Source organism: Streptomyces sp. 15-116A (assembly GCF_025290915.1).
Taxonomy (GTDB): Bacteria; Actinomycetota; Actinomycetes; order Streptomycetales; family Streptomycetaceae; genus Streptomyces.
Map to the genome: position 1 here is coordinate 1 of NZ_JAOCQE010000023.1, position 44,109 is coordinate 44,109.

Below are 44,109 nucleotides of genomic sequence, written 5' to 3' on the forward strand. Positions count from 1 at the left end.
CCCGCCCCACGGCGAGCAGCGCCTCGATCGCCTCCCGGCCCAGCGCGGCGACGGCGGCGTCGAGTTCCTGCGCCGCGTCGCGCTCCCGGCACAGCTCGCCGAAAGACTCCGCGTACCGGTCCGCCGCCCGCTCCGGGTGCCGGTCCTCCTGGTCGGCGACCGCGAGGCAGCGCAGGTGCGGCCAGGTGGGCCCGTCTGCGCGCAGCCCGCGTTCCCAGCTGCGCACGGCCTGGGCGCGGTCGCCGGCGTGCCACTGGGCGACGCCGAGGTGGTACTCGGTGAGTCCGGTCGCGGGGGCCGTCTCCAGCATGTCCCGCCAGTGCCGCGCGACGAGCGTGGCACCGGGCGGCCGTACGCCGTCCGGCTCCGGCAGGGACCCCGCCCGCAGCAGGTGCAGCCAGGGTGCCTGCTCCTCCCCGATCGTGTGCTCCTCGAAGGGCGTCCCCGGGAGCTTCCACCCGGCGCGCAGCACCTCCAGCGCGCCCCACCCCGAGCCGGTGGCCAGCCGCTCGCCGGGCTCGGCATCGGCGTACGCCTGCCAGGCCGCGTGGGCGGCGTCGACATCGCCGCGCGGCAGCACGGCCTCCAGTCGCCGCTCCGCCTCGTCCAGCACCTCCCGCCACTCCCCCTCGGGCGGTGTCTCGAACGGCCCGTACGCCTCCAGCCAGGACACCTCGCTCTCGGGCTCGATGCGGACGTGCTCCAGCTGGGTGCGGGCGAGGCCCGCCTGGATCTCGCAGTAGCCGCCGGTACCGGGCTCGGTGAGCCACTCCTGCCAGCGCCGCCCGCCCGGCCCGGTGCCCCACACGAACAGCTTCCGGCCGCGCAGCGCATCGGTCGAGGTCTGGACGAGCCCGTGACCGTCGGCCCCCTGGGCGGCGATCCAGCGCCGCCGCTCCTCGGGCACCTCGTAGAAGTAGTCGGCGGGGTACGTGCTGTTGAGCGGATGCGTCCGGTCGACCCCGTCGTACACCGGCACGGGCACCCTGCGCAGCCGATGCTCGTAGCCGAAGTGCCAGGCCTCCTCGGCGGGTGCGAGGATCCGGCGCTCCTCGGGGACCGCGATGTTGGACCACCAGTACGTGGGCACCGGTGTCTCGTGCGGGTTGCGGATCCGGACGCCGACGTACAGGAAGTCGGAGCCGTCCGGCAGCCACAGGTCGACCTGGAAGGGCAGGTCGCGCAGCCGCTCCCACTCCCACAGTCGCAGCATCTCGCCGCCGTCGGGGGCGGGGACGCGGGCGGCGTGCACGGGCGCGCAGGACAGGGTGGTGTGACCGGTGGCGCCGATGTTCCACTCGATGCCGCCGGAGAACCAGGCGCCGTTCAGTGCGAAGTCGGCGGGCTGGAACACCGGGTTGCGGTAGAGGAGTTCGCGTTGGCTGGGCTTGTGGACGAGGGAGGCGATCCGGCCGCCGAGGGCGGGCAGCACGGTGGCCCGCAGCCGGTCGTTCTCGATGACGAGCGTGTCGAGCGTCCGGGGCTCGCGCAGGCGCTCGTAGCCGTCGCGGACACGGACCGGCAGCAGGCTGCGCAGGGGTGCGTAGCCGATCTGCCGGGCCATGTCGCGCGGCAGTTCCTCCTTGTCGCGGTCCTCGATGCGGTGCGTCTCGTCGAGGGGCCGCAGCGGTGGCAGCGGGTTGTCGGGGCCGAGGTCTGCGGCGGGCAGGGTCGGCGTCGCGCATCGGATCGTCGTCACGCTCCCCATGGAAACCGCGTGCGCGGCCCCTGAACAGGGGCGCCGCCGGTCAGGATTGCGCAAAGGCGGAGACCACGATGTCGGCGAGCAGCGCCCCTGCCGTGCCGTCCGGGTCGAGGTCGGGGTCGTAGATGGTGACGGTGAGTCCCACGCAGTGCGGCGAGTTGAGCAACGGCCGCAGCACGGCGACGAGTTCACCGGGCTGCAGCCCGTCCGGGTCGGGGCTGTCGACGGCGGGCATGACGGCCGGGTCGAGCACGTCGGCGTCCAGGTGGACCCAGAAGCCGTCGAGCCCGGGCGCCGCATAGGACTGGGCGGTGGCGCGGGCGAGGTCGTCGGCACCCCATGCGCGCAGGTCGCCGACGGTGACGACGGGGATCTTCAGCGCGGCGAGTTCGGCGCGCTCGTCCTCGAAGTAGTCGCGCACGCCGAGGAACCGCACGTCCTCGTCGCGCAGATACGGCCGCAGCCCCTCCAGGTCGGTGAGGTCCTGCTGCCCGCGCCCGGTGGCCAGCGCGACCTCCTCGCCGCCGGCGGCGCCGACGTGGCCGGAGTTGCCGGGGTGCCGGAAGTCCGGGGAGGCGTCCACGGCGACCAGCCCGTACCTCCCGATGCGGCGCAGGGCGAGCGAGGCGCCGAGCTGGACGGAACAGTCCCCGCCGAGGACGACGGGCAGGTCACCGGCGCGCACATGGTGCTCCACCCGGTCGGCGAGTCTGCGCGTGTAGGAGGCGAGGGCGGCCGCGTTGAAGACGCCGTCGCCCTCCTGCCAGTCGCCCCGGTCGTAGCGCGGCGGCACCACCACCCCGCCCTCCAGGGCGTTCAGACGCTGCACGATACGCTGCTCCCGAAGGGCCCCTGCGAGCTTGTAGCAGCCGGGGACGGTACCGGGGGCGGGCGGACGCAGGCCCAGGTTGGAGGGGGCGTCCACCACGACGATGTTCCGCATGGGGATCATCCTGACCGACAAGGTGTTTCACATTCAACGACCTGTCAGGTTCGCTTTCCGGCCGTCCTCAGCATCTCCTTGGTGATCGCCCAGCGTTCGTGGTCGCGCCAGGCGCCGTCGATGAAGAGCAGGTTCGGCGAGAAGCCCTCCAGGCGGAAGCCGCAGGCGCGCGCCAGGGCGATGGAGGCGGCGTTGGTGGGCTGCACGTTGATCTCCAGCCGGTGCAGCCCCATGGGCCCGAAGGCGTACCGCACGACGAGGTCGAGACCCTCACGCATCAGCCCGCGCCCGGCGGCGTGCGCGGAGGCGCCGTAACCGAGCGCACCGCTGAGGAAGCCGCCCTCGACGATGTTGTTGATGTTGATGAATCCGGCGATCGCCCCGTCGGCGTCCTTCTCGCAGACCAGGAACCCGGCCTTCGTCGGGTCCTCGATCAGCCGCCCCGCGTACGCGGCGTACGCGGCGGCGCTGTCGGGCGGGAACAGCCACGGATGGTGCAGGTCCTTGCTCTCCCGGGCGCGGGCGGTGAACTCGGCGCCGTCCGCGTAGGTGAAGTGGCGTATGCCCACGCGGGGCCCTTCGGCGAGGTGGCGGGAGGCGTCCTGCGGCATCCTGCCACCCTACGACGCCGCCGCCCGGCCCGGCGGCCCGCTCAGCTCAGCGCCGGCTCGTCCAGCGTCAGCGTCCCCGCCTCGGTGTCGAGCGCGGCCGCCACGCCGAAGGGGACGGTGAGCGCGTCCTCGCAGTGGCCGAACCCGAACTGTTCGGCCACGGGCACGCCGAGCCCGCCCAGCCGGTCGGCGAGCAGCGCCCGCAGCCCGTCGTACGGCTCGCACTGCGCCCAGGACCCGAGCAGCAGTCCGGCGACGCCGTCCAGCCAGCCGGCTCGCAGCAGCTGGGTGAGGTAGCGGTCGAGGCGGTACGTCTCCTCCCCCACGTCCTCCAGGCACAGCAGCCCGCCCCGCGCGGACGGTCTCGCGTGCGGGGTGCCGAGGTCGGCGGCGAGCAGGCTCAGGCAGCCGCCGAGGGTGACGCCGCGCGCCCGGCCGGGGACCAGCGCGGTGCCGTCGGAGACGATGGTCCGGACCGTCTCGGGCGCGAACAGGGTGGCCCGGAGGTGTTCCTGCGCGCGCGTGCTCTTGACGAAGTCGGCGCCCGCCGCCATCGGCCCGTGCAGGGTGACCAGGCCGAGGCGGGTGGCGAACGCCTCGTGCAGGGCGGTGATGTCGCTGAACCCGACGAACACCTTCGGCCCGGCCGCCCGCATCGCCGCCCAGTCGAGCAGGTCGACCATGCGCTGCGCGCCGTAGCCGCCGCGCGCGCAGATCACCGCCGCGCGCGCAGATCACCGCGTCGACGGACGGATCGCACCAGGCGGCCTGGAGGTCGGCGGCCCGGTCGGTGTCGCTGCCCGCCAGATACCCGAACTCGCTGTGCCGGTCCAGGACATGGGGGGCCACCACAGGGTCGAGGTCCCAGCCGCGCAGCACATCGAGCCCGGCCTGGAGCCGCTCCTCGGGGATGGGCCCGCTGGGCGCGACGACGGCCACCCGGGCGCCGGGGGCGAGACGGGGCGGCCGCCGCAGCGGCTCGACTCGGTTCATCGGGTCAGCTCCAGGGGCGGAACGCCGCCCTGTGGACTCAGCCCGAACACCTGGGCGTACAGGGCCAGTTCCGCCTCCAGGGTGCGCACCATGGTCTCCGCCCGGCGGAAGCCGTGCCCCTCGCCCTCGAAGGTGAGGTACGCGTGCGGCACCCCGCTGCCCGCGACCCGGGCGAGGAACCGCTCGCACTGCACGGGAGGGCAGATCACGTCGTCGAGGCCCTGCAGCATCAGGAAAGGCGCGGTGAGCCGGCCGGCGTGCGCGAGGGGCGAGCGCCGCTCGTACCGGTCGGGGACTTCTGCGCGCGGGCCGATCAGGCTCTCCAGGTACCGGGACTCGAAGTCATGGGTCTCACCCGGCCCCCAGCCGGCGAGGTCGAGCACCGGGTAGAGGATCGTGCCGCAGGCGTAGACGTCGGTCGTGGTGAGCGAGACGGCCGTGGTCCAGCCACCGGCGCTGCCGCCGCGGACGGCGAGGCGTGCCGGGTCGGCGGTGCCCTCCGCGGCGAGGGCCCGCGCGACGGCGGCGCAGTCCTCGACGTCGACCACGCCCCACTGTTCGCGCAGCCGCTCGCGGTAGGCGCGCCCGTATCCGGTGGAACCGCCGTAGTTGACCTCGGCGACGCCGATGCCGCGCGAGGTGAAGTAGGCGATCTCCAGGTCCAGCACCAGCGGCACCCTGCTGGTGGGCCCGCCGTGCGCCCAGATCACGTACGGGGGCTTCTCGCCCTCGGGCGCCGCGCAGCCGGGGTTGTGGGGCGGGTACACGTGGGCGTGGATCTCGCGGCCGTCCGGGCCGGTGAAGGTGCGGGTCACCGGGTCGGGGTAGTGGGCGGGGTCCACGGCGTCGTGGTGTTCGGCGCCGATGACCCGGGCGCGGCCGGTCTTCGCGTCCAGCTCCACCACCTCGGGGGCGCTGCGCGGGCTCGCCCCGACAGCGACGATCCGCTCGCCGAGCGCGGCGAGGGTGGGCGAGAACTCCGTCCAGTCTCCGGCGGCGTCGGCGACCTCGCCGGTCTCCGGGTCGAGTATGCCGAGGCGGGTGGCGCCGCGGCCGTGCACCACGGCGATCAGTCCGCTGTCCAGCGGCGCGAACCAGCGCCATCCCAGCTTCCACAGCGGCCCGCCGAACTCCTCCTCGCGCGGGCACAGGGGAGCGCCGTCCCGGTAGAGGTTCCACCAGCCGGTGCGGTCGCTGACGTACAGCAGCCGCCCGTCGTGGTCCCAGTCGGCCTGGGGGATCGACTCCTCGGGCCCGCCGGCGACGGTGCGCGGATCGGGCAGGGTGCCGTCGGGGGCGATCTCGGCGACGAGCAGTTCGGTGCCGTCCCACGGCATGCGCGGATGGTCCCACGCCAGCCAGGCGGCGCGCGTCCCGTCGGGCGAGATCCGCGGCCCGGTGACGAACCGGTGCCGGTCGTCGGTGAGTTCCCGCACGGCTGCCCGGTCCTCGGCGGCCGAACCGTCCAGCGGGACGGCGGCCACGACGCGGCGCACATCGTCGGGTCCGTCGCCGGTGTGCTCCTCCAGGACGCACCACACCTCGCCGCGCTCAGGCAGCAGCGTCGGCTCGGCCCAGCGCAGCCCCGGCCCGGAGCGGGACACGGGGGTGAGCGGGTGCGGCTCGCCGCCGGGCTCGTAGCGGTACAGGCGCTGGTCGGCGAAGTTCACGAACACCACGAGCGGCCCGCCGTCGTGCAGGAAACCGGCCCAGGGTGCGCCGCCGTACTCCATGACCCGGCTGCGCACGTTCCACGGCGGCGGCAGAACCGACTCCTGCGTGCCGTCCGCCCGCCGCCGCACCAGGGTGCGCCGGCCCTGCTCGCTGGGGCGGGGCTCGGTCCACCACACCTCGTCGCCGACGAATCCCACGAACTCGGGGCTGCCGTCGCGCGAGGCGGCCAGCGCCGCGTCGATCGGCGAGGGCCACGCGCCGTACGCCAGAGTGCGCACCTGCTCCTCCACGTGCATCAGGCCGTCCTCAGGAACCGGTCCAGCACACGGACCCCGAACCGGAGCGCCTCGACGGGGACGCGCTCGTCGACGCCGTGGAAGAGGGCCTGGTAGTCGAGGTCCTGCGGCAGCTTCAGCGGCGCGAACCCGTACCCGGTGATGCCCAGCCGCGAGAACTGCTTGGCGTCGGTGCCGCCCGACATGCAGAACGGCACGACATGCCCCTCGGGCGCGAACTCCTCGACGGCGGCCCGCATCCGCGCGTACGTCGGCGAGTCCACCGGCGCCTGCAGCGCCACCTCGCGGTGCTGGAACTCCCAGTCGACGTCCGGCCCGGTGAGCCGGTCGAGCGTGGCGCGGAACTCCTCCTCGCAGCCGGGCAGATACCGGCCGTCCACGAACGCCACGGCCTCCCCCGGAATCACATTGATCTTGTAACCGGCGTCCAGCATCGTCGGGTTGGCGCTGTTGCGGACGGTGGCCTCGACGATCTTCCCCGCGGTGCCGAGCTTGTCCAGCAGGGCGTCCACGTCCGAGAGGTCCGTCTCGATGCCGTAGAGCGCGGCGAGTTCGGTGAGGGCGGCGCGGACGGTCGGGGTGAGCCGCAGCGGCCACTCGTGCTCGCCGATGCGGGCGACTGCGGCGGCGAGCCGGGTGACCGCGTTGTCGCCGTTGACCTTGGAGCCGTGCCCGGCGCGGCCCCGCGCGGTGAGCTTCAGCCAGGCCGTGCCGCGCTCACCGGCCGCGATCGGGTAGAGCTGCCGTCCCTGGCCGTCGTGGAAGGTGAAGGCGCCCGACTCGCTGACGCCCTCCGTGCAGCCCTCGAACAGCGCGGCGTGCCGGTCGGCGAGGAAGCCCGAACCGTCCTCGGCGCTGGCCTCCTCGTCCGCGGTGAACGCGACGACGATGTCCCGCCGGGGCCTGACGCCCTCGCGGGCCCAGGCCCGCACCACGGCAAGGATCATCGCGTCCATGTTCTTCATGTCGACCGCGCCCCGGCCCCAGACCACCCCGTCGCGCACCTCCCCGGAGAACGGGTGCACGCTCCAGTCGGCGGCCTCGGCGGGTACGACGTCCAGATGACCGTGCACCAGCAGCGCGTCCGCCGAGGGATCGCGGCCCTCGATGCGCGCGACGACATTGGTCCGGCCCGGGGTGCGCTCGAGCAGCACCGGTTCGAGACCGGCCTCGGCGAGCCTGGCGGCGGCGTACTCGGCGGCGGGCCGCTCCCGGCAGTCCCCGCCGCCCCGGTTGGTCGTGTCGATCCGGATGAGCTCGGACGTGAACGTCACGACCTCGTCCAGGGACAGCTCGTCAGCCATACTGCTCCTCCACCGCGGCCGAGGCGATCGTGGTGACCGCCTTGAACGTGCGGATGCCGTCGTACATGGTCCCGCTGGTGTACGCCACCTTCCGCTCCCCGATCCTCTGCACACCCGGCACGACGGTGGCGGCCATCGCCAGATGCTCGGCGTCGAACTCCACCGCGACGGTGAACGGCCCCGCCTGCACGGGCGCGTGACGCACCGCCAGCGCCGCCGCCTCCTTCGCCGCCGCCCGGATGTCGGTGGCCGTTCTCGCCGGGGTGCGGCACACCGCCGCGTACCGGGACACATGGTCCTTGACGGCGACCTTCAGCGCCTCGGGCGCGTACCCGAGCGCGTCCTCGCAGGCCACGTCGTCGCCGGTGACCAGCACCACCGGCACCCCGTACTCGGCGACCACGGCGGCGTTCAGCATGCCCTCGCTCGCGCGTACGTCGTTCAGCCAGACGCCGGTGATGGAGTTGGCGAGGTACGTGTGCGCCAGGACGCCCTCCATGCCGGCGCCCGCGTGGTAGCCGACGAAGGCGATGCCGTCCACGTCGCCGTGCTGCACGCCCTCCACCATGGACAGCGACTTGTGCCGGCCGGTGAGCATCTGCGCCCGCTCGTCGAGCTGTTCCAGCAGCAGGTTGCGCATCGTCCAGTGCGCCTCGTTGATCAGCACCTCGTCCGCGCCGCCGTCGAGGAACCCCAGCACGGCGGCGTTGACGTCGGAGGTGAACATCGCCCGGCACCGCTCCCACTGCGGCGTCCCCGGCAGCACATCGGCCGGCCAGGTGACACCGGTGGCGCCCTCCATGTCGGCGCTGATGAGGATCTTCATGCGGCACACGCTACGTGCTCCCGCCGAACCGCGGCCAGGCCTGTGGATAACTCTCACCGGCCCAGACCAATGCCGGTCGGCGGGCCGTCTGCCTGGGACTACCCGGCGCGTCCCGTCACGTACCACCGCGACGGAAGTTCGATGCGGGTGCCGTCGGGGGCGTGCTCGGTGGTGACGAGGGGCAGGGTGCCGCTCGCCAGGACGGCCAGGCCGGCCGCGGTGAGGAACTCGGGCACGGCCGTGTCGGCCACGGCGGCGGGGGCGATGCCGTGCCGCAGGACCGGTTCGAGCTTGGCCGGCGGACCGGACGGCGAGGTCGCCAGGTCCTTCAGGAGCGCGCCGGCGGCCTGGGAGGGCTCGACGAGGAAGGCGCGTCCCCGGTCGCCGAGCAGGGTCGCGATGCCGTCGGCCACGGGCTGACGGTCGTCGGGGTCGCACTGGTGCAGCAGGCCCCTCACATAGACGTTGGCGTCGCCCAGTTCCGCGTGCAGGGCCTGGGTCGCGCTCTTGTCGGCGGCGTCCAGCTGCCGGTAGGCGGCCTGTCCGGCCGGGTCGGCGGTGCGCGCGTGGTCCAGGGCGGCGGCGGACAGGTCGGCGCCCAGCACGTGCGGGAAGCGGTCGGCGAGGAAGCGGGTCTGGGTGCCGTTGCCGCAGCCGAGATCCACCAGGGGCAGACCGGGGTCGGAAAGATGCGGTTCGAACAGGGCGAGATGCCGGGCGACGGTCAGGACGGGCTCCGCGTCCCAGAGCACGGCCCCCTGCTCGTCCGGTGCCTCGCGCCAGAAGCCCTCCCAGGCCTCCCGGTACCGACTGGTCACGCTCATGCCCAACTCCCCAGGGTGCGTAGCGGATCCGCTCAACCGACGGGCCAGTACGGTGTATCGCGCCCGGCCCGCCCGGACAAGCGCACGGCGCACACCTTCACGGCATGTGCGCCCCGGAACGCGCCGTCACGCCCCTCGGCGGATCCGTCAGCGGCGGCGGGGCAATGTCAGCTCGAACCACACGGTCTTGCCCGTCTTCGTGTGGCTCGCGCCCCACTCCCTGGCGAGGGTGCTGACCACCTTCAGGCCCCGCCCGGACTCGTCCGTCGGGCGGGCGGAGACCAGCGTGGGCAGTTCGTGGTCGTCGTCCTCCACCTCGCACAGCAGGGTGTCCCCGCGCACCAGCCGCAGGGCGACGGGCCGCGCGTGCGAGTGCCGTACGGCGTTGGTGACGAGCTCGCCCGCCAACAGCTCGGCGTGGTCGGTGAGGCCCGGCAGCCCCCATGTGTGCAGTTGCTCTCGGACCGCCGCGCGGGCCCTGCCGACCTCGGCCGGATCGAGGGCGAGCCGCCATTCGGCGACGTCGTCCGGCTCGATGCCGCCGAGCCGGGCCATCAGCAGCGCCACGTCGTCCTTGCGGCCGCCACGGGTGTTGAGCGCGCGGATGATCGTGTCGCAGGCGTCGTCCATGGAGGCGGCCGGGTGGGCGGCGGACTCGCACAGGGTGGCCAGCCGGACACCGATGTCCTCCCCGCGCACCTCGACCAGCCCGTCCGTGCACATCACCAGCCGGTCGCCGGGCTCCACGCGTACGCGTACCGCCTCGAAGGGCACCCCGCCGACGCCGATGGGCGCACCGGTGGGCAACTCCAGCAGTTCGCTGCGGCCGTCCGCGGCGCGGACCAGGACGGGCGGGATGTGACCGGCGTTGGCGAGCTGCAGTTCGCCCGCGATCGGGTCGTAGACGGCGTACAGGCAGGTGGCGAGGTAGCTGTCGCCGAGCCGCTGGGCGAGGTCGTCGAGGTTGCGCAGCAGCTGTGCGGGCGGCAGGTCGAGCGCGGCCATGGTCTGCACGGCCGTGCGCAACTGGCCCATCATGGCGGCGGAGTTCAGGCCGTGGCCCATGACGTCGCCGACGACGAACGCGGTGCGGGCGCCGGGCAGCTTCACCGAGTCGAACCAGTCACCGCCGACGCGGCCGAGCAGCGTGCCCGGCAGATAGCGGGTGGCGATGTCGCAGCCGACCCGGTGCGGCGGGATGTGCGGCAGCATGCTGTCCTGGAGCGTCTCGGCGACGTTCTCCTGGTGGGTGTACATGCGTGCGTTGTCGAGCACGAGGCCCGCGCGGGCGGCGAGTTCGGCGCCGGTGACGCGGTCCATGTCGTTGAAGACCGGCCGCTCCGGGTGACGCAGCAGGATCATGAAGCCGAGCACGACATTGCGCGCCTTCAGCGGCACGACCAGCATGGACCGGCCGGTGATCAGCGGGCGGATGTCACGTTTCTCGAACTGCGAGGCGATCGCGTGGCCCATCTCCTCGCTGATGCGCGGCACCAGCACGGGTTCGCCGGTGGTCATGCACTGGAAGAACGGGGTGTGCGCGGGGAAGGGCATCGCCTCGCCGACCGGCACGACGTCGTCCCAGCGGCCCGGCTCGTCGGTGTGCTCCACGGCGACCCGGTGCCACATGGTGGTGGTGTCCGGCACGCCCTCGTCGAACCCCTCACCGGCGACGACCTGTTCGCGCAGATAGGTGCCGGCGACGTCGGTGAAGCGGGGCACGACCGCCTTGCTGACCTCGGCGATGGTGCGGGACAGATCGAGGGAGGTGCCGATGCGAGAGCTGACCTCGTTGAGGAACTCCAGGCGTTCACGGACGGCCGCGTACTCGAGATCCTCGCCCTCCTCGTCCCACAGGTCCTCGGGCACCGGCTCACCTGCGGCGAGCGCCCGCGCCGCGCGCTCCCGGCGCGCCCTGCGCTCCGCGCGCCGGGGCACGCCCCAGTCGGGGGTGACCGGCACCCGGTCGTTCTGGCTGAACTCCAGGATGGGATAGCCGAGTTCGAGGATCTGCGCGACGATGCGGGCGCTGTCGCCGACGCTCATGCTGGGCAGGATCTCGGGGAGCCGGCGGGCGAGGTCCTCGGCGCCGGGAAAGTCGGTGTGCAGCGCGAATCCGGGGGCGATCCGCTCGAACTCCCCGGTGTCCTCGCCGTGCAGCGCGTGCGCGTCGGCGGCGAGCACCAGCAGGCGTTCCGGCCCGGGCCCGACCAGCGGGTACGCCCACCACAGCACATCGGCGCGATCGGACCCCGGCACGGCGAGGCGGGCGCGGCCGGCCGCCGGGTACGACAGCCCCTGGTCGAGGGAGGCCTCCAGATCGGGCCCGAGCCCGTCGTAGGCGGCGTACGCCCCGTACGAGAGGGCCGCCCGCGGTTCCTCGGGCAGGGCACCGGAGACGGGCAGCAGATCCACCGCTGGCCTGCCGATCGCGTCCTGCTTGGCAAGCCCGAACAGCCGCCGCGCCCCGACGCTCCAGTGAGAGACCAGCCCGTCCCGATCCACCACGACAACGGCCAGCGGGATACGCCCGGCCCCGCCCTGCCCGAACGCCGCTCCGTCACCGGCCTGCCCAGGTTCCCGCCCGCGACCGGCACGCCCAGGTACCCGTCCGTCACCGGCTCCCCCGAACCCCGTCCCCCCGTCGGCGGCCCCGCTGCCAGGTGTGTTTCGCTCGGTGCCACGGTCCATGGCCCAGGCCCTCTCTCCCCGGCTCGGCAAGATCTGTAGCGCCGTCACCACCGTACGGCCACGCGTGGTTGCGATGTGTGGCAATACGCGAATTGCTCACGGGGCCCGCACACCGGCGCACGTGCCCGCGCGAAGAGCCGCCCGGCGCCGGTCTCAGTCCTCGTGCCCCAGTTGCAGGTCGCGTTCGGTGCGGCCGCCCCCGGCGACCTGGAGGACGGTGGCGACCGGCGGGTACCCGGCGGCGATGACGGTGTACTCGCCGGAGGACAGGTCGACGAAGCGGAAGGTGCCGTCGGGGCCGGTGGTGAGGGTGTCGACGACGTTGCCCGCCGCGTCCAGCAGGGTCACGCGCGCGTCCTCGACGGGCCGCCCGCCGCCCGCCCGCACGGTGCCGCGCAGCACCGCACCGCCCGCGAGCTCGACGTCCTGACGGGTCTCGCGGGCCGCCTGCACGGTGACCGGGAGCGCGGCCGGGCGGAACGCGGGCGCGCTCGCGGCGAGGGTGTACTCCCCCGCGACCAGTTCGGTGATGACGTAACCGCCCTCGCGCCCGCTGCGCGTACTGGCGACGACCTCGCCGTGGACGTTGGTGAGCGTGACGGTGGCGTCGCGCACGGGCGTGCCGTCGGCGGTGAGGACACTGCCCGCGAGGCGCCCCGCGCCGCCGAGGACGACGTCCAGTTCGACGGGCCGCTCGCCGACGGTGACGGACACGGCCTGCGGCTGGTGACCGCCCGCCGCGGCGATGAGGACGTACGCCCCCGATCCGGGCGTGGCGAGCGCGTACCGCCCGTCCTCACCGCTGGCGCCCCGTCCGATCTGCTGCCCGGCGACGTCGATGAGGGTGAGCGCCGCGCGCGGGACGACCGTGCCGTCGGGATGCTGGACGGTCCCGCAGACAGCGATGCCGCCGGTGTGGGCGGTGCGGGCGGGCGGCACGGGCGCGGAGGCGTGCGGTGCTTCCTGGGCCGGGTCGGCGAGGGGGGTGTGGTGGGACACCAGTGGTTTCTCCTTGAGGAAGAAGGCGATGAGCAGGCCGAGGACGAGCACCGGCACCAGATAGAGGAAGATGCGCGGCATGGCGTCGGCGTAGGCCTGGATGTAGGGCTCGCGCAGGCCGGGCGGCAGCGAGTGGACGAGCTGCGGGGTGATCGACTCCGGGTCGGGCAGCCCGTCGCCCGCGTGGGCGGGCAGGCGTTCGGCGAGGGCGTCGGTGAGCCGGTCGGCGAAGAGCGTGCCGAAGACGGCGGCGCCGACCGAACCGCCGATCTGCCGGAAGTAGTTGTTGGCGCTGGTCGCCGTGCCCAGGTCGGCGGGGCGCACCGAGTTCTGGACGGCGAGGATCAGCACGGGCATCACCATGCCGATGCCGGTGCCGAGGACGGCCATCCAGATGCTGTAGTGCAACCGGGGTGTGTCGGTGTCGAGGTGCGACAGCAGCCACATGCCGAGGACGGACAGGGCGGAGCCGAGGATGGGGTGGCGCCGGTAGCGGCCGCTGTGGCTGATGAGCTGTCCGGAGACGATCGAGGCGACGACGATCCCGGCCATCATGGGCAGCATCAGCAGCCCCGACTCGGTGGCCGACGCCCCGTCGACCATCTGCAGATAGGTCGGCAGATAGCTGGCCGCCCCGAACAGGGCGACGCCGATCACCAGGCCGACGAGCGAGGTGACGTTGAAGACGGAGTCCCGGAACAGCCTGAGCGGCATGAGGGGTTCGACGGCGAAGTGCTCGACGACCAGGAAGAGGACGGCGGAGGCGACCGCGCCGGCGGCGAGGGAGAGGATGACCCGCGAGTCCCAGGCGTACTCGGTGCCGCCCCACGCGCTCAGCAGCAGCAGGCAGGTGGAGCCGGCGGACAGCAGCAGGCAGCCGAGGACGTCCAGCCGGGGCCGGACGGCCGGCCTGGGCAGCTTGAGCACCAGCCCGACCACGACGAGCGTGAGAATGCCGAACGGCACGTTGATGTAGAAGCACCAGCGCCAGGTGAGCGAGTCGGTGAAGTAGCCGCCGAGCAGCGGTCCGGCGACGGACGCGAGGCCGAAGGCGGCGCCGATCAGGCCCATGAACCGGCCGCGTTCCCGGGCGGGCACGATGTCCGCGATGATCGCCTGGACGCCGATCATCAGTCCGCCCGCGCCGACGCCCTGCACCGCACGGAAGGCGATCAGCTGCTCCATCGTCTCGGCCCGCCCGGCGAGCGCGGAGCCGATGACGAAGACGACGATGGCGAACTGGAAGACGCTCTTGCGGCCGAGCAGGTCGCCGAGCTTGCCGTAGATCGGCAGTCCGATGGTGGCGGTGAGCAGATACGCGGTGATCGCCCAGGACATCTTGTCCAGGCCGTGCAGCTCGCCGACGATCTTCGGCAGCGCGGTGGCGACGATCATCTGTTCCAGCGCGGCGAGCAGCAGCGCCAGCATCAGCGCGAGGAAGACCAGCCGCACCCGGCGCGGGCTCAGCGGCGGCCCGGCCTCCGGTGGCGGCGGGGGCGGCTCCTCGGTCACGGCAGCCGTGACCGGTGCCTCCTTCGTCAGGGTGATCCCGCCCACGTACCGCTCCCCTCGTCGCGCTGCCGCACCATTCCCGCGTAAAAGCGACAACTTCGAGCAAGCGCGACGAGTTACGGCACCCGGCGGCACCGCGAGGAGATCACCCGAACCGGTGAGGGGACCAACGTCCCCTCGGTTCCGCTCTCTTGGGAGCCCTACTTCTCGACCTCGGCGGCGAGCTTGGCGAGCACCGCGTCGTAGATGCGGGCGAGTCCCTTGGGCGCGAAGGTCTTCTCGAAGAAGCCGCCGATGCCGCCGGCGCCCTTCCAGGTGCTGGTGACGACGACCCGGGACCTGCCCTCACCGGCGGGGGTGACGCGCCAGGTGGTGACCATGGAGGAGTTGCGGTCCTTCTCGACGAGCTCGCCGTCGCTGGGCTCGGTGACCTCCAGGAGGCAGTCGCGGACGCGCTTGCTGGTGGCCTGGAGCTTCCAGTGGACGAGGGTGCCCTCGCCGTCGCCGCCCTCGCGGACCTCGTACTCGCTGAAGTGCTCGGGCAGCAGCTTCTCGCGGGTGCCGCTGTAGTCGGCCAGCGCGTCGAACACCGTCTCCGCGTCCGCCGCGACGATCCGCTCCGTAGTGGCCTCGACCTGCGCCATCGCATTCCTCCAGCACCTGGTTCCAAAGGGGCGGGGCAAGCCAATCACCCCCGTGCCCGGCCGCCCAAATCGGGGGTCCGGAACTGATCGGTTCGGTGACCGAAGATGTCACGCGCACGATCAAGGGAACACTTGTTCTATTCTGTGGGCCAGTGCTACCGAGGAGGCGTCATGCGCTGGGAGAACCTCACCGTGGACTCCGAACACAGCCGGGCCGACGCCGCGCTGTTCGGCGCGGAGGCGGTGACGACCCGCACCTTCGACACGCCGGAGTTCCGCGGCATCACCTTCCACGAGATCCGCGCCCGCTCGATCATCAACCGGGTGCCCGGGGCCTCCCGCATGCCCTTCGAGTGGACGGTGAACCCCTACCGGGGCTGCACGCACGCGTGCGTGTACTGCTTCGCCCGCAAGACGCACAGCTACCTGGACCTCGACACGGGCCTCGGCTTCGACTCCCAGATCGTGGTCAAGGTGAACGCGCCCGAGCTGCTGCGCCGCCAGCTCGCCTCACGCCGCTGGCACGGCGAGCACATAGCGATGGGCACCAACGTCGACTGCTACCAGCGCGCCGAGGGCCGCTACCGGCTGATGCCGGGCATCCTCACCGCCCTGCGCGACCGGGCGAACCCGTTCTCGATCCTCACCAAGGGCACGCTGATCCTGCGCGATCTCGACCTGCTGCGGCAGGCCGCCGAGGTGACCGACGTCGGCATCTCGGTCTCGGTCGGCTTCACCGACGAGGGGCTGTGGCGCACGGTGGAACCGGGCACACCGGCACCGGAGCGCAGGCTGGAGGTCGTGCGGACGCTGAGCGAGACCGGCATCGGCTGCGGGGTGCTGATGGCGCCGGTGATCCCCTTCCTGAGCGACCGCCCGGAGCAGCTGAGGTCCACCGTGCGCGCGATCGCCGCCTCGGGCGCCACCTCCGTCACGCCCCTGGTGCTGCATCTGCGGCCCGGCGCCCGCGAGTGGTTCATGTCCTGGCTGGCCCGGCACCATCCGCATCTGGTGGGCCGCTACGAACGGCTGTACGCGGAGGGCGCCTACGCCCCGAAGTGGTACCAGCGCCGGATCACCCGTCAGGTGCACGAGCTGGCCCAGGAGTACGGCATCGGGCCCACGCGCGCGGGCATGCCCCGCCGGATCCGGCCCGCCGAGCCGCCCCGGCCGGAGCCTGCCGAGCCGACTCAGCTCACTCTCCTCTGACTCAACTCACTCTCCCCCAGGAGCATTCGGGCCCGGCGCATTCGAGCGCATCCGGCGACCCAATCGGGTCACGTACCGCTCGGACATGTTCGAAAGGGGTCCGTTTCCCGGGACGATCCGGCGTGGACCGTGACACGCGCGGTCCGCAGCCCCTCCGTCCTGGGAGGACCCATGAGGAAACCCGCAGCCGTGCTGTGCGGTGCCGCCGTCGTCATGGCCGCCGGAGCTCTCACGGCCGTACCGGCCGAGGCCGGCACACCGCAGGCCGACCGGACCTTCCGTGCGGCGAAGCCCGCCTGGCGGGCGTGCGCCACCGAGGACTACCCGACGCTGCAGTGCGCGTCGGTGAAGGTGCCGCTCGACCACGCCGACCCGGAGGGGCGGACGATCACCCTGGCGCTGTCCCGCGTCCCGCACACCGCGAAGGAGTACCAGGGCCCGCTGCTGGTCAACCCGGGCGGTCCCGGCGGCAGCGGGCGCACGCTCGCCGGGTTCGTCGCCTCGTCGCTGCCGAAGAGGGTGGCGGCCCAGTACGACGTCATCGGCTTCGATCCGCGCGGCGTGGGCGCCAGTTCCCCGGCCCTGGACTGCAGGCCGGGGCACTTCGACCCGGTGCGCCCGGACCCGGTGCCGGTGACCCGCGCGGTGGAGGAGGCGAACCTCGCGCGCGTGAAGTCCTTCGCCGAGTCCTGCCGCTCCAAGTACGCGGACGTGCTGCCGTACATCAACACCGTCAGTGCGGCCCGCGACCTGGAGGTGATCCGGCGGGCGCTGGGCGCGCCGAAGGTCAACTACTTCGGCTACTCCTACGGCACCTATCTGGGCGCGGTCTACGCCAAGCTGTACCCGCAGCGCGTACGGCGCCTGGTGCTGGACTCGGTCGTGGATCCCACAGAGGTGTGGTACGACGCCAACCTCAACCAGGACCTCGCCTTCAACGACCGGCACCGCGCCTTCATGGCCTGGGTCGCGCGGCACGACGCGCACTACCGGCTGGGCACCGACCCGGAGCGGATCGAGGCGCGGTGGTACGCGATGCGCGCGGCCCTGGCGAAGGAGCCGGCCGACGGCAAGGTGGGGGCGGCCGAGCTGGAGGACACCTACGTCCCGGGCGGCTACTACAACGGCTACTGGCCGTATCTCGCGGAGGCGTTCTCGGCGTATGTGAACGACGGGGACGACGCGCCGCTGGTCGAGGCGTACGAGAACTTCGGAGCGATCGACGCCGACGGCGACAACGGCTACAGCATCTACACGGCCGTGGAGTGCCGGGACGCCGGCTGGCCGCGCGACTGGGAGCAGTGGCGCAAGGACAACTGGGCGGTGTACGAGAAGGCGCCGTTCATGGCCTGGAACAACGCCTGGTACAACGCGCCGTGTGCGTTCTGGCCGACGGACGCGGTGCGGACGGTGCCGATCGCCAACGACGAGCTGCCGCCGGCGCTGCTCTTCCAGGCGACGAACGACGCGGCCACCCCGTATCTGGGCGGTGTCACGGTCCATCATCTGCTGGCGGGGTCCAGCCTGGTGGTCGAGCGGGGCGGCGGGAACCACGGCATCACGCTGAGCGGGAACGCCTGCCTGGACCGTCACCTGGCCGCGTATCTGACCGACGGCACGGTGCCGCGCGGCGGGCAGGGGGACGCCGACGCGGAGTGCGAGGCGCTGCCCGAGCCGAAGCCGTCGGCGTCCAAGGCGGCACCGGGCACGGCCCGCGGCTCGACCCTGCACGGGCTGCTCGGCTTCCGGGGCTGAGCACCTGACGATCCCGCCCCGAGCACCTGACGGTCCCGCCCGAGCACCTGACGATCCGTGGGGGCGGGCATTGTCAGACCCGTGGTCCAGGATGGACCCATGACCGAGCCGCACAATTCCGCCCGGATGTCACCGGCAGCCGGGTACCGATTGCGTGCCATGACCGCCGGCGACTGTGACGCGGTCGCGGAGATCCGGGTCCGCGGCTGGCGGCACGCCTACCGGGGCATGGTCCCGCAGGCGTATCTCGACGGACTCGACACGGCGGCGGACGCGGAGCGGCATCGCGCGCGGCTGGAGCACAGCGACGGTCTCGTGGTCAACCTGGTGGCCGAGAGCGGTGACGGAGCGCTCGTCGGCTGGGCGGCGTTCGGACCGTACCGGGACGGCGAGGCGCTCACCGGGGACGCCGAGTTGTACGCCCTGTATCTGCGCCCCGAGTACATCGGGCGCGGCGTGGGCCGGGCCCTGCTCACCGAGGCGGTCCGGCGCTGCGCGAGCGCCGGACGTCCCCGCATGCTCCTGTGGGTGGTGAAGGCCAACACCCGCGCCCGCCGCTTCTACGCACGCGCGGGTTTCGCCGCGGACGGCGCGGAGGAGCCCTTCGAGGTGGACGGGGTCACGGTGCCCGAGGTGCGGTACGTCAGAGACCTGCGCGGCTGACCAGCTCACCGAGGGCCGGGGATCCGCCCCTCGGAGGCCCGCTGCCCGGACCGCTGCCCGGGGATGCGCGACAGCGCCTGGACCGCCGCCTCGGCCAGCGCCGGGTGGGCGAGGGCCTCGTTGAGGACGCCTTCGGCCCGCGGGTCGGCCAGGGTGCCGAGGCCCTCCACACAGGCCAGGGCGACGCGCCGGTACGGGTCGTGCGGGCGCAGCCGGCGGCGCAGGGTGGTGATCAGGGCGGGGGCGGACTCCGGGGCGCGCAGTTCGGTCAGCAGGCGCACCGGGTGCAGGGCGTAGGCGACGCGCAGTTCGTTGGTGGCGAGGGCGGCGGCCGCCCGTGCGGTGCGGGGGTCGCCGAGGCGGGCCAGCGCGTACGCGGCGGAGGCGCAGCGCGGGGGGTCGCGGTGGTTGAGGAGGAGCACCAGGGTCTCGAAGGCGCGCCGGTCCCCGGCCAGTGCGAGCCGGAACGCGGCGAGTTCCCGGGCCCACAGCGGCTGTCCGGGCGCGGTGAGCACCGCCGCCAGCGCGTCGTGGTCCTGCGTCGCCGCGAGCCGGTCGTACGCCGCCGAGCCGCCGGACTCAGCCCGTAAGCGTTCCGTGAGCGATCGCAACTCTTCGTTCATGTCTCAGAGGTTAGGGGTGGCGGGGTCGCCGCGGGACGTACATCACAAACACCGGGGGCTGGCGCGCTCGTTACCCGCAAGTTAAGCTCAGACGAGCGAGTTACCCACTCGTATCCCCTCGCGGTGGTTTGGTGACGCAGCCGCCGCGAGACGCAGTCGGTTCGGTACTTCGTGTACCGCAGTACGACCCGGCCTCGGGACAGGGCCGGTCGGACCCGCCGCCGGCGCAGGGCGTGTGCACGCCCTGACCGTGACGGCACCGGGCGTGTGCGCTAGCAGCCCGGCTCACACCCGCACTTCGCACGCACCCGGTGCGCCTCTCGGCGCACCCGGGCGCGTTTCCCGTCGTCACCCTCATTCCTGGAGTCCCGCGATGGCCACTCCCCTGTCCGACACCCCTCTGTCCCCGCTCCAGACCATCGCCGTGGTCGGCCTCGGCACGATGGGCACCGGCATCGCCGAGGTCCTCGCCAAGGCCGGCCGCACGGTCGTCGGCATCGACATCAGCGAGGCCCAGGCCGCGAAGTGCGTCGCCGCCCTGGAGGCCTCCACCGCCCGTGCCGTGGAGCGCGGGCGCCTCACCGAGCAGGAGCGCACCGGCCTCCTCGCCCGGATCAGCACCTCCACCGAGCTCACCGCGGCGGCCGGTGCCGACCTGGTGATCGAGGTGGCGCCGGAGTCGTACGAGACCAAGCAGCAGATCTTCCGGGAACTCGACGGCATCGTGCGGCCGGAGACGATCCTGGCGACCGGCACCAACGCCCTGTCCGTGACCCGGCTCGCCGCCGACTCCGCCCGCCCCGAGCGGGTGCTCGGCATGCACTTCTTCAACCCGGCCCCGGCGATGAAGCTGGTCGAGATCGTCTCCTCGGTGCTGACCGCGCCCGCCGCCGTCAGCGCCGTCACCGATCTCGCCCTGGACCTCGGCAAGGAGCCCGTGGCGGTCGGTGACCGGCCCGGATTCGTCGCCGACGGGCTGCTGTTCGGCTACCTCAACCAGGCCGCCGCGATGTACGAGGCCAGCTACGCCTCCCGCGAGGACATCGACGCCGCGATGCGGCTGGGCTGCGGCCTGCCGATGGGCCCGCTGGCGCTGCTCGACCTGATCGGCATCGACACCGCCCGCACGGTCCTGGAGGCCATGTACGCCGCCTCACACGACCGGCTGCACGCCCCCGCCCCGATCCTCAAGCAGCTCAGCGAGGCGGGCCTGACGGGCCGCAAGGCGGGCCGCGGCTTCTACACCTACGAGGCACCCGGCAGCGGCACGGTGGTGCGGGACGCGCTGACCCCGCTGGAGGGCGGCACGCTGACCGCAGGACGTCCGGTCCGCTCGGTGGGTGTGGCCGGCTCGGGCACCATGGCCTCCGGGATCGCCGAGGTCTTCGCCAAGGGCGGCTACGAGGTCGTGCTCGCCGCGCGCAGCGAGGAGAAGGCCGAGGCCGCCAAGGCCCGGATCGGCAAGTCCCTCGCGCGCTCCGTCGACAAGGGCCGGATGACCGCCGAGGCGGCCGCCGAGACCCTGGGGCGGATCCGGCCGACCGGCACCTACGACGACTTCGCCGATGTCGACCTGGCGGTCGAGGCGGTCGCCGAGGACCTGGAGATCAAGCGGCAGCTGTTCGCCACGCTCGACAAGGTCTGCAAGCCGGGCGCGGTGCTCGCCACCACCACCTCCTCCCTCCCGGTCGTCGCCTGCGCCCGCGCCACCTCGCGCCCGCAGGACGTCATCGGCATGCACTTCTTCAACCCCGCGCCGGCGATGAAGCTGGTCGAGGTGGTCCGCACGGTGCTGACCGCCGACGACGTGCACGCGACCGTCCGCGAGGTCTGCGGCAAGATCCGCAAGCACGCCGTGGACTGCGGCGACCGGGCCGGATTCATCGTCAACGCGCTGCTGTTCCCGTACCTCAACAACGCGATCAAGATGGTCCAGGAGCACTACGCCTCCCTCGACGACATCGACGCCGCGATGAAGCTGGGCGGCGGCTACCCGATGGGCCCGTTCGAGCTGCTGGACGTCGTCGGTCTGGACGTCTCGCTGGCCATCGAGAAGGTCCTGCACCGCGAGTTCCGCGACCCGGGGCTCGCCCCGGCGCCGCTGCTGGAGCATCTGGTGGCCGCGGGCTGCCTCGGCCGCAAGACCGGCCGTGGCTTCCGCGAATATGCCAAGCGCTGAGCGGCGCCTGGGCGACTGGTTCCAGGCGGGCGCGGAATGGGGCGGGCTGCTCGATCCCGACCGGTTCCCGCCTGCCGCACGCAGTGCCCCTCCCCCGCCCGCAGAGGGCGGGGAAGAGGCCGGTCATGCGCACCGAGCTGCGCACATGCAGTACGTTCGGGGCATGTCCCAGCCCGCCAAGTCCGCACGTACGCCCGCCACGACCGAGCCGCCGGAAAGTGCCGCAGGCAGTCGCGCCGCCGCCCAGCGGCTGAAAATGCGCCGGGAGCTCGCGGCCGCCGCGATGGAACTGTTCGCGACCAAGGGGTACGAGGCCACCACGGTCGACGAGATCGCGGCCGCGGCCGGGGTCGCCCGCCGTACCTTCTTCCGCCACTTCCGCTCCAAGGAAGAGGCGATCTTCCCCGACCACGACGACACCCTGGTCCGCGCCGAGGCGGTGCTCAACGCCGCGCCCGCGCACGAGCATCCGCTCGACACGGTGTGCCGGGGCATCAAGGAGGTCATGAAGATGTACGCGGCGCGGCCGGAGATCTCGGTCGCCCGTTACAAGCTGACGCGCGAGGTGCCCACCCTGCGCGAGGCGGAGATCGCGTCGGTGGCCCGCTACGAGCGGCTGTTCACCCGCTATCTCCTCGGCCACTTCGACGAGCGCGTGCACGCCGACGACGCCAACGACGACCCGCTGCTGGCGGAGGTCGCCGCGTCCGCGGTGGTCACCGCCCACAACCATGTGCTGCGGCGCTGGCTCAGGGCCGGCGGCCAGGGCGATGTGGAGGCCCAGCTGGACCACGCCTTCGCCATCGTGCGCAAGACCTTCGGCAGCGGCATCATGGCGGGCCGCCGCTCCGCTCCCCCGCAGCCGCCGGCCGCGCAGACCACCACGCACGGCGAGGTGCTGGTCACCGTGGCCCGCACGGACGCCCCGCTCGACGAGGTGATGCGGACCATCGAGCACGCGCTCAAAGAGCGCTGAAGCAGCCTCCGCCCGCTGTGAGAACGGCCACCCCACCGGGTGGCCGTTTTGGCATGTCAGGGCCCGTTTTGGGCGGCCTCTTACCACCGATTCGATCGATCATCGCTCATCTGTTACGTAAAGATTTCATCTGAGAGCAAGTTCTGGCACTCAGTGCCTTGCGGGGTGACACGCGGTGTCATACGTTGAAGGTGTCCGGGCTGTCCCCGCGGGCCATCCCCCGCGAACCCGGACGCCTGCGTCACAGGCAACCTCCCGCGCCACCAAGCGCTGCCGAAGCACCACCCGCCGAACCGACGGCACACCCTCGAAAACCCTCAGCAGCACCGACGTAACCCTCAGCGCCCCTCCCTCAGGGCGCTCACCGCCGGAGGCACCACCGTGACCGTCAAGGACATCCTGGCCGCGATCCAGTCGCCCGACTCCACGTCGGAGGACTTCGCCAACCTGCCGCTCCCCGAGTCGTACCGCGCGATCACCGTCCACAAGGACGAGACGGAGATGTTCGCCGGGCTCGCCACCAAGGACAAGGACCCGCGCAAGTCGATCCACCTCGACGACGTGCCCCTGCCCGAACTCGGCCCGGGCGAGGCCCTGGTGGCCGTCATGGCCTCCTCGGTCAACTACAACTCGGTGTGGACCTCGATCTTCGAGCCGCTGTCCACCTTCGGGTTCCTGGAGCGCTACGGCCGCACCAGCGAGCTGGCCAAGCGCCACGACCTGCCGTACCACATCATCGGCTCCGACCTCGCGGGCGTCGTGCTGCGCACCGGCCCCGGCGTCAACGCCTGGCAGCCCGGCGACGAGGTCGTCGCGCACTGCCTGTCCGTCGAGCTGGAGTCCTCCGACGGTCACAACGACACGATGCTCGACCCCGAGCAGCGCATCTGGGGCTTCGAGACCAACTTCGGCGGTCTCGCCGAGATCGCACTGGTCAAGTCCAACCAGCTGATGCCCAAGCCGGACCACCTCAGCTGGGAGGAGGCCGCCGCTCCCGGTCTGGTCAACTCCACCGCCTACCGCCAGCTGGTCTCCCGCAACGGCGCCGGCATGAAGCAGGGCGACAACGTGCTCATCTGGGGCGCGAGCGGCGGACTCGGCTCCTACGCCACCCAGTTCGCGCTGGCCGGCGGCGCCAACCCGATCTGTGTCGTGTCCTCGCCGCAGAAGGCGGAGATCTGCCGGGCCATGGGCGCCGAGGCGATCATCGACCGCAACGCCGAGGGCTACAAGTTCTGGAAGGACGAGAACACCCAGGACCCCAAGGAGTGGAAGCGCTTCGGCAAGCGCATCCGCGAGCTCACCGGCGGCGAGGACATCGACATCGTCTTCGAGCACCCCGGCCGCGAGACCTTCGGCGCCAGCGTGTACGTCACCCGCAAGGGCGGCACCATCACCACCTGCGCCTCCACCTCGGGCTACATGCACCAGTACGACAACCGCTACCTGTGGATGTCGCTGAAGCGCATCATCGGCTCCCACTTCGCCAACTACCGCGAGGCCTGGGAGGCCAACCGCCTCATCGCCAAGGGCAAGATCCACCCGACCCTGTCGAAGACCTACGCGCTCGAGGACACCGGCCAGGCCGCCTACGACGTGCACCGCAACCTCCACCAGGGCAAGGTCGGCGTGCTGTGCCTCGCCCCCGAGGAGGGCCTCGGCGTGCGTGACCACGAGAAGCGCGCGAAGCACATCGACGCCATCAACCGCTTCCGGAACGTCTGAGGACGGTCGTCAATGACTGAGCGTCAGAAGGACCGGCCGTGGCTCATGCGCACGTACGCCGGTCACTCCACGGCGGAGGCGTCCAACGAGCTGTACCGGCGCAATCTCGCCAAGGGCCAGACCGGTCTGTCGGTCGCGTTCGACCTCCCGACGCAGACCGGCTACGACCCCGACCACATCCTCGCCCGCGGCGAGGTCGGCCGGGTCGGCGTGCCGGTCTCGCACCTCGGTGACATGCGCCGGCTGTTCCAGGACATCCCCCTGGAGCAGATGAACACCTCGATGACGATCAACGCCACCGCCATGTGGCTGCTGGCGCTCTATCAGGTCGTCGCCGAGGAGCAGGGCGCGGACATCACCAAGCTCCAGGGGACGACGCAGAACGACATCGTCAAGGAGTACCTGTCCCGGGGGACGCACGTCTTCCCCCCGGGACCGTCGCTCCGGCTGACGACCGACATGATCTGCTACACGGTCAACCACATCCCCAAGTGGAACCCGATCAACATCTGCAGCTACCACCTCCAGGAGGCGGGCGCCACGCCCGTGCAGGAGATCGCGTACGCGATGTCCACCGCGATCGCCGTGCTGGACGCGGTGTTCGCCTCCGGGCAGATCCCCGAGGAGCGCAAGGGCGATGTCGTCGCCCGGATCTCCTTCTTCGTGAACGCGGGCGTCCGCTTCATCGAGGAGATGTGCAAGATGCGGGCGTTCGGCCGCATCTGGGACAAGATCACGCGCGAGCGGTACGGCATCGAGAACCCCAAGCACCGCCGCTTCCGATACGGCGTCCAGGTCAACTCCCTCGGTCTGACCGAGGCGCAGCCGGAGAACAACGTCCAGCGGATCGTCCTCGAGATGCTGGCCGTGACCCTCTCCAAGGACGCACGCGCGCGTGCCGTGCAGCTGCCGGCCTGGAACGAGGCGCTCGGCCTGCCCCGCCCCTGGGACCAGCAGTGGTCGCTGCGCATCCAGCAGGTCCTCGCCTACGAGAGCGACCTGCTGGAGTACGACGACATCTTCGAGGGCTCGAAGGTGGTCGAGGCGAAGGTGGAGCAGCTGGTCGCCGACTCGCTCGCCGAGATGGAACGCATCGAGGAGATGGGCGGCGCGATGGCCGCCGTGGAGTCCGGCTACCTCAAGTCCCAGCTGGTCGCCTCGCACGCCGAGCGGCGGGCGCGGATCGAGTCCGGCCAGGAGAAGATCGTCGGCGTCAACATCTTCGAGGGCACCGAGCCCAACCCGCTGACCGCCGATCTGGACACCGCGATCCAGACGGTGGACCCGGCGGTCGAGGCCCGGGTGATCGAGTCGCTGCAGAACTGGCGCGACACCCGCTACCAGCCGCCCTTCAACCACCCGCGCCCCTGCAAGGCGCTGGAGAAGCTGAAGGAGGCCGCGAAGGGCACCGACAACCTGATGGAGGCGACCCTGGAGTGCGCCCGCGCGGGTGTCACCACCGGCGAGTGGGCCGGCGCCCTGCGCGAGGTGTTCGGCGAGTTCCGCGCCCCGACGGGCGTGTCGTCGGCGCCGGTGGCGATCCCCGCCGAGGAGGGCTCCAAGCTGGCCGAGGTCCGCCGCAAGGTGGAGCTGACCGCCCAGGAGATGGGCGTCGGCAAGCTCCGCTTCCTGGTCGGCAAGCCGGGCCTGGACGGCCACTCCAACGGCGCCGAGCAGATCGCCGTGCGGGCCCGTGACGCCGGGTTCGAGGTGGTCTACCAGGGCATCCGGCTGACGCCCGAGCAGATCGTGGACGCCGCTCTCGCCGAGGACGTGCACGCGGTGGGCCTGTCGATCCTCTCCGGATCGCACGCCCAGCTGGTGCCCGACGTGCTCGAGCGGCTCCATGTGGCCGGTGCCACAGATATACCGGTGATCGCCGGTGGCATCATCCCCAGCGGTGACGCCGAACAGCTGCGGGCCGCCGGAGTGGCCGCGGTCTTCACCCCGAAGGACTTCGACATCACCGGAATCATCGGCCGCATCGTCGACGAGATCCGCACAGCGAACAAGCTCGACCCCCTGGAGGTCCCCGCATGACCAGCCCTGCTCCGCAGGTCAACCGCCTTCGCCCCCGGCGTTCCTGCCTGGCGGTACCGGGCTCGAACCCGCGCTTCCTGGAGAAGGCCCAGGGCCTCCCCGCCGACCAGGTCTTCCTGGACCTGGAGGACGCCTGCGCCCCGCTCGCCAAGCCCGAGGCGCGGCACACCATCGTCAAGTTCCTCAACGAGGGCGACTGGACCGGCAAGACCCGCGTCGTGCGCGTCAACGACTGGACGACGGAGTGGACGTACCGCGATGTCGTGACCGTCGTGGAGGGCGCCGGCCAGAACCTCGACTGCATCATGCTGCCGAAGGTCCAGGACGCCCAGCAGGTCGTCGCCCTCGACCTGCTGCTGACGCAGATCGAGAAGACGATGGGCTTCGAGGTCGGCAAGATCGGCATCGAGGCGCAGATCGAGAACGCGCAGGGCCTGAACAACGTCAACGAGATCGCCCAGGCCTCCCAGCGCCTGGAGACCATCATCTTCGGCCCGGCCGACTTCATGGCGTCCATCAACATGAAGTCGCTGGTGGTCGGCGAGCAGCCGCCCGGCTACCCGGCGGACGCCTACCACTACATCCTGATGAAGATCCTCATGGCCGCCCGCGCCAACAACCTCCAGGCGATCGACGGCCCCTACCTGCAGATCCGCAACGTCGACGGCTACCGCGCCGTCGCCCAGCGCGCCGCCGCGCTCGGCTTCGACGGCAAGTGGGTGCTGCACCCCGGCCAGGTCGAGGCGTCCAACGAGATCTTCTCGCCGTCGCAGGAGGACTACGACCACGCCGAGCTGATCCTGGACGCGTACGACTACTACACGTCCGAGGCGGGCGGCAAGAAGGGCTCCGCGATGCTCGGCGACGAGATGATCGACGAGGCCAGCCGCAAGATGGCCCTGGTCATCGCGGGCAAGGGACGCGCCGCCGGCATGCAGCGCACCAGCACGTTCGAGATCCCGGAGGCCTGAGCGCGATGCAGTTCGGACGCACCTACGAGGAGTTCGAGGTCGGGGCGACGTACAAGCACTGGCCGGGCAAGACGGTCACCGAGTACGACGACCACCTGTTCTGTCTCCTCACCATGAACCACCACCCGCTCCACATGGACACCAACTATGCGGAGAAGACGACGGACTTCGGCAAGAACGTCGTCGTCGGGAACTACATCTACTCGCTGCTGCTCGGCATGAGCGTGCCGGACATCTCCGGCAAGGCGATCGCCAACCTGGAGATCGAGTCGCTCAGGCACGTGGCGCCGACCTTCCACGGCGACACCATCTACGGCGAGACGACCGTGCTCGACAAGTGGCCGTCCAAGTCGAAGAACGACCGCGGCATCGTCTACGTCGAGACCAAGGGCTACAAGCAGGACGGCACGCTGGTGTGCGTGTTCCGCCGCAAGGTGATGGTGCCGACCGAGACGTACATCAAGGAGCGCGGCGGCGAGCAGCCCGGCCGCCCCGAGCTCGAGGAACAGGGGAAGTAAGCGATGGCCCGTCTCGCCCAGACCGCCGGTCTGACCGACGTCCAGCAGGAGATCCTGGCCACCGTCCGCGACTTCGTGGACAAGGAGATCATCCCGGTCGCCACCGAGCTGGAGCACCGCGACGAGTATCCGCAAGCGATCGTCGACGGCCTCAAGGAACTCGGCCTGTTCGGCCTGATGATCCCCGAGGAGTACGGCGGCCTGGGCGAGTCCCTCCTGACGTACGCCCTCTGCGTCGAGGAGATCGCCCGCGGCTGGATGTCGGTGTCCGGCATCATCAACACGCACTTCATCGTGGCGTACATGCTCAAGCAGCACGGCACGCAGGAGCAGAAGGACCACTTCCTGCCCCGGATGGCGGCCGGCGACATCCGCGGCGCCTTCTCGATGTCGGAGCCGGGCCTGGGCTCCGATGTGTCGGCGATCACGTCGAAGGCGGTGAAGGACGGCGACGAGTACGTCCTCAACGGCCAGAAGATGTGGCTGACGAACGGCGGTACGTCGTCTCTCGTGGCCGTTCTGGTCAGAAGTGACGAGGGTCACCCCGAGGGCACGGCCCCGCACAAGTCGATGACGACCTTCCTGGTGGAGAAGGAGCCCGGCTTCGGCGAGGTCCGTCCCGGCCTCACCATCCCCGGCAAGATCGACAAGATGGGCTACAAGGGCGTCGACACGACCGAGCTCATCATGGACGGCCTGCGCATTCCGGCGAATCGGGTGCTCGGCGGGGTCACCGGCCGAGGTTTTTACCAAATGATGGACGGGGTCGAGGTCGGCCGGGTCAACGTGGCGGCGCGTGGCTGTGGCGTCGCTCAGCGTGCCTTCGAGCTCGGTGTCCAGTACGCCCAGCAGCGCCACACTTTCGGCAAGCCGATCGCCCAGCACCAGGCCATCCAGTTCAAGCTGGCCGAGATGGCTACCAAGGTGGAGGCCGCGCATGCGATGATGGTCAACGCAGCGCGCAAAAAGGACTCCGGGGAACGAAACGACCTCGAAGCAGGGATGGCGAAGTACCTCGCCTCCGAATACTGCAAGGAGGTCGTGGAGGACGCCTTCCGGATCCACGGCGGCTACGGCTTTTCGAAGGAGTACGAGATCGAGCGCCTCTACCGGGAGGCGCCGATGCTGCTGATCGGTGAAGGCACGGCCGAGATCCAGAAAATGATCATCGGCCGCCGACTGCTCGAAGAGTATCGATTCCAGGGCTAGATGTCCGGATACGGGGTGTTTTCTTGGAGAAGAGGATCACACCCCGTATGCACTCTTCGGCCGCCGACTCGGCTGACTGGCTTACCCAGTTGCGGCCCGGAGCCGCTACGATCGCCGGAAAGCCGCCGTCCCCCGCAAGTGCGCGGCATCATCCGCTACGAAGGTCATCCATGCCCCACAGCCAAACCTCTGCACCTCGCGACAGCCTCGCCGGCGTACGCCTCGCGCGCGGAGCATCGCCGTGGCTTCTGCCGACCGTCGCCACCGCAGCCGTCAGCCTTCTCCGTGCCCGCCGCTCGGGCGCGGCGAAGGCCGTCGCCGTTCCCGCCACCGCGCTGGCGGCGGGGATGCTGTGGTTCTTCCGCGACCCCGAGCGCGAGATCGCCCAGGGCCGGGTCATCTCGCCCGCCGACGGTGTGGTGCAGAGCATCATGCCGTGGAAGGACGGCCGCACCCGCGTCGCCATCTTCATGAGCCCGCTCAACGTCCACGTGAACCGCGCACCGCTGTCCGGCACGGTCACGTCGGTCGAGCACATCCCCGGTGGTTTCGTTCCCGCCTTCAACAAGGAGAGCGAGAACAACGAGCGGGTCGTCTGGCACTTCGACACCGAGCTCGGTGACATCGAGATGATCCAGATCGCCGGCGCGGTGGCCCGCCGCATCGTGCCCTACGTGCCGCAGGGCACGAAGGTCGAGCAGGGCGACCGGATCGGTCTGATCCGGTTCGGCTCGCGTGTCGACATCTACCTGCCCGAGGGCGTGGAGGTGGCGGTCGAAGTCGGCCAGAAGACGGTGGCTGGGGTGACTCGCATTGACCGTGATTGATCCGGAGACTCAGGCCGGCTGGGTGCCGGAGGCCGACGAGGCGGACGACGAGGAGGAGATGCCCCTCTCGCTGCGCCTGTCGATAGCGGACACCCTCACCCTGGGCAACGCCACCTGTGGCTTCATGGCGGTGTACTTCACCACCACCGGCATCCTGATCCCGCACCTCACGGGCAGCCAGGAGACCGGCATGGCCCGCCACAGCGCGGCGACCGCGGTGATCCTGATGCTGTGCGCGGCCGTCTTCGACCTGTTCGACGGGCTGGTCGCGCGCAAGCTGCGCAGCTCGCCGATGGGCGCGGAGCTGGACAACCTCTCCGACCTGATCAGCTTCGGGCTCGCCCCGGCGTACTTCGTGCTGGTGTACGGCATGGTCGCGGACGACGCGCACCAGAGAGTGGCCGCGGTCGGGGCGATCGTGGTGCTGCTGGCGGTCGTGCTGCGGCTGGCTCGGTTCTCGTGCGTCACGGTGAAGGACGGCACGTTCCAGGGGATGCCGTCGCCGTTCGGGGCGCTCACGGTCGTGTCGATCGTGCTGCTGGAGCTGCCGTTCGTGGCGACGCTGCTGGCGATCCTGGGGACCGCCTGGCTGATGGTGAGCCGCGTGGAGTACCCGAAGCCGCGGGGGCGGCTGGCCGTGGCGATGCTGTCGTGGATCGTGCTGTCGATGGGGCTGCTGGCGGCGTGGGCGTTCGACGCGCCGAGCGGGCAGCTGCTGCTGCAGACGGGGTGTGCGCTGCAGCTGGTGATGGGCGCGGTGATTCCGCTGTTCGCGACGGCTCGGCGAGTGAACAACTTCCGTGACAATCGCCGCGAGGCGCGGGCGGCGCAACTGCCGTAGCGGCGCGAGCTGAGTGTGGGGCCCTGGACCTGTTGCCGGTTTGGGGCCCTTCGCTTGCCCCTGGGGCTCCGCCCCCAGACCCCCGTTTGCCCACCCAGCCCACCCGTCTCGGTCAGTGAAAAGGGCGCCCTCACAACCAACCGAGTCGGCTGGGCGGGTGGGAAACGGGGGTCCAGGGGGCGGAGCCCCCTGGGTGGGTCAGCTCAAGAAGTCCCGCGCAATACGCTCCGCCGTGCGCTCCAGGATCGGCCCCGCATCCGCGATGCACTTCTCGACGTCCGGCTCGATGTCCGTCAGCGCGTAGGCGCGCCGGATCCCGGCCTTGCCCAGCGTCTCCGGCGGCAGCGCCAGACGGCCGCACACCGCGACGACCTCCTTGCCCGCCGCCCGCGCCGCCGTGGCGACACCCGCGGGAGCCTTCCCGTGCAGCGTCTGCTGGTCCAGGGAACCCTCCCCGGTGATCACCAGATCCGCCCGCTCCAGCGCCGGAGCGAAGCCCAGCACCTCCAGCATCACCTCGATACCGGGACGGAACCGCGCCCCGACCAGCAGCGCGCCGTAGCCGATCCCGCCGGCCGCCCCAGCACCCGGCGACGCCGCGTACTCGGCGGCCTTCTCCCCCAGCTCCCCCTCCAGCACCTTCGCGAAGTGCGCCAGCGCCGCGTCCAGACGCTCGACGTCCTCCGGCGACGCGCCCTTCTGCGGCCCGTACACCGCCGGCGCGCCCTTCGGCCCGGTCAGGGGATTGTCGACGTCACTGGCGAGCACGAACTCGACCGAGGCGAGCCGCGGGTCAAGCCCGGACAGATCAGCCGTCGCCAGCTCGGCGAGACCGGCTCCGCCCGGCGCCACCGGCTCCCCGTCGGCCTTCAGGAACCGCGCCCCCAGCGCGGACAGCATGCCCGCACCGCCGTCGGTGGTGGCACTGCCGCCCACCCCGAACACGATCGTCGCCGCCCCCGCGTCCAGCGCGGCCCGCAGCAGCTCGCCGGAGCCGTACGTCGACGCCGTCAGCGGCGCGAAGACGCCCTCCGGGAGCCGTTGGAGCCCGCTCGCCTCGGCCATCTCCACGACCGCGGTGTCGCCGCGCAGCGCGTACGCCGCGGTCACCTCGCCCCCGAGGGGCCCGGCGACCCGTACCTCGCGCCGTTCGAATCCCGCCGCGACCGCCGCGGCCACCGTGCCGTCACCGCCGTCGGCGACCGGCAGCGCCTCGACCGACACGCCCGGCACGACCCGGCGCAGCCCGGCCGTCACCCGCTCGGCGACCTCCACGGCCGTCAAGGACCCCTTGAACTTGTCCGCGGCGACGAGCACCCGCTGCGCCGACACCTCCGACCGCTCGGACCAGGTACCGCTCACTGCGTCCGCCACTTGCTTTCCCCTCGCTCTCGGGCCTCGCACGCGTGAGGAGGCCAGTCGCGCCGCTGTGACCTTAACCTTCGCGCGCCGTCGCCGTCATGCCCTGCCCATCCCGTGGACCGTGCGGCGTGCGCGGTGGCGTGCGGATCCGGGCGGATCGGGTCGACCGTCGGTCGCCGGGCGGCAAGCGCATCTTCCTCTGTGGTCGAGCTGGAAGCTCTGCGTGCCGGGGCAGGGAAACTCCCGGACGTCGAGGGCGCAGCTGTACGGGTGAGTGTCCTCGCAGCGGCAGCGTTCCGAGGGCGGCTTGATCGACAGATGGCCCGCTGCGGAAAGCCGCGGCGGGACGGCCGATCGTGGGGGAGTTCTTCGACGTTGCTTCGCCTGTCCGGCCAGCCACGGGCCTGCGGCGGGCGTTGACGTCGTACCGACGGCCGGAGGTGTCGGTACCGCTGGTCGAGCATGAGGAGCGTCTGGCCCGGTTCGGTACTGGGCTTGTACGGGAAGTGATACCGCCGGCGTTCGGCGTCCGGCCGGGAATCACCGGTATGGATGAAGATCTGGACGTTTCGCAGGAGTCGGAGTTGGTGCGGGACATGCTGGCGGTCGTCGCGTCGTTCTCCGGCAGGTTGTACGGGCAGCGGTCGACGAAAACCAGGGCGTTGACGAAGGCTGTCAAGACCGCTGTCTGTCATCCGGATGTGCAGGTCTTGTCGAGGTGAGAGGAGGTCGGCGAGTGGCGCGTGAGAAGCGTGGCAGGCGTTTGCGTGCCCTGGCTGCCCCTTTCACCGTCGCCGCGCCGTCAGGTGCCCGGATAGGGGACCGGGTGCACGCCACCGGCCGGGATGATGAAGTACTGCGGCTTGTCGGCCGGCACCTCGGACACCACCAGCGGGCCGATCTCGCCCACCGTGTCGGGATCGGCAAGGTGCGCGTCAAGGACAACCAGCGCGCTGAGCGTAAACGCGAGCTGACGAAGCAGTCCTCTTCGCGCATGGCCGGGTCGATGACCCGTGCCTCGGAAGACCAGTACCAGCTCGGCTTGCGGTGCCTGTACGACGAGGCATCCTCGTTGCGGCGTGCGATCCGCGCCATCACCCGCCGCGCGGCCGTCGCGTGCGGAACCAGGAAGGGCAAGGTTCGCGGCTACCGGGACCAGGCCGAACGCTTCCAGAAGCAGCGCCGGTTGCAGGCTCTCAAGGCCCGTCTGGCCCGCGTCGAGGCGCGTATCAGAGCCGGCCGCCCGAGCATTGTGGTCGGCGGGCGACGCCTGGCGAAAGCCCGGCACAACGTGGAGAAGTCCCGGCTGACCGAGCAGCAGTGGCGGGAACGGTGGGATGCCCAGCGGATGTTCCTCACCGCCGATGGCGAGACGGGGGCACCGTTCGGGAACTACACGATCACGGTGGATCCGAACGACGGGTCGGTGACGATCGTCCTCCCCGAACCGCTGCGGCATCTCGCCAACGCTCCTCGGGGCCGGTACCGGCTAGAGGGCACCGTGCAGTTCTCTCACCGCCGGGACGAGTGGCTCGACCGCGTGACCGTGAACCGGGCTGTGCGGTACGACTTCGTGTACTTGCCGGTCCGGGGCCGCTGGTACCTGGATGCGTCCTGGGGAGCCGACACTGCCGTGCTGCCCACACCGGACGAGATCCGGGCGTCCGGTGAGCGCACGATCGGCGTCGACCTCAACGCCGACCACCTCGCCGCCCACGTCCTCGATGAGCACGGCAATCCGATCGGCCGACCTGAGACCATCCCCCTCGATCTGGTCGGCCCCGCCTCCCAGCGGGACGGCAGGTTGCGCGCCGCGATCACCGAGCTGATCCAGCTAGCCCGCCGGCACGACTGTGCCGGGATCGTGGTGGAGAACCTCGACTTCGACGACGCCCGCGCCACCGGCCGCGAACACATGGGCCGAGGCGGGCGCGGCAAGAAGTTCCGCAGGACCGTCGCCGGCATCCCTACCGCACGCTTCCGCGAGCGGCTGCGCGGCATGGCGTTCCACGCCGGGCTCGTCGTCATCGCCGTTGATCCGGCGTACACCAGTATCTGGGGCGAAAGGTACTGGAAGGCCCCGCTCCAGCAGCAGAACAGCAAGACCACCGTCACCCGGCACCACGGCGCCGCTGTGGCGATCGGCAGGCGTGGCCTGGGACACAGGATCCGGCGTCGGCCAGGTGTGACCGCAAGCGACCAGAGGATCGCTTCGCGGAGAGCTACCGGCCAGACCGTATTCGTTCCCAGGCCACGCGGGACCACGAGCCCACCCAGGACAGCGAGCACGCCCATACCGGACGGTAAGACTCGACAGTGCCAAGGTGACCGACTCGCGCTGCTCCCAGACCCCGAAGACCGTTCGTGGGGTCACCGGATCACCGATCCGGTCTACGTTGATTAGGCCAGCATGGGCCAAGCAACATAGGAACGGTAGACCGGAGCCATGACCGCTACGGAGTCAGAACGGCCGGACCTGGCCGACCGCATCCTCGGAGGCTGGCTGGGCCGGATCGCGGGCAACATGCTCGGCAAACCGGTGGAGCAGGGCGAGGTGTGGACGCGGGAGCGCATCGACCGCTATCTGCGGCAGACCGGCGCCCTCCCGCTCACCGACTACCTGCCCGAGCCGCTCTCCGAGAGCGAGGGCCTCGATCTGCGCCCGGAGTGGCGGGCCTGCGTCCGGGGCCGGATCAACGGCAGCTGCCGCGACGACGACATCGACTACGCCATCCTGGGCCTGGACCTGCTCGAGACCCACGGCTTCGGCTTCAGCACCGAGCAGGTCGGCGATCTGTGGCTGCTGCGGCTGCCGTATCTGCAGACGTTCACGGCGGAGCGTGCGGCGTACCGGAATCTGGCGAACGGGCTCAAGCCGCCGCTGACCGCCACGTACGACAACCCGTACCAGGAGTGGATCGGGGCCCTGATCCGCGCGGACGTCCACGGCTGGACCTCGCCGGGCGCTCCGCGCCGCGCCGCCTCGCTGGCGCGCCGGGACGCGGTGCTGTCGCACACCGGCAACGGGGTGTACGGCGCGATGTGGGCGGCGGCGCTGATCGCGGCGGCGTTCACCGCGCCCACGGTGCGGCACGCCGTGGACGAGGCGCTGACCATGATCCCGGCGAGCAGCCGCCTGGCCCGCACGGTGCGCCGGGTCGCCTCGCTGCACGAGACGGGGCTGCCGTGGGAGGACACGCTCTCCACGCTGACCGAGGAGACGATGGGGCTCGGCTGGATCCATGTCGTCCCGAACGCGGCCGTCCTCACCGCCGGGCTCCTGTACGGCGACGGCGACTTCACCCGCACCATCGCCCTGACCGTCCGAGGCGGCCTCGACACCGACTCCAACGGTGCGACGGCCGGTTCGGTGGCCGGGGTCCTGTGCGGCGCCGAGGCGATCCCCGCCCACTGGAAGGACCCCCTTCAGGACACCGTGCGCAGCGCCGTCTTCGGCTTCGACGGCGTACGGATCAGCGAACTCGCCGAGCGGACCCTGCGGTTGGCACAGGAGCAGGGACCCGTGCCCTAGGACCGACGGCGTACGGCGTCCGGGGCCGCGGCCCGACGCGGTGGGGCCGGGGCGCGCCTAGCCTCGGGTTCATGAAGATCGGGATTCTGGGAACGGGGCATGTGGGCCGGGCGCTGGCCGCGGGCTGGGCCGGTGCCGGGCACGACGTCGTGCTGGGTTCGCGGCGGTCGGAGGACGCGGAGCTGCGGGCGGGGCTGGCGGAGCAGGTGGGGCAGGCCGTGCGGGTCGCGGATCCCGCCTCGGCCGCGGCGGACGCGGAGGTGGTGGTCAACGCGACGCCGGGCACCGCGTCCGTGACGGCGCTCGCCGCGGTCGGCGCGCCCGCGCTGCGGGGGAAGGTGCTGCTGGATGTCGGGGTCGGGTTCGACGCGGAGGGGAATCTCTCCCACCTGACGGAGAGCCTGGGTGAGGAGATCCAGCGGACGTTCCCCGAGGCGCGGGTCGTGAAGACGCTCTGCACGGTCGACCGGGAGCTGATGGTGGCGCCGGACTCGCTCCAGGGCCCGAGCACCGTCTTCCTGTCCGGGGACGACGCGGACGCCAAGCGCACCGTCACCGGGCTGCTGGCCGATCTGGGCTGGCCGGCGGACTCGGTGCTCGACCTCGGGGGGATCGCCACGGCGCGGGGGCAGGAGCACTACGCGCTGCTGTTCGTGGGCATCGCCGAGGCCATCGGCTCGTACGGATTCGGGATCCGGGTGGTGCCGCCGGCGGCGCGGAGCTGAGCGCTCCGGCGTGTGCGCGGTGCGGTGGTGATCGCGGGCCGGGCGTGTGCTGCCGTGCGCCCGGGGGTGCCGGGCGACGGCCCCGGGGACGGTCCGGTCGCGCCGTTACCCTTCCCGCATGACCACGACCCAGGACGCACAGGGCTTCGCCGCCTACCTCGCCTCCCTTCCGCGTGTCCTCGCCGGGGCCGCCGCGCTCCTCCGCGACGCGCACGGCAGGGTGCTGCTCGTCGAGCCGAACTACCGGGAGGGCTGGGCGCTGCCGGGCGGGACGATCGAGTCGGACGACGGGGAGACCCCGCGGCAGGGGGCGCGCCGGGAGACGGCCGAGGAGATCGGGCTCGACCGTGAGCCCGGGCGGCTGCTGGCGGTGGACTGGGTGCACGGGGAGGGACGGCCGCCACTGGTGGCGTACCTGTACGACGGCGGGGTGCTCGGCGAGGACGATCTGGCGGCGATCCGGCTCCAGGAGGAGGAGCTGCTGTCCTGGAAGCTGGTGCCGCGCGAGGAGTTGGCCGACCACCTCCACGGAGCTCTCGGCCGCCGTGTGCTCGCCGCGCTGGACGTCCTCGCCGAGGGCTCGGGCACCGCGGAGCTGGAGGACGGGTACCGGGTGCACTGACGCGGGCCGGGAAACCCGCTCGCCGCACCGGCACCGGCCGCCCTACGCTCGGCAGCATGAGCAAGCCCCTCGTCGCCCTCCTCAGTGGCGCCGGCATCAGCACGGACTCCGGGATCCCCGACTACCGCGGCCCGAACGGGCTGTGGCGGCGCGATCCGGAGGCCGAGAAGCTCGTGACGTACGAGTACTACATGAGCGATCCGGAGATCCGGCGCCGTTCGTGGCAGATGCGGCTCAGGAGCCGGACCCTGTCGGCCGAGCCCAATGCGGCGCACCGCGCGGTGGCCGAGCTGGAGCGGTCCGGGGTGCCGGTGCGGGTGATCACGCAGAACGTGGACGGGTTGCACCAGCTCGCCGGGATGCCGGCCCGCAAGGTGCTCGAACTGCACGGCTCGGCCCGCGGCGTGGTGTGCACGTCCTGCCACGAGCGCGGTCCCATGGAGGACGCCCTGGCCCGCGTGGAGGCGGGCGAGGAGGATCCGGCGTGCCGGGCGTGCGGCGGCATTCTCAAGTCGGCGACGGTGATGTTCGGTGAGCGACTCGACCCCGAGGTGATGGGGAACGCGCTGGCGATCAGCAAGGCCTGCACGGTGTTCATCGCCGTCGGCACCAGCCTTCAGGTCCAGCCCGCCGCCGGGCTCGCGGGCGTGGCCGCCGATCACGGGGCGCGTCTGGTCATCGTCAACGCCGAGCCGACGCCGTACGACGACCTGGCCGACGAGGTCGTCCGCGAGCCGATCGGTACGGCTCTACCAGAGCTGCTGCGGGGCATCGCCGCCCAGGTGTGAGCCCACCCGGGTGCCCCTTTCGAAGTCCAGCAGCTGCCGCTTGCGGTGGAGGCCGCCGCCGTAGCCGGTGAGGCTGCCGGAGGCGCCGATGACGCGGTGGCAGGGGATGATGATGCCGATCGGGTTGCGGCCGTTGGCGAGGCCCACCGCGCGGGATGCCCTGGGATTGCCGAGGGCGTCGGCGAGTTGGCCGTAGGTGCGGGTCTCGCCGTAGGGGATGCGGGCCAGCTCGGCCCAGACGCGGCGCTGGAACGGGGTGCCGTGCGGGCGGAGTTCGAGGGTGAAGTCCTTCAACTCGCCCGCGAAATAGGCCGCGAGCTGGTCCTGCGCCTCGGCGAAGGGTGTGTCGTCGGGGTCGCCGAAGGTCTCCTCCGGTGGGCGGTGCCGCTGGTCGGTCATGTAGAGGCCGCACAGGACGCCGTCGTCGGCGACGAGGGTCAGGGGGCCGTAGGGGCTGTCGATCACCGTGTGCTGCTTCATGCGAGATCCCGGGTCCTTGATCCTTGGTCCTTATACGGGGAGGAAGTTGATCGGGTGGCTGTCCGTCGCCCACAGGTACTGCACCGCGTACGCCCGCCAGGGGCGCCAGGGCGCGGCCCGTGCGGTGAGCGCCGCCGGTGTCGAGGGCAGGCCCAGTTCCTGGGCGGCGCGGCGGATGCCGAGGTCGGTGGGGAGGAAGGCGTCGGGGTCGCCCAGAGCGCGCATGGCGATCACGTCGGCCGTCCAGGGGCCGAAGCCGGGCAGGGCGAGGAGTCGCGCGCGGGCCTCAGGCCAGTCGCTCTCCACACCCAGGTGGAGTGAGCCGTCGGCGAGTTGGCGTACGAGTGTGGTCAGGGTCGTGCGGCGGGTGCGGGGCATGGCCAGGCTGTCCGGGTCCAGTGCCGCCAGTCGTTCGACGGAGGGGAAGAGGTGCGTGAGACCGCCCTCGGGGTCGTCGACCGGATCACCGTGCGCGGTGACCAGGCGGGCGGCGTGGGTGCGGGCGGCGGCCGTGGACACCTGCTGGCCGAGGACGGCCCGTACGGCGAACTCGGCTTCGTCGACCGTGCGCGGGACGCGGCGGCCGGGCGCCTTGTCGACCAGGGGCGCGAGCACCGGATCGGTGCGCAGCTGGTCGTCGACGGCCACCGGGTCGGCGTCCAGGTCGAGCAGGCGGCGGCAGCGGCTGATGGCGACGGTGAGGTCGCGCAGGTCGGTGAGGGTGAGCCGGCAGGCGATGTGGTCGGGGCGCGGGGTGAGCGCCACGACGCCGTGGCCGTACGGCAGCCGCAGCGTGCGCCGGTAGGCGCCGTCCCGCCATTCCTCCACGCCGGGTACGGCGGTGGCGGCGAGGTGGCCGAAGAGGTTGTCGGGGTTGAGGGGGGCGCGGAACGGCAGGCGCAGGGACAGAGCGCCCGACGCGGTGCCGGTGTGTGTCCTCGGGGCGCGGGCGCGCAGGTCGCTCGGGGAGAGCGCGAAGACCTCGCGGACGGTGTCGTTGAAGGTGCGGATGGAGGAGAAGCCGGCGGCGAACGCGATGTGCGCCATGGGCAGGTCGGTCGTCTCGACGAGCAGGCGGGCCGTCTGGGCGCGCTGGGCGCGGGCGAGTGCGAGGGGGCCCGCGCCGAGCTCGGCGCGCAGCTGGCGTTCGACCTGCCGGGCGCTGTAGCCGAGGCGCGCGGCGAGGCCGGGGACTCCCTCGCGGTCCACGACGCCGTCGGCGATCAGCCGCATGGCGCGGGCCACCAGGTCGGCGCGCTGGTTCCACTCGGGGGAACCGGGGCTGGTGTCGGGCCGGCAGCGTTTGCAGGCCCGGAACCCTGCCTGCTGGCAGGAGGCCGCGCTGGGGAGGAAGACCATGTTCTCCGGCTTGGGCGGCACCACCGGGCAGCTGGGCCGGCAGTAGATGCCGGTGGTCAGGACCGCGGTGAAGAACCAGCCGTCGAAGCGGGCGTCCTTGGAGCGGACGGCGCGCACGCAGCGCTCGGTGTCGGTGTGCATCCCCGTGTGCATGGCTCCAGCATCGGCGACGGCGGCCGCCGATGCTGGCGGGAATCCGACATGGTCCTTCCGTGCGCTGCGGCTTCCCGGGTCACTGCCCCGCCGTGGGCCGCCTGGACAGCTGGGTCGCCTTCCGTACGTCGGTCAGCGGGCGCAGCCGGTACGTGTACGCGTAGTCCCGGTCGGTGAACAGTTTGTACTCGTCGTGGGTGTGGGCGCCCCAGCTGTTGTCGCCGCCGACGCCCATCTGCCGGTGGTTGACGCGCAGGACGACCTCTTCGCGCGGGGTGAGCTGGTAGTCGTGCCGCGCTCCGCACGACAGGTCCTCGGGGGTGAAGTGCGAGGCGTTGATCTCCAGGAGGGGTTCGCCGGAGACGAGCAGGCCGGTGCCGTCGTCGTCGGTGAGGGCGGCCCAGCGGACGTCGGTCTTGTTGCCGTTCTCCTGGGGGCGGATGTAGGGCGTCCACTGGTCGGCGACGGTTCCGGAGTACAGGCCCACGTCGGTGCCGTTGTTGCGGTCCCAGTGGTTCTCCTCGGGCCCGCGGCCGTAGTAGTGCAGGCGGTCCAGGCGGCGCGGCAGGAACAGCAGGGCGCCGACCTCCGGGATGTACGGCAGGTTCGGCGCGCCCGGGTGGAGGGTGTGGTCGACCTTGATCTCGCCGTTGCCGAAGACCGTGTAGGTCGTGCCGTACGTCGACTCGGCGGTGGTGGGCAGGGTTCCGGTGACGGTGATCTCGACGGCCCGGTCCCGCAGGGTGCGCACCCGGACGTCGGTCACCTTCCGGCGGGCGCCGGCGTCGCGCCAGGTCTGGTTGCGGACGTGCTGGCCGTTGCCGTGGTCGTTGTCGGTCGGGGCCCGCCAGAAGTTCGGCACGGGTCCGGAGGTGATCAGCCGGGTGCCGGAGGCTTCGTAGGAGGTGATGGTGCCGGTGCGCTTGTCGACGGTGACCGAGAAGCCCTTGCCGGTGACGGTGACGGACGCCTCGCCGTCGTCGTGGCGCAGCGCCGGGACGCCGGCGAGGGGTACGGGGGTCACGGCCGGGCTGTTCGCGTCGAGGGCCAGCTGCTGTTTGGCGACCTCGAAGCCGGCGTCGGCCCAGGGGGTGCGTTCCTTGGTGGTGAAGGACAGGTGCAGGAAGTACTCGGTGCCGGGCGCCGGGTCCGCCGGGAGGCGCACGGGCACGGTGATGTCCTTGCTGCTCAGCGGGGCCACGTCGAGCTGATCGCGGGTCAGTTTCCCGCGCTGCACGGCCCTGCCGTCGGCGATCAGGGACCAACGGCCGTCGAACGCGCGGAGGTTGGTGAACAGGTACTCGTTGGTGAGGGTGACCGCGCCGGGGCCGCCCTTGCCGGGGGTGGCGTTGATCGCCTGGTAGACCTGCTTGACCTCGGCGGCCTTGCCGGTGTGGCCGCGGTCGGCGGTGACGATGCCGTCGGCGACGAAGTTGCCGTCGTTGGGGAAGTCACCCCAGTCGCCTCCGTAGGCGCGGAAGGTCTTCTCGCGGGGCCGCTGCTCGGTGAAGCCGGCGGTGGCGGCGTCGAACCAGAACCGCACGCCCTCGTCGTCCGGGCCGCGGTCGCCGGAGGCCAGTTCGGGGGCGCTCAGGGCGCGGGCGTGGACGCGGGCCCGCCGGACGGTGCCGCTGAACTCGCGGGTCGGGTGGTCGGCGTCGGTGGCGAGGGCCAGGGGTGCGGTGGTGCTGCCGGGGCGCCGGGTGGTGGTCCGGGTGGCTCTGACCGTGCCGTCGACGTAGAGGGTGAGCGTGCCGGCGTCCGCGTCGAAGACACCGGCGATGTGGTGCTCTCTGCCGGTCCAGTCGTCCGGCAGCGCCCAGCTCGCGGTGATCCACTGGCCGTCGCCGTGGATGAAGAACTCCAGCTTCTCGTCGCTCTGTTTGAGCGCGTACTGGGTGTCGCCCTTGGCGAGGATCGGCTGGTGGTAGCCGGTGACACGGGGGGTGACCCACGCCTCCAGGGTCAGGGAGCCTGTGAGGTCGAGGGCGTCGTCGCGGGCGAAGACGGTGCCGCCGGACAGGCCCTTGTCGCGGCTGAAGGTGCCGCTGGGCGCGAGGATCTCGCCGCGCAGCTTCCTGGGGCCCTGTTCGGTGAGGAGTGTGCGCGTGGGGGTGGGCCAGTTGAGGGACTGGTCGGCGAAGTCCCAGATCCAGCCGCCCTGGAGGACGTCGTGGCGGCGGACGACGTCCCAGTACTTCTTGAAGTTGCCATTGGAGTTCCCCATCGCGTGGGAGTACTCGATCATCACGTACGGCCGCTTGTCGGCGGTGTCCTTGGCGCGGGCCTCGACGCGGGCGGGGCTCTCGTACATCTCGGAGCGGATGTCGCTGATGCCGGGGCGGTCGTCGCCCTCGTACTGGATGACGCGGGTGGGGTCGTAGGAGCGGATCCAGTCGTACATGGCGTTGAAGGTGCTGCCGCCGCCCGCCTCGTTGCCGAGGGACCAGATGACCACGCCGGCGTGGTTCTTGTCGCGGTGCACCATGTTCTGCGCGCGGGCCACGCAGGCCTCGGTCCACTCGGGGTGGCTGCCCGGGTACTCGTCGCGGATGCCGTGGGTCTCGAGGTTGGTCTCGTCGACGAGGTACAGGCCGTACTCGTCGGCGAGTTCGTACCACAGCGGGTTGTTCGGGTAGTGCGAGGTGCGGACGGTGTTGATGTTCATCCGCTTGATGACCTCGATGTCCTTCACCATGTCGGCGCGGGTGAGGGACATGCCGCGGTCGGGGTGCATCTCGTGGCGGTTGGTGCCGCGGAAGGAGACCGGTTTGCCGTTGATGCGCATGAGGCCGTCCTTGAGCGCGAACTCGCGGAAGCCGACGCGGTGCGAGAGGGTCTCGATCACCTTGCCCGCGGGGTCGCGCAGCTGGAGCACGGCGGTGTAGAGGTGCGGGTGCTCGGCCGACCACAGCTTCGGCGCGGGTACGGCCCTGGCGGCGGTGACGGTGATCTCCTGTCCCGCCGGGACGTCGGCGGACCGGCGCAGCGGCCGCGGCCACACAGGGTGCCCGCCGGCGTCGTACAGCAAGGTGTCGACGGTGTACTCGCCGCCGCCCTCACCGCCGTAGTCGCGGATGCTCGCGGTGACCTTCAGCTCGGCGGAGGCGTAGTCGTCGCCGAGGGGGGTGTCCAGCTTGAAGTCGCGCAGGTGCACGGACGGGGTGGAGTACAGGTAGACGGAGCGGAAGATGCCGCTCAGCCGGATCATGTCCTGGTCCTCCAGCCAGTCGCCGTCGGAGTAGCGGTAGACCTCCACGGCGATCTGGTTGGTGCCGGGCTTCAGCTGCTCGGTGATGTCGTACTCGGCCGGCGTGTAGGAGTCCTCGCTGTAGCCGGCCAGCTGCCCGTTGATCCACACGTAGTGGGCGGACTTGACGCCCTCGAAGTGCAGGAAGGTCCGCCGTCCCGACCAGGAGCGGGGGACGGTGAAGGTGCGGCGGTACTGGCCGACGGGGTTGTAGCGGGTGGGCGCGGCCGGGGGCTGGGCGTCCTCGCCGAGGCCGTTGGGGCCCCACCAGGGGTAGGTGATGTTGACGTAGATCGGGAAGTCGTAGCCGTGCAGCTGCCAGCAGGAGGGGACGGGGATGGTGTCCCAGTCACTGTCGTCGGCGTCGGTGCGGTGGAAGTCGGTGTCGCGGTCGTCGGGGCGGTCGGCGTAGGCGAACTTCCACGTCCCGTCGAGGCTCAGCCGGTAGGGCGAGCGGGTGCGGTCGGCGGCGAGGGCCTGCTTCAGGTCCGCGTACGGCATGAGCGTGGTGTGGGGGGCCTCGGTGCCCAGCCGGAAGACGGAGATCCGGCCGTTCCACTCGGGCGCGGGGTCGGCGGCCGGCCGGCGGGGAGCGGCCGTGGCGGTGGGGGCGCCCAGGGCGAGCGCGCCGAGGACGGCGGCCCCGGACTCCAGCAGACGGCGGCGGCTGACGGGCGTGACGGGCGAGTACGGCATGGGGGTGGCCTTCCTCGGTTCGACAGGGCGCTGCACTGACTGAGGGCGAGGGGCGTTGCTGTGGGGGCTGTTCACAACTGGTGGTGACGGAGCAACTACGGAGCCAGGCACACCCTAGGACTCGCACACATTCGAAGCAATCATCCCGTCGGAATCTGTTGGCTCCTGATGGTTCGTCGGCCGGAACCGTTCCCTCAGCGGTCGTGCAGTACGCAGTCGCCGCAGAGACCCCCGCCGGGGGCGCGGTAGTACAGGCAGCAACTGCTGCGGCGGAAGGCGAGAGTCCGGCCGGCGGCGGTGAAGACTCCGGCGCCGGTGAGGGGTTCGCGGTCGAGGAGAGCCCGGACGAGACCGGTGACCGGGTACGGCGGGTGCGGTGCCTGGGTGAGCAGGACGCGCAGGGCGCCGACGAGCGCGGAGGCGGAGTTTCCGCGCAGGATGTGCGGGGACAGCCCGCTCAGCCGGCGGACGGCGGCGTTCAGCGGGGTCAGGTTGCCCAGCGCGACGGTCGCGTGCAGCGCGGCGGCGGGCTCCTGCGGGAGCGTGCCCGGGGCCCGCAGCCACAGCTCGTCGGGCCCGGAGCC

The 44,109-nt window shown here is 71.7% G+C and carries 34 protein-coding genes and 1 pseudogene; 18 read left to right on the forward strand and 17 right to left on the reverse strand.

What is annotated here, in order from left to right; all coding sequences use genetic code 11:
* From N4P33_RS06980 to N4P33_RS07030, 11 genes and pseudogenes are all read right to left on the reverse strand, one after another.
* Positions 1–1,708, reverse strand: a 1,708-nt coding sequence (locus N4P33_RS06980; protein ID WP_260825419.1) for a DUF5107 domain-containing protein, incomplete at its 3' end; no start/stop codon positions are given.
* Positions 1,709–1,748: 40 nt separating this feature from the next.
* Positions 1,749–2,648 carry an arginase family protein gene (locus N4P33_RS06985; RefSeq protein ID WP_260825420.1) on the reverse strand — a complete coding sequence of 300 codons (900 nt, stop codon included), beginning with the start codon at positions 2,646–2,648 and terminating at the stop codon, positions 1,749–1,751.
* 44 nt (positions 2,649–2,692) lie between these two features.
* Positions 2,693–3,259, reverse strand: coding sequence for a GNAT family N-acetyltransferase (locus N4P33_RS06990; protein WP_260825421.1), 567 nt, complete (start codon positions 3,257–3,259; stop codon positions 2,693–2,695).
* 41 nt (positions 3,260–3,300) lie between these two features.
* Positions 3,301–4,252: pseudogene (locus N4P33_RS06995) on the reverse strand (LD-carboxypeptidase).
* Positions 4,249–6,222, reverse strand: coding sequence for an LpqB family beta-propeller domain-containing protein (locus N4P33_RS07000; RefSeq protein ID WP_260825422.1), 1,974 nt, complete (start codon positions 6,220–6,222; stop codon positions 4,249–4,251). Before N4P33_RS07000 ends, N4P33_RS06995 begins: the two are co-directional and overlap by 4 nt.
* Positions 6,222–7,526 (reverse strand): M20/M25/M40 family metallo-hydrolase, encoded by a 1,305-nt coding sequence (locus N4P33_RS07005; protein ID WP_260825423.1) that lies wholly within the window; start codon positions 7,524–7,526, stop codon positions 6,222–6,224. The genes N4P33_RS07000 and N4P33_RS07005 overlap by 1 nt, the downstream gene beginning before the upstream one ends.
* Positions 7,519–8,352 (reverse strand): M55 family metallopeptidase, encoded by an 834-nt coding sequence (locus N4P33_RS07010; protein WP_260825424.1) that lies wholly within the window; start codon positions 8,350–8,352, stop codon positions 7,519–7,521. Before N4P33_RS07010 ends, N4P33_RS07005 begins: the two co-directional genes overlap by 8 nt.
* A gap of 98 nt (positions 8,353–8,450) precedes the next feature.
* A complete protein-coding gene (locus tag N4P33_RS07015; protein WP_260825425.1) occupies positions 8,451–9,176 on the reverse strand; it encodes a class I SAM-dependent methyltransferase in 726 nt (241 codons plus the stop codon).
* 147 nt (positions 9,177–9,323) lie between these two features.
* Entirely contained in the window at positions 9,324–11,867 is a 2,544-nt protein-coding gene (locus N4P33_RS07020) for a SpoIIE family protein phosphatase (RefSeq protein WP_399028854.1), read from the reverse strand.
* A gap of 153 nt (positions 11,868–12,020) precedes the next feature.
* Entirely contained in the window at positions 12,021–14,423 is a 2,403-nt protein-coding gene (locus N4P33_RS07025; RefSeq protein WP_260825426.1) for an MFS transporter, read from the reverse strand.
* A 155-nt stretch (positions 14,424–14,578) separates the two neighbouring features.
* Positions 14,579–15,022, reverse strand: coding sequence for an SRPBCC family protein (locus N4P33_RS07030; protein ID WP_260825427.1), 444 nt, complete (start codon positions 15,020–15,022; stop codon positions 14,579–14,581).
* 171 nt (positions 15,023–15,193) lie between these two features.
* Here N4P33_RS07030 and N4P33_RS07035 point away from each other — a divergent pair, with 171 nt between their 5' ends.
* From N4P33_RS07035 to N4P33_RS07045, 3 genes are all read left to right on the forward strand, one after another.
* Entirely contained in the window at positions 15,194–16,231 is a 1,038-nt protein-coding gene (locus N4P33_RS07035) for an Rv2578c family radical SAM protein (protein WP_260825428.1), read from the forward strand.
* A 171-nt stretch (positions 16,232–16,402) separates the two neighbouring features.
* Complete coding sequence (locus N4P33_RS07040) at positions 16,403–17,986, forward strand: alpha/beta hydrolase (protein WP_260825429.1); 1,584 nt, start codon at positions 16,403–16,405, stop codon at positions 17,984–17,986.
* Positions 17,987–18,085: 99 nt separating this feature from the next.
* The gene (locus tag N4P33_RS07045; RefSeq protein WP_399028860.1) at positions 18,086–18,649 is read left to right on the forward strand and encodes a GNAT family N-acetyltransferase; all 564 of its coding nucleotides are present in this window, start codon (positions 18,086–18,088) and stop codon (positions 18,647–18,649) included.
* A gap of 5 nt (positions 18,650–18,654) precedes the next feature.
* On the opposite strand, the gene N4P33_RS07050 is transcribed toward N4P33_RS07045, so the two are convergent.
* Positions 18,655–19,272 (reverse strand): adenylosuccinate lyase, encoded by a 618-nt coding sequence (locus tag N4P33_RS07050; RefSeq protein ID WP_260825430.1) that lies wholly within the window; start codon positions 19,270–19,272, stop codon positions 18,655–18,657.
* A 373-nt stretch (positions 19,273–19,645) separates the two neighbouring features.
* Here N4P33_RS07050 and N4P33_RS07055 point away from each other — a divergent pair, with 373 nt between their 5' ends.
* The 9 genes from N4P33_RS07055 (at position 19,646) to pssA (ending at position 30,558) form a co-directional block, all read left to right on the forward strand.
* Entirely contained in the window at positions 19,646–21,451 is a 1,806-nt protein-coding gene (locus N4P33_RS07055) for a 3-hydroxyacyl-CoA dehydrogenase family protein (RefSeq protein WP_260825431.1), read from the forward strand.
* A 163-nt stretch (positions 21,452–21,614) separates the two neighbouring features.
* Positions 21,615–22,427: a TetR family transcriptional regulator gene (locus N4P33_RS07060; protein ID WP_260825432.1), complete on the forward strand. Its 813-nt coding sequence runs from the start codon at positions 21,615–21,617 to the stop codon at positions 22,425–22,427.
* 381 nt (positions 22,428–22,808) lie between these two features.
* A complete protein-coding gene (gene ccrA / locus N4P33_RS07065; protein WP_260825433.1) occupies positions 22,809–24,152 on the forward strand; it encodes a crotonyl-CoA carboxylase/reductase in 1,344 nt (447 codons plus the stop codon).
* Between the two features lie 12 nt (positions 24,153–24,164).
* Complete coding sequence (locus N4P33_RS07070; RefSeq protein ID WP_260825434.1) at positions 24,165–26,192, forward strand: protein meaA; 2,028 nt, start codon at positions 24,165–24,167, stop codon at positions 26,190–26,192.
* Positions 26,189–27,163, forward strand: coding sequence for a CoA ester lyase (locus N4P33_RS07075; RefSeq protein WP_260825435.1), 975 nt, complete (start codon positions 26,189–26,191; stop codon positions 27,161–27,163). Before N4P33_RS07070 ends, N4P33_RS07075 begins: the two co-directional genes overlap by 4 nt.
* A gap of 5 nt (positions 27,164–27,168) precedes the next feature.
* On the forward strand, positions 27,169–27,681 hold the full coding sequence (locus N4P33_RS07080) for a MaoC family dehydratase (protein WP_260825436.1): 513 nt from the start codon (positions 27,169–27,171) through the stop codon (positions 27,679–27,681).
* Positions 27,682–27,684: 3 nt separating this feature from the next.
* Positions 27,685–28,890 carry an acyl-CoA dehydrogenase family protein gene (locus N4P33_RS07085; RefSeq protein ID WP_260825437.1) on the forward strand — a complete coding sequence of 402 codons (1,206 nt, stop codon included), beginning with the start codon at positions 27,685–27,687 and terminating at the stop codon, positions 28,888–28,890.
* Positions 28,891–29,060: 170 nt separating this feature from the next.
* Positions 29,061–29,717: a phosphatidylserine decarboxylase gene (locus tag N4P33_RS07090; RefSeq protein WP_260825438.1), complete on the forward strand. Its 657-nt coding sequence runs from the start codon at positions 29,061–29,063 to the stop codon at positions 29,715–29,717.
* A gap of 22 nt (positions 29,718–29,739) precedes the next feature.
* Positions 29,740–30,558 carry a CDP-diacylglycerol--serine O-phosphatidyltransferase gene (gene pssA, locus N4P33_RS07095; RefSeq protein ID WP_145871655.1) on the forward strand — a complete coding sequence of 273 codons (819 nt, stop codon included), beginning with the start codon at positions 29,740–29,742 and terminating at the stop codon, positions 30,556–30,558.
* Between the two features lie 198 nt (positions 30,559–30,756).
* Here pssA and N4P33_RS07100 read toward each other — a convergent pair whose 3' ends face one another.
* Positions 30,757–31,875 carry a glycerate kinase gene (locus tag N4P33_RS07100; protein ID WP_260825449.1) on the reverse strand — a complete coding sequence of 373 codons (1,119 nt, stop codon included), beginning with the start codon at positions 31,873–31,875 and terminating at the stop codon, positions 30,757–30,759.
* Positions 31,876–32,276: 401 nt separating this feature from the next.
* Here N4P33_RS07100 and N4P33_RS07105 point away from each other — a divergent pair, with 401 nt between their 5' ends.
* The 6 genes from N4P33_RS07105 to N4P33_RS07130 all read left to right on the forward strand — a co-directional run bounded on the left by N4P33_RS07105 (position 32,277) and on the right by N4P33_RS07130 (position 37,587).
* A complete protein-coding gene (locus N4P33_RS07105; protein WP_260825439.1) occupies positions 32,277–32,642 on the forward strand; it encodes a hypothetical protein in 366 nt (121 codons plus the stop codon).
* A 14-nt stretch (positions 32,643–32,656) separates the two neighbouring features.
* A complete protein-coding gene (locus N4P33_RS07110; RefSeq protein WP_260825440.1) occupies positions 32,657–34,324 on the forward strand; it encodes a hypothetical protein in 1,668 nt (555 codons plus the stop codon).
* Between the two features lie 42 nt (positions 34,325–34,366).
* The gene (locus N4P33_RS07115) at positions 34,367–35,452 is read left to right on the forward strand and encodes an ADP-ribosylglycohydrolase family protein (RefSeq protein WP_260825441.1); all 1,086 of its coding nucleotides are present in this window, start codon (positions 34,367–34,369) and stop codon (positions 35,450–35,452) included.
* A 71-nt stretch (positions 35,453–35,523) separates the two neighbouring features.
* On the forward strand, positions 35,524–36,177 hold the full coding sequence (locus tag N4P33_RS07120; protein WP_260825442.1) for an NADPH-dependent F420 reductase: 654 nt from the start codon (positions 35,524–35,526) through the stop codon (positions 36,175–36,177).
* Between the two features lie 118 nt (positions 36,178–36,295).
* Complete coding sequence (locus N4P33_RS07125; RefSeq protein ID WP_260825443.1) at positions 36,296–36,799, forward strand: NUDIX hydrolase; 504 nt, start codon at positions 36,296–36,298, stop codon at positions 36,797–36,799.
* Positions 36,800–36,855: 56 nt separating this feature from the next.
* On the forward strand, positions 36,856–37,587 hold the full coding sequence (locus tag N4P33_RS07130) for a Sir2 family NAD-dependent protein deacetylase (protein WP_260825444.1): 732 nt from the start codon (positions 36,856–36,858) through the stop codon (positions 37,585–37,587).
* On the opposite strand, the gene N4P33_RS07135 is transcribed toward N4P33_RS07130, so the two are convergent.
* From N4P33_RS07135 to N4P33_RS07150, 4 genes are all read right to left on the reverse strand, one after another.
* Complete coding sequence (locus N4P33_RS07135; protein WP_260825445.1) at positions 37,549–38,067, reverse strand: methylated-DNA--[protein]-cysteine S-methyltransferase; 519 nt, start codon at positions 38,065–38,067, stop codon at positions 37,549–37,551. The genes N4P33_RS07130 and N4P33_RS07135 overlap by 39 nt on opposite strands.
* A 30-nt stretch (positions 38,068–38,097) precedes the next feature.
* A complete protein-coding gene (locus N4P33_RS07140) occupies positions 38,098–39,567 on the reverse strand; it encodes an AlkA N-terminal domain-containing protein (protein ID WP_260825450.1) in 1,470 nt (489 codons plus the stop codon).
* Positions 39,568–39,658: 91 nt separating this feature from the next.
* Positions 39,659–43,525, reverse strand: a complete 3,867-nt coding sequence (locus tag N4P33_RS07145; protein ID WP_260825446.1) for a glycoside hydrolase family 2 TIM barrel-domain containing protein — start codon at positions 43,523–43,525, stop codon at positions 39,659–39,661.
* Between the two features lie 194 nt (positions 43,526–43,719).
* On the reverse strand, positions 43,720–44,109 hold a 390-nt coding region (locus tag N4P33_RS07150; protein ID WP_260825447.1), incomplete at its 5' end, for a (2Fe-2S)-binding protein.

Excerpts from the sequence above, each read along its gene's own strand:
- N4P33_RS06985 (WP_260825420.1), bottom strand. The coding sequence starts at position 2,648 with ATGCGGAACATCGTCGTGGTGGACGCCCCCTCCAACCTGGGCCTGCGT.
- N4P33_RS06990 (WP_260825421.1), bottom strand. The coding sequence starts at position 3,259 with ATGCCGCAGGACGCCTCCCGCCACCTCGCCGAAGGGCCCCGCGTGGGC.
- N4P33_RS07000 (WP_260825422.1), bottom strand. The coding sequence starts at position 6,222 with ATGCACGTGGAGGAGCAGGTGCGCACTCTGGCGTACGGCGCGTGGCCC.
- N4P33_RS07005 (WP_260825423.1), bottom strand. The coding sequence starts at position 7,526 with ATGGCTGACGAGCTGTCCCTGGACGAGGTCGTGACGTTCACGTCCGAG.
- N4P33_RS07010 (WP_260825424.1), bottom strand. The coding sequence starts at position 8,352 with ATGAAGATCCTCATCAGCGCCGACATGGAGGGCGCCACCGGTGTCACC.
- N4P33_RS07015 (WP_260825425.1), bottom strand. The coding sequence starts at position 9,176 with ATGAGCGTGACCAGTCGGTACCGGGAGGCCTGGGAGGGCTTCTGGCGC.
- N4P33_RS07020 (WP_399028854.1), bottom strand. The coding sequence starts at position 11,867 with ATGGACCGTGGCACCGAGCGAAACACACCTGGCAGCGGGGCCGCCGAC.
- N4P33_RS07030 (WP_260825427.1), bottom strand. The coding sequence starts at position 15,022 with ATGGCGCAGGTCGAGGCCACTACGGAGCGGATCGTCGCGGCGGACGCG.
- N4P33_RS07035 (WP_260825428.1), top strand. The coding sequence starts at position 15,194 with ATGCGCTGGGAGAACCTCACCGTGGACTCCGAACACAGCCGGGCCGAC.
- N4P33_RS07040 (WP_260825429.1), top strand. The coding sequence starts at position 16,403 with ATGAGGAAACCCGCAGCCGTGCTGTGCGGTGCCGCCGTCGTCATGGCC.
- N4P33_RS07045 (WP_399028860.1), top strand. The coding sequence starts at position 18,086 with ATGACCGAGCCGCACAATTCCGCCCGGATGTCACCGGCAGCCGGGTAC.
- N4P33_RS07050 (WP_260825430.1), bottom strand. The coding sequence starts at position 19,272 with ATGAACGAAGAGTTGCGATCGCTCACGGAACGCTTACGGGCTGAGTCC.
- N4P33_RS07055 (WP_260825431.1), top strand. The coding sequence starts at position 19,646 with ATGGCCACTCCCCTGTCCGACACCCCTCTGTCCCCGCTCCAGACCATC.
- N4P33_RS07060 (WP_260825432.1), top strand. The coding sequence starts at position 21,615 with ATGTCCCAGCCCGCCAAGTCCGCACGTACGCCCGCCACGACCGAGCCG.
- N4P33_RS07070 (WP_260825434.1), top strand. The coding sequence starts at position 24,165 with ATGACTGAGCGTCAGAAGGACCGGCCGTGGCTCATGCGCACGTACGCC.
- N4P33_RS07075 (WP_260825435.1), top strand. The coding sequence starts at position 26,189 with ATGACCAGCCCTGCTCCGCAGGTCAACCGCCTTCGCCCCCGGCGTTCC.
- N4P33_RS07080 (WP_260825436.1), top strand. The coding sequence starts at position 27,169 with ATGCAGTTCGGACGCACCTACGAGGAGTTCGAGGTCGGGGCGACGTAC.
- N4P33_RS07085 (WP_260825437.1), top strand. The coding sequence starts at position 27,685 with ATGGCCCGTCTCGCCCAGACCGCCGGTCTGACCGACGTCCAGCAGGAG.
- N4P33_RS07090 (WP_260825438.1), top strand. The coding sequence starts at position 29,061 with ATGCCCCACAGCCAAACCTCTGCACCTCGCGACAGCCTCGCCGGCGTA.
- N4P33_RS07115 (WP_260825441.1), top strand. The coding sequence starts at position 34,367 with ATGACCGCTACGGAGTCAGAACGGCCGGACCTGGCCGACCGCATCCTC.
- N4P33_RS07120 (WP_260825442.1), top strand. The coding sequence starts at position 35,524 with ATGAAGATCGGGATTCTGGGAACGGGGCATGTGGGCCGGGCGCTGGCC.
- N4P33_RS07125 (WP_260825443.1), top strand. The coding sequence starts at position 36,296 with ATGACCACGACCCAGGACGCACAGGGCTTCGCCGCCTACCTCGCCTCC.
- N4P33_RS07130 (WP_260825444.1), top strand. The coding sequence starts at position 36,856 with ATGAGCAAGCCCCTCGTCGCCCTCCTCAGTGGCGCCGGCATCAGCACG.
- N4P33_RS07135 (WP_260825445.1), bottom strand. The coding sequence starts at position 38,067 with ATGAAGCAGCACACGGTGATCGACAGCCCCTACGGCCCCCTGACCCTC.
- N4P33_RS07140 (WP_260825450.1), bottom strand. The coding sequence starts at position 39,567 with ATGCACACCGACACCGAGCGCTGCGTGCGCGCCGTCCGCTCCAAGGAC.
- N4P33_RS07145 (WP_260825446.1), bottom strand. The coding sequence starts at position 43,525 with ATGCCGTACTCGCCCGTCACGCCCGTCAGCCGCCGCCGTCTGCTGGAG.